Source organism: Streptomyces sp. NBC_01233 (assembly GCF_035989305.1).
Classification (GTDB): Bacteria; Actinomycetota; Actinomycetes; order Streptomycetales; family Streptomycetaceae; genus Streptomyces.
The window spans coordinates 5,312,501-5,369,070 of sequence record NZ_CP108514.1 but is presented as its reverse complement, the minus strand read 5'-3'; the positions used below and the strand labels follow the sequence as shown (position 1 = coordinate 5,369,070).

The 56,570-nt window shown below is 71.0% G+C and carries 55 protein-coding genes and 2 rRNA genes (2 of these 57 running past the window's edge); 27 read left to right on the top strand and 30 right to left on the bottom strand.

The window, feature by feature from the left end:
* Positions 1 to 450, bottom strand: partial view of an SMI1/KNR4 family protein gene (locus tag OG332_RS25565; protein ID WP_327415673.1) — the 5' portion only. The gene continues 108 nt to the left of window position 1, outside the view; only the first 450 of its 558 coding nucleotides appear in the window; the start codon lies at positions 448 to 450; its stop codon lies off the left edge, out of view.
* A 370-nt stretch (positions 451 to 820) separates the two neighbouring features.
* Positions 821 to 2,203, bottom strand: coding sequence for a COG1470 family protein (locus tag OG332_RS25560; protein WP_327415672.1), 1,383 nt, complete (start codon positions 2,201 to 2,203; stop codon positions 821 to 823).
* A 168-nt stretch (positions 2,204 to 2,371) separates the two neighbouring features.
* Between OG332_RS25560 and OG332_RS25555 the strand changes: the two genes are divergently transcribed.
* The 5 genes from OG332_RS25555 to OG332_RS25535 all read left to right on the top strand — a co-directional run bounded on the left by OG332_RS25555 (position 2,372) and on the right by OG332_RS25535 (position 8,549).
* Positions 2,372 to 3,043, top strand: a complete 672-nt coding sequence (locus OG332_RS25555; RefSeq protein WP_327415671.1) for a helix-turn-helix transcriptional regulator — start codon at positions 2,372 to 2,374, stop codon at positions 3,041 to 3,043.
* Positions 3,044 to 3,240: 197 nt separating this feature from the next.
* Positions 3,241 to 5,079 carry a putative baseplate assembly protein gene (locus tag OG332_RS25550; protein WP_327415670.1) on the top strand — a complete coding sequence of 613 codons (1,839 nt, stop codon included), beginning with the start codon at positions 3,241 to 3,243 and terminating at the stop codon, positions 5,077 to 5,079.
* A complete protein-coding gene (locus OG332_RS25545; protein ID WP_327415669.1) occupies positions 5,076 to 5,648 on the top strand; it encodes a phage tail protein in 573 nt (190 codons plus the stop codon). The genes OG332_RS25550 and OG332_RS25545 overlap by 4 nt, the downstream gene beginning before the upstream one ends.
* 1,469 nt (positions 5,649 to 7,117) lie before the next feature.
* On the top strand, positions 7,118 to 7,915 hold the full coding sequence (locus tag OG332_RS25540) for an NADase-type glycan-binding domain-containing protein (RefSeq protein ID WP_327415668.1): 798 nt from the start codon (positions 7,118 to 7,120) through the stop codon (positions 7,913 to 7,915).
* A 61-nt stretch (positions 7,916 to 7,976) separates the two neighbouring features.
* Positions 7,977 to 8,549, top strand: a complete 573-nt coding sequence (locus OG332_RS25535) for a GNAT family N-acetyltransferase (protein WP_327415667.1) — start codon at positions 7,977 to 7,979, stop codon at positions 8,547 to 8,549.
* Here the strand turns inward: OG332_RS25535 and OG332_RS25530 are convergent.
* Complete coding sequence (locus OG332_RS25530) at positions 8,533 to 9,429, bottom strand: NADP-dependent oxidoreductase (protein ID WP_327419368.1); 897 nt, start codon at positions 9,427 to 9,429, stop codon at positions 8,533 to 8,535. The two genes, OG332_RS25535 and OG332_RS25530, sit on opposite strands and share 17 nt — an antisense overlap.
* Positions 9,430 to 9,576: 147 nt before the next feature.
* Here OG332_RS25530 and OG332_RS25525 point away from each other — a divergent pair, with 147 nt between their 5' ends.
* Together OG332_RS25525 and OG332_RS25520 are read left to right on the top strand one after the other, a co-directional pair.
* Positions 9,577 to 9,996 carry a winged helix-turn-helix transcriptional regulator gene (locus OG332_RS25525; protein WP_327415666.1) on the top strand — a complete coding sequence of 140 codons (420 nt, stop codon included), beginning with the start codon at positions 9,577 to 9,579 and terminating at the stop codon, positions 9,994 to 9,996.
* 50 nt (positions 9,997 to 10,046) lie between these two features.
* Positions 10,047 to 10,775 (top strand): Mut7-C RNAse domain-containing protein, encoded by a 729-nt coding sequence (locus tag OG332_RS25520; protein ID WP_327415665.1) that lies wholly within the window; start codon positions 10,047 to 10,049, stop codon positions 10,773 to 10,775.
* 67 nt (positions 10,776 to 10,842) lie between these two features.
* On the opposite strand, the gene OG332_RS25515 is transcribed toward OG332_RS25520, so the two are convergent.
* Entirely contained in the window at positions 10,843 to 11,325 is a 483-nt protein-coding gene (locus tag OG332_RS25515; protein WP_327415664.1) for a hypothetical protein, read from the bottom strand.
* A gap of 118 nt (positions 11,326 to 11,443) precedes the next feature.
* On the opposite strand from OG332_RS25515, the gene OG332_RS25510 reads away from it, so the two are divergent.
* The gene (locus OG332_RS25510; RefSeq protein WP_327415663.1) at positions 11,444 to 11,779 is read left to right on the top strand and encodes a YnfA family protein; all 336 of its coding nucleotides are present in this window, start codon (positions 11,444 to 11,446) and stop codon (positions 11,777 to 11,779) included.
* Between the two features lie 82 nt (positions 11,780 to 11,861).
* Positions 11,862 to 12,629 carry an SDR family oxidoreductase gene (locus OG332_RS25505; protein WP_327415662.1) on the top strand — a complete coding sequence of 256 codons (768 nt, stop codon included), beginning with the start codon at positions 11,862 to 11,864 and terminating at the stop codon, positions 12,627 to 12,629.
* Between the two features lie 40 nt (positions 12,630 to 12,669).
* Here the strand turns inward: OG332_RS25505 and OG332_RS25500 are convergent, their stop codons facing one another.
* Complete coding sequence (locus OG332_RS25500; protein WP_327411886.1) at positions 12,670 to 12,996, bottom strand: hypothetical protein; 327 nt, start codon at positions 12,994 to 12,996, stop codon at positions 12,670 to 12,672.
* Between the two features lie 65 nt (positions 12,997 to 13,061).
* Here OG332_RS25500 and OG332_RS25495 point away from each other — a divergent pair, with 65 nt between their 5' ends.
* On the top strand, positions 13,062 to 14,123 hold the full coding sequence (locus tag OG332_RS25495) for an IS630 family transposase (RefSeq protein ID WP_327411887.1): 1,062 nt from the start codon (positions 13,062 to 13,064) through the stop codon (positions 14,121 to 14,123).
* A 51-nt stretch (positions 14,124 to 14,174) separates the two neighbouring features.
* Here the strand turns inward: OG332_RS25495 and OG332_RS25490 are convergent, their stop codons facing one another.
* A complete protein-coding gene (locus OG332_RS25490; RefSeq protein WP_327415661.1) occupies positions 14,175 to 14,846 on the bottom strand; it encodes a polysaccharide deacetylase family protein in 672 nt (223 codons plus the stop codon).
* Between the two features lie 158 nt (positions 14,847 to 15,004).
* Between OG332_RS25490 and OG332_RS25485 the strand changes: the two genes are divergently transcribed.
* Entirely contained in the window at positions 15,005 to 15,589 is a 585-nt protein-coding gene (locus OG332_RS25485; RefSeq protein ID WP_327415660.1) for a Uma2 family endonuclease, read from the top strand.
* A 149-nt stretch (positions 15,590 to 15,738) separates the two neighbouring features.
* Here the strand turns inward: OG332_RS25485 and OG332_RS25480 are convergent, their stop codons facing one another.
* The gene (locus OG332_RS25480; protein WP_327415659.1) at positions 15,739 to 16,932 is read right to left on the bottom strand and encodes an RtcB family protein; all 1,194 of its coding nucleotides are present in this window, start codon (positions 16,930 to 16,932) and stop codon (positions 15,739 to 15,741) included.
* Positions 16,933 to 17,123: 191 nt separating this feature from the next.
* Here OG332_RS25480 and OG332_RS25475 point away from each other — a divergent pair, with 191 nt between their 5' ends.
* From OG332_RS25475 to OG332_RS25465, 3 genes are all read left to right on the top strand, one after another.
* Positions 17,124 to 17,981 (top strand): DUF3558 domain-containing protein, encoded by an 858-nt coding sequence (locus tag OG332_RS25475; protein WP_327415658.1) that lies wholly within the window; start codon positions 17,124 to 17,126, stop codon positions 17,979 to 17,981.
* Between the two features lie 114 nt (positions 17,982 to 18,095).
* Positions 18,096 to 18,866 carry a DUF3558 family protein gene (locus tag OG332_RS25470; protein ID WP_327415657.1) on the top strand — a complete coding sequence of 257 codons (771 nt, stop codon included), beginning with the start codon at positions 18,096 to 18,098 and terminating at the stop codon, positions 18,864 to 18,866.
* Between the two features lie 142 nt (positions 18,867 to 19,008).
* A complete protein-coding gene (locus OG332_RS25465; RefSeq protein ID WP_327415656.1) occupies positions 19,009 to 20,388 on the top strand; it encodes a DUF2637 domain-containing protein in 1,380 nt (459 codons plus the stop codon).
* 106 nt (positions 20,389 to 20,494) lie between these two features.
* On the opposite strand, the gene lysS is transcribed toward OG332_RS25465, so the two are convergent.
* Positions 20,495 to 22,222 carry a lysine--tRNA ligase gene (gene lysS, locus OG332_RS25460; protein ID WP_327415655.1) on the bottom strand — a complete coding sequence of 576 codons (1,728 nt, stop codon included), beginning with the start codon at positions 22,220 to 22,222 and terminating at the stop codon, positions 20,495 to 20,497.
* A 169-nt stretch (positions 22,223 to 22,391) separates the two neighbouring features.
* Between lysS and argS the strand changes: the two genes are divergently transcribed.
* The 5 genes from argS (at position 22,392) to OG332_RS25435 (ending at position 27,516) form a co-directional block, all read left to right on the top strand.
* Entirely contained in the window at positions 22,392 to 24,197 is a 1,806-nt protein-coding gene (gene argS / locus OG332_RS25455) for an arginine--tRNA ligase (protein WP_327415654.1), read from the top strand.
* Between the two features lie 151 nt (positions 24,198 to 24,348).
* Positions 24,349 to 25,848 (top strand): hypothetical protein, encoded by a 1,500-nt coding sequence (locus OG332_RS25450; protein ID WP_327415653.1) that lies wholly within the window; start codon positions 24,349 to 24,351, stop codon positions 25,846 to 25,848.
* 118 nt (positions 25,849 to 25,966) lie between these two features.
* On the top strand, positions 25,967 to 26,314 hold the full coding sequence (locus OG332_RS25445; protein WP_327415652.1) for a DUF6247 family protein: 348 nt from the start codon (positions 25,967 to 25,969) through the stop codon (positions 26,312 to 26,314).
* Positions 26,311 to 26,601, top strand: a complete 291-nt coding sequence (locus OG332_RS25440; RefSeq protein ID WP_327415651.1) for a hypothetical protein — start codon at positions 26,311 to 26,313, stop codon at positions 26,599 to 26,601. The genes OG332_RS25445 and OG332_RS25440 overlap by 4 nt, the downstream gene beginning before the upstream one ends.
* Before the next feature lie 117 nt (positions 26,602 to 26,718).
* Positions 26,719 to 27,516: a VOC family protein gene (locus tag OG332_RS25435; protein ID WP_327419367.1), complete on the top strand. Its 798-nt coding sequence runs from the start codon at positions 26,719 to 26,721 to the stop codon at positions 27,514 to 27,516.
* 61 nt (positions 27,517 to 27,577) lie between these two features.
* On the opposite strand, the gene OG332_RS25430 is transcribed toward OG332_RS25435, so the two are convergent.
* From OG332_RS25430 to OG332_RS25420, 3 genes are read right to left on the bottom strand one after another with little or no spacing between them, the layout of a single operon-like run.
* Entirely contained in the window at positions 27,578 to 29,971 is a 2,394-nt protein-coding gene (locus OG332_RS25430) for a tetratricopeptide repeat protein (RefSeq protein ID WP_327415650.1), read from the bottom strand.
* Complete coding sequence (locus OG332_RS25425) at positions 29,971 to 30,393, bottom strand: hypothetical protein (RefSeq protein ID WP_327415649.1); 423 nt, start codon at positions 30,391 to 30,393, stop codon at positions 29,971 to 29,973. The genes OG332_RS25430 and OG332_RS25425 overlap by 1 nt, the downstream gene beginning before the upstream one ends.
* Before the next feature lie 35 nt (positions 30,394 to 30,428).
* Positions 30,429 to 30,800: an ATP-binding protein gene (locus OG332_RS25420; RefSeq protein WP_327415648.1), complete on the bottom strand. Its 372-nt coding sequence runs from the start codon at positions 30,798 to 30,800 to the stop codon at positions 30,429 to 30,431.
* Between the two features lie 179 nt (positions 30,801 to 30,979).
* Here OG332_RS25420 and OG332_RS25415 point away from each other — a divergent pair, with 179 nt between their 5' ends.
* Both OG332_RS25415 and OG332_RS25410 read left to right on the top strand, forming a co-directional pair.
* On the top strand, positions 30,980 to 31,765 hold the full coding sequence (locus OG332_RS25415) for a helix-turn-helix domain-containing protein (protein ID WP_327415647.1): 786 nt from the start codon (positions 30,980 to 30,982) through the stop codon (positions 31,763 to 31,765).
* Positions 31,762 to 31,941, top strand: a complete 180-nt coding sequence (locus tag OG332_RS25410; protein WP_327415646.1) for a DUF397 domain-containing protein — start codon at positions 31,762 to 31,764, stop codon at positions 31,939 to 31,941. Before OG332_RS25415 ends, OG332_RS25410 begins: the two co-directional genes overlap by 4 nt.
* Before the next feature lie 18 nt (positions 31,942 to 31,959).
* Here OG332_RS25410 and OG332_RS25405 read toward each other — a convergent pair whose 3' ends face one another.
* Positions 31,960 to 32,724: a TetR/AcrR family transcriptional regulator gene (locus tag OG332_RS25405; RefSeq protein ID WP_327415645.1), complete on the bottom strand. Its 765-nt coding sequence runs from the start codon at positions 32,722 to 32,724 to the stop codon at positions 31,960 to 31,962.
* A 101-nt stretch (positions 32,725 to 32,825) separates the two neighbouring features.
* Here OG332_RS25405 and OG332_RS25400 point away from each other — a divergent pair, with 101 nt between their 5' ends.
* Both OG332_RS25400 and OG332_RS25395 read left to right on the top strand, forming a co-directional pair.
* Complete coding sequence (locus OG332_RS25400; protein WP_327415644.1) at positions 32,826 to 33,761, top strand: ABC transporter ATP-binding protein; 936 nt, start codon at positions 32,826 to 32,828, stop codon at positions 33,759 to 33,761.
* A complete protein-coding gene (locus OG332_RS25395; RefSeq protein ID WP_442816204.1) occupies positions 33,758 to 34,513 on the top strand; it encodes an ABC transporter permease in 756 nt (251 codons plus the stop codon). Before OG332_RS25400 ends, OG332_RS25395 begins: the two co-directional genes overlap by 4 nt.
* A gap of 55 nt (positions 34,514 to 34,568) precedes the next feature.
* On the opposite strand, the gene OG332_RS25390 is transcribed toward OG332_RS25395, so the two are convergent.
* Positions 34,569 to 34,841 carry a DUF1876 domain-containing protein gene (locus tag OG332_RS25390; RefSeq protein WP_327415643.1) on the bottom strand — a complete coding sequence of 91 codons (273 nt, stop codon included), beginning with the start codon at positions 34,839 to 34,841 and terminating at the stop codon, positions 34,569 to 34,571.
* Positions 34,842 to 35,036: 195 nt separating this feature from the next.
* Complete coding sequence (locus OG332_RS25385; RefSeq protein ID WP_327415642.1) at positions 35,037 to 35,171, bottom strand: hypothetical protein; 135 nt, start codon at positions 35,169 to 35,171, stop codon at positions 35,037 to 35,039.
* A gap of 82 nt (positions 35,172 to 35,253) precedes the next feature.
* On the opposite strand from OG332_RS25385, the gene OG332_RS25380 reads away from it, so the two are divergent.
* Positions 35,254 to 35,643, top strand: coding sequence for a hypothetical protein (locus OG332_RS25380; protein ID WP_327415641.1), 390 nt, complete (start codon positions 35,254 to 35,256; stop codon positions 35,641 to 35,643).
* A gap of 6 nt (positions 35,644 to 35,649) precedes the next feature.
* On the opposite strand, the gene hemB is transcribed toward OG332_RS25380, so the two are convergent.
* From hemB to OG332_RS25350, 6 genes are all read right to left on the bottom strand, one after another.
* A complete protein-coding gene (gene hemB / locus OG332_RS25375) occupies positions 35,650 to 36,648 on the bottom strand; it encodes a porphobilinogen synthase (RefSeq protein WP_327415640.1) in 999 nt (332 codons plus the stop codon).
* Positions 36,649 to 36,797: 149 nt separating this feature from the next.
* Positions 36,798 to 38,465, bottom strand: coding sequence for a bifunctional uroporphyrinogen-III C-methyltransferase/uroporphyrinogen-III synthase (locus OG332_RS25370; protein WP_327415639.1), 1,668 nt, complete (start codon positions 38,463 to 38,465; stop codon positions 36,798 to 36,800).
* Positions 38,462 to 39,430 (bottom strand): hydroxymethylbilane synthase, encoded by a 969-nt coding sequence (hemC, locus tag OG332_RS25365; RefSeq protein ID WP_327415638.1) that lies wholly within the window; start codon positions 39,428 to 39,430, stop codon positions 38,462 to 38,464. The genes OG332_RS25370 and hemC overlap by 4 nt, the downstream gene beginning before the upstream one ends.
* Positions 39,427 to 41,226: a glutamyl-tRNA reductase gene (locus tag OG332_RS25360; protein ID WP_327415637.1), complete on the bottom strand. Its 1,800-nt coding sequence runs from the start codon at positions 41,224 to 41,226 to the stop codon at positions 39,427 to 39,429. Before OG332_RS25360 ends, hemC begins: the two co-directional genes overlap by 4 nt.
* Positions 41,223 to 42,029, bottom strand: coding sequence for a redox-sensing transcriptional repressor Rex (locus OG332_RS25355; RefSeq protein ID WP_327415636.1), 807 nt, complete (start codon positions 42,027 to 42,029; stop codon positions 41,223 to 41,225). Before OG332_RS25355 ends, OG332_RS25360 begins: the two co-directional genes overlap by 4 nt.
* 273 nt (positions 42,030 to 42,302) lie before the next feature.
* The gene (locus OG332_RS25350) at positions 42,303 to 42,581 is read right to left on the bottom strand and encodes a glutaredoxin family protein (protein ID WP_327415635.1); all 279 of its coding nucleotides are present in this window, start codon (positions 42,579 to 42,581) and stop codon (positions 42,303 to 42,305) included.
* Between the two features lie 80 nt (positions 42,582 to 42,661).
* On the opposite strand from OG332_RS25350, the gene OG332_RS25345 reads away from it, so the two are divergent.
* From OG332_RS25345 to OG332_RS25335, 3 genes are all read left to right on the top strand, one after another.
* Entirely contained in the window at positions 42,662 to 43,627 is a 966-nt protein-coding gene (locus OG332_RS25345; RefSeq protein WP_327415634.1) for an HAD family hydrolase, read from the top strand.
* Between the two features lie 359 nt (positions 43,628 to 43,986).
* Positions 43,987 to 44,802, top strand: a complete 816-nt coding sequence (locus OG332_RS25340) for an ECF subfamily RNA polymerase sigma factor, BldN family (RefSeq protein WP_327415633.1) — start codon at positions 43,987 to 43,989, stop codon at positions 44,800 to 44,802.
* Positions 44,803 to 45,038: 236 nt separating this feature from the next.
* Positions 45,039 to 46,244, top strand: coding sequence for a DUF5667 domain-containing protein (locus tag OG332_RS25335; protein WP_327415632.1), 1,206 nt, complete (start codon positions 45,039 to 45,041; stop codon positions 46,242 to 46,244).
* Between the two features lie 70 nt (positions 46,245 to 46,314).
* Here OG332_RS25335 and OG332_RS25330 read toward each other — a convergent pair whose 3' ends face one another.
* The 10 genes from OG332_RS25330 to OG332_RS25285 all read right to left on the bottom strand — a co-directional run.
* Positions 46,315 to 47,304, bottom strand: coding sequence for a lysophospholipid acyltransferase family protein (locus tag OG332_RS25330; RefSeq protein ID WP_327415631.1), 990 nt, complete (start codon positions 47,302 to 47,304; stop codon positions 46,315 to 46,317).
* Positions 47,304 to 48,380 carry an NAD-dependent epimerase/dehydratase family protein gene (locus tag OG332_RS25325; RefSeq protein WP_327415630.1) on the bottom strand — a complete coding sequence of 359 codons (1,077 nt, stop codon included), beginning with the start codon at positions 48,378 to 48,380 and terminating at the stop codon, positions 47,304 to 47,306. Before OG332_RS25325 ends, OG332_RS25330 begins: the two co-directional genes overlap by 1 nt.
* A 95-nt stretch (positions 48,381 to 48,475) precedes the next feature.
* A complete protein-coding gene (locus OG332_RS25320) occupies positions 48,476 to 48,574 on the bottom strand; it encodes a 30S ribosomal protein bS22 (protein WP_003948845.1) in 99 nt (32 codons plus the stop codon).
* Positions 48,575 to 48,695: 121 nt separating this feature from the next.
* A complete protein-coding gene (locus tag OG332_RS25315) occupies positions 48,696 to 48,905 on the bottom strand; it encodes a helix-turn-helix domain-containing protein (protein WP_008738568.1) in 210 nt (69 codons plus the stop codon).
* A 114-nt stretch (positions 48,906 to 49,019) separates the two neighbouring features.
* Positions 49,020 to 49,850, bottom strand: coding sequence for a phosphatase (locus OG332_RS25310; protein ID WP_327415629.1), 831 nt, complete (start codon positions 49,848 to 49,850; stop codon positions 49,020 to 49,022).
* A gap of 96 nt (positions 49,851 to 49,946) precedes the next feature.
* Positions 49,947 to 51,116: an acetoin utilization protein AcuC gene (locus tag OG332_RS25305; RefSeq protein WP_327415628.1), complete on the bottom strand. Its 1,170-nt coding sequence runs from the start codon at positions 51,114 to 51,116 to the stop codon at positions 49,947 to 49,949.
* Positions 51,067 to 52,281, bottom strand: a complete 1,215-nt coding sequence (locus OG332_RS25300; RefSeq protein ID WP_327415627.1) for an MFS transporter — start codon at positions 52,279 to 52,281, stop codon at positions 51,067 to 51,069. Before OG332_RS25300 ends, OG332_RS25305 begins: the two co-directional genes overlap by 50 nt.
* A gap of 43 nt (positions 52,282 to 52,324) precedes the next feature.
* Entirely contained in the window at positions 52,325 to 52,978 is a 654-nt protein-coding gene (locus OG332_RS25295) for an HAD family hydrolase (protein ID WP_327415626.1), read from the bottom strand.
* 338 nt (positions 52,979 to 53,316) lie between these two features.
* A 5S ribosomal RNA gene (gene rrf / locus OG332_RS25290) occupies positions 53,317 to 53,433 on the bottom strand.
* 76 nt (positions 53,434 to 53,509) lie between these two features.
* Positions 53,510 to 56,570 (bottom strand): 23S ribosomal RNA (locus OG332_RS25285); it runs 62 nt beyond the window's last position.

The following is a 56,570-nucleotide window of genomic DNA, read 5'->3' as shown; positions in this document are numbered from 1 at the left end:
GGTGGCGGCGAACATCCCGGCCAGGCCGGACCAGCGCTTGACCCCCCACAGTTCCGCGTCCGCGTCGATCTCGAGCACCGCGCCGAAATCGGGACCCTCCCGGTGGTCGACGACCAGCTGGGTACCGACGTGCGTACCGGCGAGGGGGATCCATCTGACGTGGGCCACGCCCCCCACCACGAAGTCCACGTTGTCGTCCTCCAGGCTCCAGGCGATGGCCGACTCCATGTCGCGCTGCCCCAGCCTCATGCCTTCCGTGTCCAGGAGGAAGTAGCCACCGGGAAGGAAGCCGCCCGGCCCGACGAACGCCCGGCCGGCGCGGACCCCGTTGTGCAGTGACAGCCATGTCCGCAGATCGGCGTGCAGGGCGAACCTGTTCTCCGCGATCGCGGCGATCTCCAGCGGCGTGGCCGGCGGGTTGAGTCGCGCGTGGTCTCCGGGAGCGTTCACCTCAAGCCATCGGGCAAGGAGCCCCACCGAGGTTTCCAGGTCCATCTCATCCCCGCCCTTCAGTGGGCACCGGTCTCCGATCGCGCTCCGATCCTAGCCTCGCGCCCCCTCTGCGGGCCGGCGCAGGCTGCCCGGGTCCCCTTCCCCTGACCCGGGCTCGGGACATAGTCGAAAACAGGCCATCTTTGGCGCTTCGTCAACTGGTGCCCTGCGTACCGGGGTTAACCGTTCCAGGCACTGCAGAAATGAAAGCGCGCGGTAGCGAGGAGAACGTCCGTTCGCTACCCGGGAGTACCGATTTCCGGACGCCGGGGCAAAGGCACCCTTTGCCCCGGCGTGCAACCTGACCGAGGATGTCCGTGCCGCTCGGTCACCGGAGGTCGCTCAGCACTCCGCTCACATTGAGTACCTCGTGACACTCCTGCGCCTGACGGCCGGTGGCCGGGGTGCCCGGCTTCGCACAGGTCACCTGGACGGTCACAGTCTGGCTCTCGGTGATGCTGATGGGGGTGACCCAGTGGTAGTCCTGGTTGCGGAACGTCTCCAGCGCGATCGTGGTGATCTTTCGGTCGCCGAAGTCGATGGTCACCACTCCTTCGTCGCCCTGGAAGTTCGCGACGACGACGTCCGTGATCCCGAAGGCCTTGCCCGCGGGCACCGTGTAGGTACCGGTCTTGGCCTGCCCACCGGCGGTCTGCAGGTCGATGGTGGCCGAGCTCTGCTGCCCGCCGGATCCCGTACCGCCGCCTCCGCCCCCGGCTCCCGTACCCGTACCGGTTCCCGTACCGGCTCCGCCCGCGCCGGGCTGGGTGCCCTTGCCCGCGCCGCCCGGCTGCTTGCCGTCGCCGGTCACCGGGGCCTGCCCGTTCAGGTCCGCACTGGGCGTCGGCTTCTTCTGGACCGCCTCGTCGGCGGCCTCCTTGGCCGTGCTGCGCACGGCCGGACGCACCAGGAGGAACCAGGCGAGCAGCAGCGCGAGCAGAGCGGCCAGTACCGCGAGCAGCCACGTCGGGAAGATCGGGATCTGGACGAACTCCGCGTCCAGCGGCGCCCGGACGGGGTCCGGCTCCGGCCGCTCCCGGCCGTCCTCACCGCCGCCGCCCCCGGCACTGTCACCGGCTTCGGCCTCGACTTCGGCCACTTCCACGGTGAACGGCCAGGTCACCGGCGCCCCGAACCACACCGGCTTGCCGGTGCGGACCCGCAGCACCACCTCCGCCGACTCCCCCGGCTCCAGCTTCAGCACCGCGGGGGTGAAGGCGAACTTCAGCTCCTCTCCCGGCTGGGCGGGCGTGAAGCCCAGCTGTACGGGGCAGTTGCCCTCGTTGCGCACGGCCAGTCGATAACGTCCGCGCAGCCAGCCGCGGCGCCGTTTGGGAGCGCTCTCAGCACGAAGTTCCCGGAATGCGCCGATATGCACGGTGGTTTCGGGGACCCGCACGGCCTCCGGCTGCTCGGTGGGCAGCACGCGCACGGCGAGCGGCACGTCCCCCGCCCGTACCTGCGGCGAACGGGGCGGCGCCAGACGGATCGTCACCGTTTCCGAGGTGCCGGGGTAGAGGGAGACCCGCTCGGGTTCCACCGTGGTCCAGGCAGCGCAGTCACCGACGACCTCCAGGCGGTACGCCTCGACGATGTCGCTGTCGTTGCGGACGGTCAGGCTGGTGGATGCGGTACCGCCCGGCGTCACCGACACCGGCGGGATGTCGAGGCCGGGCGCGCCAGGGCTGGAAGAGGCTGCTGAGGATATCACGCCTCGACGCTACGCCGCCGCCTCGGCCGCTCCCACGGACGCGAGGGCAACGCCCCGGGCAACCCAGATGCCCCCACAGACGCTCCTCAACTACGGGCACCCAACCCCTTGTTGACCATTCCACCCCATCCGTGGCCCCACATACGCATCATGGAACAGGTACGACACATGACCCAGCCTGAGAACTACGGAACCGCCTCCTCATCCGGCGCCGGCGAACGGGTCACCGTGGCCGTGTACGCACCGGACCCGGTCCTGCACGTCGGAGTCGTCCACCAGTTGCGCCAGCGGCGCGAGATCGAACTCGTCGACGTCGCCGACGCCGACGGCGCGCAGGTGTCGCTCGTCGCCGTGGACAGCGTGGACGACGAGACGGCCGCCCTGCTGTACCGGCTGCGGCACAACTCCGGCACCCGCACCGGGCTCGTGGTCGGCACGTTCGAATCCGGGGACGCCTTGCAGCGCGCCATCGAATGCGGGGTCACCGCGGTGCTGCGGCGCAGCGAGGCCGACCAGGACCGGCTCCTGCGCCTGGTCCTGGCGATAGCCAACGGCGAGGGCGTGCTGCCCGGCGACCTGCTCGCGAAACTCCTCGACCACGTGGGCAGCCTGCAGCGTTCGCCCCTCGACCCGCACGCCGTGTCCCTGTCCACCCTCACCTCGCGCGAGGCCGACATGCTGCGCCTGGTGTCGGAGGGCCTGGACACCTCGGAGATCGCGCGCAAGACCTCGTACTCCGAACGGACCGTCAAGAACGTGCTGCACGAGATCATCACTCGGCTGCACCTGCGCAACCGCACGCATGCGGTCGGCTACGCCCTGCGCAACGGGCTGATCTGAGCGCACGTCGGGGAGCCGGCGCGTACGGGCGAGCCCGTCGGCCCGGGCGGCCGCACTCCCCGCTGCCCGAAAGCGCACCGGGCACTTCCCCCGGGTGCGGCCCCACGGCCCTGCCGGCCGCACGCACCGGGCCGCAAGGTGGCGGGGTCATACGTGAATGCTGTACCGGACTGTGAGGTGGACCGTGATGGGCACGGGTGGCTCCGGCAGTCGTCGACGCCGCTGGGGGAGGGCCGGCGCACCGCTGCTGCTACTGGTGCTACCTGGCGTTCCTCGACCTGTTAGACATCCAGCTGTACCCGCCCTCGGCCGCCGCCGCCGACGTCGACTTCTGGCTGTCGGCTCCACAGCCCGACACCGTGACGCTGCCCGCGGGCACCGAGGTGACCACCGCCGCCGGCGAGACCGAGGAGGCCGTGGTCTTCGCGACCGCCGACGACCTGCGGATCGTGCCCAGCGAGTTGACGCGCCTGGTCACCGCGCCCCGCACCGGCGACCAGACCGACCGGACCGGTGCGCTCGCCGAGAGCCGCGACATACCGTGCTTCCAGGCGACCCCCGAGCCCGGCGACGCTCTCCTGTTCGGCCTGCCGACGGCGGTACCGCGCTGCGTGGTCGCGGTCCGCCTCGACAGCCGCGTCGAGGGCGTCGGTGTCGACCCGCGCCAGCCCCCGCTGGTGTGGGAGGCGTGGGACGGCGGCCGGTGGCAGCGCTGCGAGACCGACTCCGACAGCACCGGCGGCCTCAACCGGCCCGGTGAGGTCATCGTGTACGTCCCCGCCGGGCACACCGCATCGCTGATCAGCGGCACCCGCGCGGGCTGGCTGCGCTGCCGTGTCACCGAGCCCGAGCCCGGCCAGCCGTTCTACTCGGAGTCCCCGACCGTCCGCGAGGCCGCCGTCTTCACCGTCGGCGGCACGATGACCGTGGAGCACGCCGAGCGGGTGACCGACGTACCGCTCGGCGCGTCGGAGGGGGTGGCCGGCCAGACCTTCCGGCTCGGCCGCCCGCCCGTGCTGCTCGACGGGGAACCCCCGGTGGTGGAGGTGTCCTCCCCCGAGGGATGGCAGCGCTGGGACGTGGTGGAGCACTTCGGCCGTTCGGCGCCCGCGGACCGGCACGTCCGCGTGAACGCCACCACCGGCGAGTTCTCGTTCCCGCCGGTGCTGCGCGAAGCCGACGGCAGCCTGCGCCCCTGCGGCGCCGTACCGCCCAAGGGATCCCAGGTCCGCGTGGCCCGCTACCGCACCGGGGGCGGCCCGGCGGGCAACGTCTCCCGCGGCGCGATCTCCGTACTGCGCAGCTCCGTCCCCTACGTCGCCCGGGTCACCAACCGGGAGGCGGCGCGCGGCGGCGTCGCCGGGGAGACCATCGACAACGCCAAGCTGAGGGCGCCGGAGACGCTGCGCATGCAGGAGCGCGCGGTGACCGCCGAGGACTACGAGATCATCGCCCGCCAGGCGGCGCCCTCGGTGCGCCGGGTCCGCTGCCTGCCCGCCACGGACGGCTCCGGCGGCGCGGGCGCGGTACGCGTCCTGGTGGTGCCGGACGCGGTGGCCGACGAGGGCGACGACCGGCTCCGCTTCGAGCAGCTGATCCCCTCCGACCAGATGCTCACCGCGATCACCACCACCCTCGACGAACGGCGCCTGATCGGCACGCGCCTCGTCGTGGAGCCGCCCGTCTACCAGGGCGTCACCGTGGTCGCCCGGCTGTCGGCACCCGCCGCGGACGCCGACCGGGTGCGCGAGGCGGCGCTCGCCGCGCTGTTCCGCCATCTCAACCCCTTGCACGGCGGACCCGACGGCGCCGGCTGGCCGTTCGGGCGGCCTGTCCAGTACGGCGAGGTGTTCGGCGTACTGCAACGCGCCATCGGGGACGTCCTGGTGGAGGACATCCGGATGTTCGCCGCCGACCCGATCACCGGACGGCGCGGCGCCCCCGTCGACCGGATCGACATCGGAGCCGGCGCGCTCGTCTTCTCCTACCAGCACCAGGTGGTCGTGACGGAGCCGGAGACGGGGGTGTACGGATGAGCCGCGCCGCCGTCCCCGGCCTGCCCAGCCGGCACCCGATCGGCGAGCAACTCCCCGCGCTGTACGCCGAGGACGACTTCGCCCAGCGGTTCACGGCGGGCCTGGACACCGTCCTGGCCCCGGTGTTCACGACCCTCGACAACCTGCCCTCCTACTTCGACCCCCGGCTGGCCCCCGCCGACTTCCTGTCCTGGCTGGCCTCCTGGGTGGGCGGCATCGACGACCCCCGGTGGCCGACCGGACTGCGGCGCGAGGCGGTGGCGCGCGCGGTGGAACTGCACCGCCGGCGCGGCACCCGGCGCGGCCTGACCGAGGCCCTGCGCCTGGTCCTGGGCGTGTCCGCCGAGGTCAGCGGGGACGGCGGGGCCACCTGGTCCCGTACGGCGGGCGCGGATCTGCCCCCTCCCCCGGCCGACGAGGTCCTGATCCGGGTGTGGCCGCACCGCGAGGGTGCGGCGTACGCAGTGGACGCGGACCGGGTCCGCGCGCTCGTCCGCACCCTGTGCCCCGTCCACACGGTCTGCCGGGTCGAGGTCCTGCCGGGACCGCCCGGGGGTGAGGGAAGGTGACGACGATGCGTGCGTGTCCCGTGTGCGGGGCGTCCAACGGCGCTACGGACGACTTCTGCGGCAACTGCGGCGCCTACCTGGGCTGGTCGGACTCCACCCCCACACGACGCTCGTCCGGCCCGGCCGAAGCAGCACCGACGCCCACCGCGGGTCCGTGGGACGGCGCCCTTGAGAACCCGCCCCAGAGCGGCACGGCACCCCGGGAGGCCACGACCCAAGGGGGCACGGCCCGGGAACGGGCGGGCGCCCGACCGACCGCCGGGGCGGACTCGCCCCCGCCCGCGCCCGCCGCCGCGGAGGCCACCCCGCCCGCGCCCGCCCACACGGAGCCGGCCCCGCCTGCGCCCGCCACCGTGCCGTCCCACCCGCCTGCGCCCGCCCCTGCGGAGCCGGCCCCGTCCGCGTCCGCGTCCGCGTCCGCCGAGGCGCAATCCCCCCGGCCCACACCCGCGGACGCGGATCACCGGCCCCCCTCCGGACCACCCAGCGGTTCCGCCCCGTCCGCACCCTCCAGCGGCCTGTCCACCCCGCCCACGACGACCGACGCAGAGCGACAGCCCTCTACAGGGCTGCGTAACGGGTCGATCCCGTCCACACCCTCCGGCGCGGAGCCGGCCCCGCCCACACCCGCCGACACGGATCAGCGGCCCCCCTCCGGACCGCTCAGTGGTTCCACCCCGTCCGCGCCCGCCGGCGGGGAACCACCCCACCCCACACCCACCGGCGCGCAACCGGCCCCGCCCACGACGGACGACACAGACCGGCAGCCCCCGAGCGAGCCGCGCAACCGGTCCACCCCGTCCGCACCTTCCGGGGCGCAGCCGCCCCAACCCGCACCCACCGGCACGCAGTCCGCCCCGCCCGCCACGGACGACACAGACCGGCAGCCCCCGAGCGAGCCGCGCAACCGGTCCACCCCGTCCGCACCCTCCGGCGCGGAACCACCCCACCCCGCACCCACCGGCACGCAGTCCGCCCCGCCCGCCACGGACGACACAGACCGGCAGCCCCCGAGCGAGCCGCGCAACCGGTCCACCCCGTCCGCACCCTCCGGCGCGGAACCACCCCACCCCACACCCACCGGCACGCAACCGGCCCCGCCCACACCCGCCGACACGGATCAGCGGCCCCCCTCCGGACCACGCAGTGGGTCCACCCCGTCCGCGCCCGCCCGCGCGGGTCGGTGGCTGTCCTGGCTGCGTGGGCGGTCCAACGCGTCCGCGCCCGCCGCCTCGGAGTCCGGCCCGTCCGGCCCGTCCGACCCGTCGGAGCCCGGACTGCCGGAGGACCGGGCCGGCGGTGGGGCGCGCGGGTCGCAAGCGCCGGCCGCGCCCCGGCCCGCCTCCGGCCCCGCGACACCGCCCCCGGCACCCCCCGCGCGGCCCCCCGCCGCTCCGCCCGCCGCCAGGCGACCCGCCGCTCCCGAGCCCGTAGCGCCGCAGGCACCCGCACCCGCACCCGCACCCGCCGTGGCGCCGCAGGCACCGGCCTCGCCCCAGCCCGTCCGCCCCGCGAAGGCCGTCGCGCCGCGCCCGGTCGTGCGTCCCGTCGCGGTGAGCGACGACGTGGCCGGCGTGCCCTGCCCCGCCTGCGGCACGCCCAACCCGCCGGACCGCCGCTTCTGCCGCCGCTGCGCGGCTCCGCTGACACCCACCACCGCACCGGCTCCCCTGCCGTGGTGGCGGACGATCTGGCCGTTCCGCCGCCGCACCCGCGCCGGCTCGGGCCGGATGGTGCGCTTCCTGGTCGTCCTGGCCGTCGTGCTGGCCCTGTGCGCGGGCGGCTTCCTGCTGCTGCCGGCCGGACGGCACCTGATCGAGGACACCCGCGACAAGCTCGGCAAGGCCAAGGCGGTGACCGCCACCCGCGTCGAGGCGAGCGCCGAGGTGCCCGGACATCCGGTGGGCGACGGCACGGACGGGCTCAGCAACCGCTACTGGGGCGCGCCCGGCCCCGGTGCCTCGGTGACGTACACCTTCGCCAAGCCGTTCCGCCTGGTCGACGTGATCATCACCAACGGTGCCTCGTCATCGCCCGAGGAGTACGCGAAGCAGGCGCGGGCGCTCCAGATCGACATGGAGGTGACGGCGCGGGACGGACGGAAGGTCCACAAGAAGCTCGCCCTGAGCGACAAGCCCGGCCCCCAGACGTTCCCCACCGGCATCAGCGACGTCACGACGATCCGCCTGACCCTCGACACACCCGCCGGGTCGGCCCCGGACCGCCATCTCGCCCTGGCGGAGGTGGAGTTCTTCCAGCGGGGCTGAGTGCCCCGGTGGTCGACGCGACGTCCCGACGCCTTCCTCCGCACCGGAGTAGCGTGTCGGGATGGAGACACACGTACGGTTGGAGCCGTGGGGTGACGGGGACTTCTGGCTGCTGGAGCGCGCGAACGAACCAGTGATGACCGGGCATCTCGGCGGGCCGGAGACGCCGGAGAAGCTCGCCGACCGGCAGCGCCGGTACGAGGCGCTGAGCGCGCGCGAGCCGTCCGCCGGGCGAATGTTCCGGGTGGTGCCGGAGCCCTCCGGCGAGAGCGCCGGCACCATCGGCTTCTGGGAGCGGGAGTGGCGGGGCGAGCCGGTCTACGAGGCCGGCTGGGGCGTGCTGCCCGAGTTCCAGGGCCGGGGGCTGGCGGTGGCGGCGCTCACGGAGCTCCTGGCCTACGTCCGCACCCACGGCACCCGCGACAGCGTCCACGCCTTCCCGGGGACGGACCACCCGGATTCCAACGCCGTCTGCCGGCGGGCGGGGTTCGAGTGCCTGGGAGAGGTCGACTTCGAGTACCCGCCCGGCGTGCCCCACCCGAGTCGCGACTGGCGCTACCGGGTGGGGCCGCGGCGCGGGACCACACCGTCCGGCGGGACCGCCTCGTCGGCCGGGATCACGCCGTCAGGATGATGCGGCCGCGGACCCCCGGGGTCGCGAGGCGGTCGTGCGCCTTCGGCGCGTCGGCGAGGGGGAAGGCGTCCGCCACCCGGAGCGTGAGCTCGCCCGCGTCCACCAGGGACACCAGGCGGGCCAGGCGCTCCCCGTCCGCTGCGACCTCCTGCTCCTCGACCCGGATCCCGCGCTCCGCGGCCGGGGCCGCGCCCGGGATCACGCCGACGTAGACCCCGCCGTCGCGGACGAACCCCAGCGCGGGCTCCCCCAGGACGGCCGTGTCCAGGACCCCGTCCACCGGCCCGGCCGGAGCCCCGCCGCGCGGGACGAAGGCGGCCGCGCCCAGGGACCGTACGAAGTCCTCGTCCCCGTCGCCCGCCAGGGCCGTCACCACCAGGCCGGCCCGCGCCGCGAGCTGCACCGCGAGCCCGCCGACCACGCCCGCCGCGCCGGTGACGAGCACCGAGGCGCCGGGGGCGAGCCCCAGCAGGTCCACCGCGCGGGCCGCGGTGAGCCCGGCCAGCGGCAGCCCCGCCGCGGCCACGGCGTCCACCGTGGCCGGCGCGGCCACCACGGCGGTGGCGTCGAGCACCGCGAACTCCGCGTGCGTGCCCAGCGGCTTCACCGTCCCGTAGTGCAGCCCCACGACCCGGTCGCCTCGGCTGTGGCCGGTCACCTCCGCACCCACCTCGTCGATCTCGCCGGCCACGTCCCAGCCGAGGCCGAGCCGCTGCCCGGCGCCGCCGAAGACACCGGCGCGGACCGCGCCGTCCACCGGGTTGACCCCGGCGGCCCGGACCCGGATCCGGACCTGGCCCGCCGCCGGCCGCGGCACCGGGACCTCGGCCAGCTCGACCCGCTCCGGCCCGCCGAACTCGTTCACCACGACCGCCAGCATCGTCCGCTCGTCACTCATGTCGCCATCTCCCCTTGTCCGTCGAGGTGTTCCCGATGGCCACTAACCTAGGGAGAGGTACTCTCTTTCCGTAAGTACGCACTCCAAAGTGCGTACCCGACCCCGAAGTGACCTGAAGTGGGAGACCGCATGGCCGCCAGCACCGCCGCAGCCCGTCGCACGGAAGCCCGCGCCGGCTACGACGCCTTCCTCAAGGAGTGCCCCACCGGCCAGCTCCTGGCCCGCATCAGCGACAAGTGGGTCGGCCTCATCGTCAGCGCCCTCGCCCAGGCCGACGACCGGTCCCTGCGCTACAGCGACCTCGGCCGCAAGATCCCCGGCGTCAGCCAGAAGATGCTCACCCAGACCCTCCGCTCCCTCGAACGCGACGGCCTCGTCAGCCGCACCGTCACCCCCACCGTCCCCGTCCGCGTCGACTACCGGCTCACCGACCTCGGCAGCAGCCTCAGCTGCCTCCTCTCCTCCGTGAAGCTCTGGGCCGAGAACCACTTCGACGAGGTCAGCGCCCACCGCGACACCTACGACCAGGCCGCCGCCACATCCGCCTGACCTCCCTAAATGGGCGGCGGCCGGTGCCCCGGAAATGGCATGCTGGCAGGGTGAACGGACCCGGCATTCAGCTCACCCTCGCCCCAGAACTGCGCCTCTTCGCCCCGCCCAGCCGGCGCGCCGAACGCGTACCGACCACGACCGACGGCGCCTCCAGCCTCGGCCACGTCGTCGAGTCGGCCGGCGTCCCGCTCACCGAAGTCGGCCGCCTCCTCGTCGACGGCCACGAAGTGCCCGTCTCGTACGTCCCCCAAGACGGCCAGAACGTAGAGGTGTTCGGCGTCGACCGGCCCCAACGGATCCCCGGCGCCCCGCTCCGCTTCCTCCTCGACGTCCACCTCGGCACCCTCGCCCGCCGCCTGCGCCTGCTCGGCGTCGACGCCGCCTACGAGAACGAGGACATCGGCGACCCCGCCCTCGCCACCCGCTCCGCCGCCGAGCAGCGCGTCCTGCTCTCCCGCGACCGCGGACTGCTGCGCCGCCGCGAGCTGTTCGCCGGCGCGTACGTCTACAGCGACAACCCCGACCAGCAACTGCGCGACGTCCTTGGCCGGTTCGCGCCCGTCCTCGCGCCGTGGACCCGCTGCACCGCGTGCAACGGCCCGCTCCACGAGGCCGACAAGGAGAGCGTCGGCGACCGACTCGAACACGGCACGCACCGCTCCTACGACGTGTTCGCGCAGTGCACCGAATGCGAGCGCGTCTACTGGCGCGGAGCCCACCACGCCCGCCTGGAGCGGATCGTCGACGAGGCCCTCGTCGAATTCGGCACCACCTGACCCGACCGGTCACGGGCACGGGCACGACGCAGCACGCGCGCGACGCAACACGCGCGCGGGTCAGCCGCTAGAAGGCGTACGCGTCACCCGTGTCCAGGGCCAGCACCACGTGCTCGTTGTTCACGTGGTTCCGGTCCGTCGCACCGCCGTTCCACCACGTGTCGACCCGCACCACCACCTCCGGCACCCGCTCCCGCAGCGCCAGCGCCAGCCCGATGTGCCGGCCCCGCCCGTGCAGCGGCAGCGGGCCCGTCTCGCACACCACCTCGCGCAGACCGGCCCGCGCGCAGCCCTCCGCCAGCTCCTGCCGGTCCGCGAGCTCGGCCGACAGCCGCACCCGCAGCGTCGCGTTCGCCAGCGCGGCCGGCCCGTCGTTCTCCGGGACCAGCCAGATCCGCAGGTGCGCCCCTGCCAGGTGGACCCGGCCGTGGTACGCCACGTCGGCCTCCGGCCCGGCCGAGGCCGAGGCCCACCCGGGCGGCGCACCCGCACCCGTACCCAGCGCCAGCAACCCCGCCACCACCACACTCCGTACGGCACCACGGCGCACCGCCACCACCTCCTCGCGCGGAGGCTAGCCGCCAGCGGCAACGGCCGATCGGACCATCACACGAATGAGGGCGGGCCGTACCCCCATCTGCCCCCACCCGCCCTCGTACGCTTCGGCCATGCTGATCGCACGCTCCGCCGCACTCTTCACCCTCGCCGCCCTCCTGGAGATCGGCGGCGCCTGGCTCGTCTGGCAGGGCGTCCGCGAGCACAAGGGCTGGGCCTGGATCGGCGCCGGGGTGATCGCCCTCGGCCTCTACGGCTTCGTCGCCACCCTCCAGCCCCAGGGCGACTTCGCCCGGGTCCTCGCCGCCTACGGCGGGGTCTTCGTCGCCGGATCCCTCCTCTGGGGCGTCGTCGCCGACGGCTACCGCCCCGACCGCTGGGACGTCATCGGGGCCCTCGTCTGCCTCGCCGGCATGGCCGTGATCATGTACGCCCCGCGCGGGCGCTGAGCCACCGGCCTGCCGGGCCGCGCCTATGCTGGCGGGTAATCGCCCGCACGAACGACCTACACACGACCGAGGAGCCCCGTAGATGAGCACGGCACCGGCCACCCGAACCGCCGTAGTCACCGGCGCGAGCAGCGGGATCGGCGCGGCCACCGCCCGGCAGCTCGCCGCCGCCGGCTACCACGTCGTCCTCACGGCCCGCCGCAAGGACCGCATCGAGGCCCTCGCCGCCGAGCTCACCGACGCCGGCCGCTCCGCGGCCGCCCACGCCCTCGACGTCACCGACCGCGCCGCCGTCGACGCCTTCGCTGCCTCCCTCGACCGCTGCGACGTGCTCGTCAACAACGCGGGCGGCGCCATCGGAGCCGAACCCGTCGCCACCGGCGACCCCGCCGACTGGCGCACGATGTACGAGGTCAACGTCATCGGCACCCTCAACGTCACCCAGGCCCTCCTCCCCGCCCTCACCGCCTCCGGCGACGGCACGATCGTGATCCTCTCCTCCACCGCCGGCCACTCCACGTACGAGGGCGGCGCCGGCTACGTCGCGGCCAAGAACGGCGCCCGCGTCCTCGCCGAGACCCTCCGCCTGGAGATCGTCGGCCAGCCCGTACGCGTCATCGAGATCGCCCCCGGCATGGTCAAGACGGAGGAGTTCGCGAAGACCCGCTTCCGCGGCGACGCCGAGAAGGCGGAAAAGGTCTACGCGGGCGTCCCCGACCCCCTCTCCGCCGACGACGTGGCCGACACCATCACCTGGGCGGTGACCCGCCCCAGCCACGTCAACATCGACCTCCTCGTGGTCCGCCCCCGCGCCCAGGCCTCGAACACGAAGGTCCACCGCGAGCTCTAGTGCTGCTCCGCGGAAGTTCGTGGAGGGGTGTTGGGGTCGGTCAGGCGGGGGTGTCGAGGTAAAGGCCGCCGGCGCAGTCGAGGCAGTCTTCGGGACTGCCGATGGGCAACCCTGTGGGCAGGTAGTTGTCCTGGTATCCGCCGCGGCTGGCGAGGTAGAGGGCGAAGCCCCAGGTGTGCAGGACGCCGGTGAAGCGCAGGCGGCACAGGGGTAGTTCCTCCCCGTCCTTCAGCTCGGCTGCTACGCAGGCGAATCCGGCGCGGAAGCGGACGTGGACCCGGGCCAGCTGCGGCCAGCGGGCCTGGGCGTGGGTGTTCAGGCGCTGGCGCAGGTGGTGCTGCATCGATTCCGGGGGGTTCTTCGGCACGGGCCCATCCTGCCGGGTGTGGCACCGGTCCGCCATGATCGTCTGCCGTGCAGTGTGAAGGACGGGTGGGGACGGCGGTTGCGGTGGTGCTCGGGCCGGAGGTTCGTGAGCGGCTGGCACGAACGGTCTGCTCGCCGAAGTCGCAGGTGCGGGCAGCGCTGCGGGCCAAGATCGTGCTCGCGGCGGCGGACGGGCGAGCCAACGGCGCGATAGCGCGGGAGCTGGAGGTCAGCGTGAACACGGTACGCAAGTGGCGGGGCCGGTTCGCCGCCAGCGGGCTGGACGGGCTGCGGGACGCCGGGCGGTCCGGACGGCCGAAGATCTACGGGCCCCACGTGCGGGTGGCGATCGTGGCCACGGCGACCAGTGCTCCGCCGCACCCGGAGGCGACCTGGTCGCACCGGACCATCGCCGCACAGATTGCGGGCACCTGCTTCGCGCCGGTCTCCGCGTCGCAGGTCGGGCGGATCCTGGCGGACCTGGACCTGAAGCCGCACAAGGTCCGCGGCTGGCTCACCCGCCGCGACACCCCCGACTTCTGGGAACGCGCGGCGGACGTGTGCGCCCTCTACCTCGACCCGCCCGAGGGCGTGGTGGTGCTCTCGATCGACGAGAAGACCGCGATCGCCGCCCGCTCGCGCCGGTATCCCGGGCGCCCCGCCGCTCCTGGCGAGTTCGCCCGCCAGGAGTTCGAGTACCGGCGCCACGGCACCGCTTCCCTGGTCGCCGCCTTGGAGGTGACCAGTGGCGAAGTGCTCACCGAGGTGATCGCCCGCAATGACGCGGCGACCTTCACCGCGTTCCTGGACCAGCTGGACCGGGCCATTGCCCCCGACAAGGAGATCCACGTAGTGCTCGACAACGGCTCCTCCCACACCGCCAAGCACACCAAGGCATGGCTGGCCGCGCATCCGCGCTGGCACGTTCACTGGACCCCACCGCACGCCTCCTGGCTCAACCAGGCCGAGCTGTTCTTCTCCGCCCTGACCCGCCGGGTCCTGCGGAACGGCGACTTCGCCAGCCGCGACGACCTGATCAACAAGCTGGAGACCTACGTGATCAAGCACAACGACACGGCCAAGCCTTACCGCTGGACCTACGAGGGCACCCCACTCAAGGCGGCCTGATCAACACCCCTCCACGAACTTCCGCGGAGCAGCACTAGGCCCTCTGGCCCTCTACACGAGCCCGGCCGCCTTCAGGTGCGGCATCAGGGCCGCGGGCTTCAGCCCCGCGGCCCCGGCCGCGCCCAGCGCCCGCTCCAGGTCCGCCGCCAGCGTCGGCGTGAAGTGCAGCAGCACGATGTCCCCGGCCTGCAGCCGCGGCGTGGGCGGCGTCCCGCCCCAGGTGGTGAAGTCGTGCGTCCACGTGACGAGCGCCTTCACCCCGCACGCCTTGGCCGCGAGCCGCACCTCGTCGTTCACGGCCCCGTAGGGCGGCCGCAGCAGCTTCGGCGCCCGCCCGAAGCCGGCCTCGATGCGCTCCCCGGCCCCGCACACCTCGGCATCCTTCCCGACCGCGTCGAGCGTGGTGAGATCCGGATGGTTGACGGTGTGGTTCTCCACACCCGCCCGCCCGTCCTCCACGAGCCGGGTGAAGTACCCGGTGTCGTACGAGGTCGCCCCGGGCAGCAGGAACAACGACACCGGCACCCGCTTCTCCAGCAGGATCCGGGCCGCCTCCGGATCGTGGTGCCACCCGTCGTCGATCGTGAGGAAGACGACCCTCTCCTGCGTCGGCACATGCGCCACGACGGCCGGCAACCCCACCCCCGCCTGCGCGGCCCCGGCGGCCCCCAGAGCGAGCGACAACGACGCGAGCGCGGCCGGAAACACGCGAGATCTCCCCATGCCGCACACTCTGGTCTAGACCAAATCGACCGTCAATCCTCCTGCCATACAGGGAAGTTGACTGCCCGCGCACCCCAGGTCCGTATGGGTGAATCCGCGCGAAATGTCAGCGGGCGCGGCTACCCTCCGAAAGCGTGAGCCACGAAAGGGAGGAAGCTATGGCCGTGATACAGCACGAGACCACGATCGCGGAGGCCGCCGATCGACTCTCCAGGGAGCTTCCCGGGCACCGAGTGGAAATTCTCCAGGGGAGGCTCACCGTGACACCACCTGCCGACGGACCTCACGCCGAATCCTTGACCTGGCTCATCGAGGAGCTCTTCACAGCCGGGGCCCGACGGGCTGGCCTCAAATACCTCCAGGGCATCGGCCTGTGGCTGCCGTCGGGGCCGACCGACTTCGCGATTCCGGACCTCTCGCTCGTCGAGTCCGACTATCGCGATGCGCACGTCGAGAAGAACTGCTTCGCACCCCACATCTTCCGCATGGTCGTGGAGGTCACCTCGTCCAATTGGTCTGACGACCTCGGCACCAAGGTCGACTGTTACGCCCAGGCCGGCATCCCGATCTACCTGGTCGCCGACCGACGCCACGACGAAGTCGTGCTCCACACCGACCCCCGCGGCGGCGAATACCGCTCCCGCAAGGCCTTCAAGCGCGGCACGTCCGTCCCCCTCCCCGAATCCATCGGCATCACCCTCGAACTCCCCGTGGACCGCCTCCTCGACGGGGACGAGGGCTGAGCCAGCCGAGCCCTTTCCAGGCCAGGCAGCGCCTCACGCGCCTCCGCACGGGCTGCGGCCCGTGGCCCGGGCACTGACACTCCCAGCACAAGGAAGGCCCGGAACCCCACAGGGTTCCGGGCCTTCTGCCGTTCCGGCAGGCCGCCAGCTCAGCCCTTGACGCAAACGACCTGCCTCAGCTTGGCCACGACCTCGACCAGGTCGCGCTGCTGCTCCATGACCTGCTCGATCGGCTTGTACGCCGCCGGAATCTCGTCTACGACGCCGGAGTCCTTGCGACACTCGACACCACGGGTCTGCTCCACCAGGTCGCGCGACGAGAACCTCTTCTTCGCCGCCGTACGGCTCATCCTCCGGCCCGCGCCGTGCGAGGCCGAGTTGAACGCGGCCTTGTTGCCGAGGCCCTTCACGATGTACGTGCCGGTCGCCATCGAGCCGGGGATGATCCCGTAGTCACCGCTCCCGGCACGGATCGCACCCTTGCGGGTGACCAGCAGGTCCATGCCGTCGTACCGCTCCTCCGCCACGTAGTTGTGGTGGCAGCTGATCTCCTGGCCGAAGGAGACCTTCGCCTTGCGGAACTCCCGGCGCAGGACCTCCTTGAACAGGCTCATCATCACTGCGCGGTTGTACTTGGCGTACTCCTGCGCCCAGTAGAGGTCGTGCCGGTACGCAGCCATCTCCGGGGTTGCCGCAAGGAACACCGCGAGATCCCGGTCAATCAGCCCCTGGTTGTGCGAGAGACCCCGCGCGATACCGATGTGGTGCTCTGCCAGCTGGTTGCCGATGCCACGGGATCCCGAGTGCAGGGTCAGCCACACCGCTCCCTCGTCATCGATATTCAGTTCGATATGATGATTTCCGGAGCCTAGAGTTCCGATTTGCCGCATCGCCCGGTCCCGCCGGAACTTCACCGCATCCGCGACGTAGTCGAAGCGCTCCCACAGGTCCCCGAAGCCCGCCTCCGTGAACCCGTACAACCGCGCCGGATCCACCGCCTCGCGGTGCATCCCGGCCCCCACCGGGATCGCCTGCTCGATCTTCGAGCGGAGCTTGGACAGGTCCCCCGGCAGGTCGTTCGCCGTCAGGGACGTCTTCACCGCCGACATGCCGCAGCCGATGTCCACACCCACCGCCGCCGGGCAGACCGCGTCCTTCATGGCGATCACCGAGCCGACCGTGGCGCCCTTGCCGTAGTGGACGTCCGGCATGACGGCCAGGCCCTTGATCCACGGGAGGGTGGCGACGTTGCGCAGCTGCTGCATCGCGCCGTCCTCGACCGACGCCGGGTCGGTCCACATCCGGATGGGGACGTTCGCCCCGGGTACCTCTACATACGACATATGGAATCAATCCCCCGAAAACTACAGAAAAGTCAGAATGCGCAAAAAGCTTCGCTCTTGGTCCCAAATGCGACAGGGGACCGGCGCCAGCACCAGCGTGTGCGATAGACATTGTGTCCAGCCGTGACCAAGTAGCGGCAACGCATTTTCCTGACCGTCGGGGGCCCGCCGGTCGAAGGGAGCCAGTGGACGTGCAGCGCAAGGCGGTACGGCGAGGGTCGCGGATCCTGCCAGGCATCGCGGTGCTCACCGCGCTCGCGGCCGGCGCGCTCGGTCTGACCGGGTGCACCGGCGGGAGCAGCGGCGGCGGCACCAGCGACTCGAAGGCCGGCGGCAATCCCGCCGCGCCCGCCCAGCCGGGGAAGTACCGCAGTCTGCCCGCGCCCTGCAAGGCCGGCGTCGACAGCAAGGAGCTCAAGGCCATGCTGCCGGCCGGCGACAGCCTCACCCCCGAGCAGCGCGACCAGCTGTACGCCGGCGTCGCGGACGCCTCCTACGACGGCGACCGGCACGTCGGCTGCCGCTGGACCGCGCAGACGCCGGAGGAGACGCGGCTGCTGTCGGTCGGCTTCGAGCGCGTGGTCTCGTACGACCGGGCCGCCACCAGCGACGACGACAAGGCGAAGCAGGTCTACGTACGCCTGCTCACCGACGCGAAACTGCCCTTCCCCGGCCCGGCCACGAGCCCGACTCCCTCGGCTCCCGCCGCTCCCACGACCGCCGCCACGGCCGCGGCCACGCCCTCCGCCGGAGCGCCGTCCCCCGGAGCGCCGTCCCCCGCCGGGAGCCCGTCCGCGCCGGTCGAGCTCGGCTCCCGCGTCCTGGACGGCCTCGGCAGCGATGCCTTCATCGAGGACAAGCTGAGTCCTGCGGGGGCCACCGCCGCGCAGGCGCGCACCGTGCGGATTGTGTTCCGTACCTCGAATGTCATCGTCAAGGTCGAGTACAGCGTGCAGCCCTCCCTGCCCGGTACGGTCCCGCCGAGTGCGGAAACCCAGGACAGGGCACGGCAGTTGGCGCAGGCTCTGGTCGAGCGTTTGGCCGAGTGAGCGGCGCCCGCCGCGGCCGGGCGTGACGCCGCGCACAGCAGGCGGGCACCCGCTCGGGCTACCGTTGCCCGGGTCCCGCGTCCGAAGATGACCCTCACACGCACTGAAGGAACCATGCACCGATCAGCCTCGCGTCTCACCCGCGTTCTCGCCTGTGCAGCCGTCCCGGTGATCCTCACCGTCGCCGGGTGCTCGTCCGACTCGGGCAAGGACTCGGGCTCGAACGGCGGCAAGAAGTCCACTGCCTCCTCGTCGGCCAAGCCCAACGCGAAGTCCTCCCCCGAGCTGGAGAAGGCGGCGTACGCCACGCTTCCGGACCCCTGCAAGGCGCTCCAGTCGGCGACGATAGACACGGTCGTTCCGGAGGCGAAGGACAAGAACGGTACGGCGGCCAAGTCGAACGACCTGGCCAGCCGTGCCAGCTGCTCCTGGAACGGCCTGGACTCGGACGGTCTGAAGGGTTCGCAGTACCGCTGGCTGTCGCTCTCCTTCTTCCGCGCCGACTCGCACGCCTCGCTCGGCAGCGCCAACAAGCGCGCCGAGGAGGAGTACAACAAGCAGGTCGAGAAGGCGAAGGCGACCGAGGGTGCGCAGAACCTGAAGGCCGAGGCCACGGAGGGGACCGGCGACCAGGGGACGTCGGTCGTCTACAGCGTCAAGAAGGACGTCGACTTCTTCAACACGACGGTCGTGGCGCGCACCCAGAACGTGGTGGTCACGCTCGACTACAACGGTGCCGCGTACGAGGGTGCCGGTGCTCCGGACCAGGCGAAGCTGCTCCAGGACGCCGTCGCGGCGGCCAAGGAGGCCGTGGCCTCGGTCGACGCCGCCAACAAGCAGCAGGCGGAGCAGCCGCAGTCGCAGTCGCCGCAGCCACAGCAGTAGCCGCAGCCCCGGCAGCAGCGGTGGTGGTGGCGGGGCGGGGCCTCCTGGGGCACTGACATCCAGTCACCCGTACGCTGTGCCTGCCGCAGCTCGGTAAGTGCTCAGCGCTCGGTATGTGCTCGACAAGGGGAGGGGATCGCGGGTGGCCGCGATGCAGCTGACTCGTACGCACCGGATACTCATCGGCGTCGTGGTCGCGGGAGCCGTGGTCATCGCGGGGATCGGCTTCGCGGGCTCGTACGCCGCGGTGCGCACCCTCGCGGAGCAGAAGGGCTTCGGCAGCTTCTCGCTGGTGTTCCCGATCGGCATCGACGCGGGCATCTGCGTGCTGCTCGCGCTGGACCTGCTGCTGACGTGGCTGCGCATACCCTTCCCGCTGCTGCGCCAGACGGCGTGGCTGCTGACGGCGGCGACGATCGCCTTCAACGGTGCGGCTTCCTGGCCGGACCCGCTGGGTGTCGGCATGCACGCCGTGATCCCGATCCTGTTCGTGGTGACGGTGGAGGCGGCCCGGCACGCGGTGGGCCGGATCGCGGACATCACCGCGGACCGGCACATGGAGGGCGTGCGCATCACGCGGTGGCTGCTGTCGCCGATACCCACGTTCAAGCTGTGGCGCCGGATGAAGCTGTGGGAGCTGCGCTCGTACGAGCAGGCGGTCGCCATGGAGCAGGACCGGCTGATCTACCAGGCCCGCCTGCAGGCGCGGTACGGGCGTTCCTGGCGGCGCAAGGCTCCGGTGGAGGCGCTGATGCCGCTGAAGCTGGCCCGGATCGGTGTGCCGCTCAAGGAGACGGCGCCGGAGGCGCTGGCGGTGACGGGCATCGAGCCGGCGGTGCTGCCCCCGCTGGATCAGCAGGGTGCGGCCGGTGCGCCGGCCCTGGTGGCCGCGGCGGGCGCGCCGGGGTTCGCCCAGCAGGCGGAGCAGGCCCGGCAGGCCGCCGAGGCTCAGGGCGTGGGTGCGGTCCCGGCCGCGCCCGCCGTGATGCACGGCCCGCCGCCGTTCGCGGTGGAGCCGACGGCGATGCCGGCGGCCCACAACAGTGCGTGGTTCGCCGCGCCGAAGGCTCCGCAGGCGGCGTACGAGGGCGGCTACAACCCCCAGTACGTCGAGGGGCTGGAGCCGACTCCGGTCCTGCCCCCGATGGGGCCGGAGGAGCAGCAGCCGGTGCAGCAGGACCTTCCGATCCCGGCGCCCCGCCAGGAGGAGGGCATCCAGGGCATCCAGGGGCTCCAGGGCTCCCCGGTCGCCCAGGTCCAGCAGCAGGCCGCCCAGGCCCAGCAGTCCCCGGAGGAAGGCCCGGAGACGCCCGACGAGACCGAGTTCGCCGAGGTCGCGTACAAGGTGTTCTGTGCGCTGTCCGACGAGAAGCAGGACTACCCGTCGGCCGAGGCCCTCGACATACACCTCTCGGACGGGTACGGCGTGACCCATCCGCGCAGCGGTTCCCTGCTCCGCCGGATGATCCCGGCGTTCAAGCTGCGCTACAACAAGGACCGCGAGGCCGAGCACATCGCCTGAGCGGTCGAGCGGATCGTCCATCGCCTGATCGCCTGACCATGCGGAAGGGCCCGCACCCCGAGGCCCGAGGGGTGCGGGCCCTTCCGCATGCGTGCGGAGCCCGGGCTCAGACGGCGAGCAGCTTGCGCACCCGGTCCGCGCCCACCGCCAGCAGCAGCGTGGGCAGTCGCGGCCCGGTCTCCCGGGTCACGAGGAGCCGGTACAGCAGCGCGAAGAACGTCCGCTGGGCGACCTTGAGCTCGGGCGTCGGCTTGGCGTCGGGCTCCAGCCCGGCCATGACCTTCGGGACGCCGTAGACGAGCGTGGTCAGCCCGTCGAGGGACCAGTGGGAGTCGAGGCCCTCCAGCAGCAGCCGCAGCGACTCGCGGCCCTCGTCGTCCAGGGACGACAGCAGCTCGGTGTCGGGCTCCTCGCGTACGAGGGTGCGCTGGTCGGCCGGGACCTGGGTGGTGATCCAGTTCTCGGCGCGGTCCAGGCGCGGCCGTACCTCGTCGAGCGAGGTGAGCGGCTGCGACGGGTCGAGGTCCGTCAGGATGCGCAGGGTCTGCTCGTCGTGCCCGGCGGTGATGTCGACGACGGACGCGAGCGTCCGGTACGGCATCGGCCGCGGGGTGCGCGGCAGCTCGGCGGCGGCGGTGCGCACGGCGCGGGTGTGCGCGGCGGCGTCGGCGGGCAGGACGGAGCCGTCGGCGACCTTGGCCTCCAGCTTGTCCCACTCGTCGTAGAGCCGCTGGATCTCCTGGTCGAAGGCGATCTTGAAGGACTGGTTGGGGCGGCGGCGCGCGTACAGCCAGCGCAGCAGCTGCGGCTCCATGATCTTCAGCGCGTCGGCCGGGGTGGGGACCCCGCCCTTGCTGGAGGACATCTTCGCCATGCCGCTGATGCCGACGAAGGCGTACATCGGTCCGATCGGCTGCTCGCCGCCGAAGATGTGCACGATCTGGCCGCCGACCTGGAAGGACGAGCCGGGCGAGGAGTGGTCGACGCCGGAGGGCTCGAAGATGACGCCCTCGTAGGCCCAGCGCATGGGCCAGTCGACCTTCCAGACGAGCTTGCCGCGGTTGAACTCGCTGAGCTTGACCGTCTCGGTGAACTCGTCCTCGGTGCAGACGTAGGTCATCTCGGTGGTCTCGTCGTCGTACGAGGTGACCTTGGTGAAGTCCTTGCCGCACTCGCCGCAGTACGGCTTGTACGGGAAGTACCCGCCCTCGCCGGTGCTGCCGTCGTCCTCGGCTGCCGCGCCGGAGCCCTCAGCGGCCTCCAGCTCGGCCTCGTCGACCTGCTTCTGCTGGGGCTTCTTGCCGCCCGGCTTCTGTTTGGTGCGGTACTGGTCGAGGACCGCGTCGATGTCGCCGCGGTGCTTCATCGCGAACAGCACCTGCTCGCGGTAGACGCCGTTCGTGTACTGCTCGGTCTGGCTGATCGGGTCGTACTCGACGCCCATCTCGGCCAGCGCCTCGACGAAGACGGCCTTGAAGTGCTCGGCCCAGTTCGGGTACGCGGACCCGGCCGGCGCGGGTACGGCGGTCAGCGGGCGCCCGATGTGCTGGGCCCACGACTCGTCGATGCCGGGCACGCCTGCGGGCACCTTGCGGTACCGGTCGTAGTCGTCCCAGGAGATGAGGTGGCGGACCTCGATGCCCCGGCGGCGGATCTCGTCCGCGACCAGGTGCGGGGTCATGACCTCGCGGAGGTTGCCCAGGTGGATGGGGCCGGAGGGGGAGAGTCCGGACGCGACGACGACAGGTTTGCCGGGTGCTCGGCGCTCCGCCTCGGCGATGACCTCGTCCGCGAAACGGGAGACCCAGTCGGTCTCGGTGCTGCTCTGAGCCACGACACGTCCTTCTATCTCGAATGCTGGCTTCAGCCATTCTCCCAGACGGAACAGGACGCTCGGGGGTTGCTTTTCCCACGGGAAACGGGTTGCCCCCGCGTGGGATACTCGGCTCTTGTCGGAACAACCAAGTGCACCCACCGGCACAACCTCACAGGAACGGCAGCTCATGGCCTCGGTCCCTTCCCTCGCTTCTTCCGTCAATCAGCGCGTCGCGGACGCCCTCGCGGCGGCGATGCCGAAGGCAGGCTCCGACAGTGCCGACCCTTCCCCTCGCCCTTCGGGCTGGGGAGACCCCATGCTGCGACGAAGCGACCGGGCCGACTTCCAGGCCAACGGCATCCTGGCGCTCGCGAAGAAGGCCAAGGCCAACCCCCGCGAGCTGGCGACGACCGTGGTCGAGGGCATCCCGACCGGTGACCTGATCCAGGAGATCGAGGTCTCGGGCCCGGGCTTCCTGAACATCACCATCACCGACCGGGCGATCATCGAGACCCTCGCCGCCCGGGCCGGCGACGACCGGCTCGGCGTCCCGCTCGCGGCGAACCCGGGCACCACGGTGATCGACTACGCGCAGCCGAACGTGGCCAAGGAGATGCACGTCGGGCACCTGCGGTCGGCGGTCATCGGCGCGGCGATGGTGGAGATCCTGGAGTTCACGGGCGAGAAGGTGGTCCGCCGCCACCACATCGGCGACTGGGGCACCCAGTTCGGCATGCTCATCCAGTACCTGCTGGAGCACCCGCACGAGCTGGACCACAAGTCCGACGAGGAGGTCTCCGGCGAGGAGGCCATGTCCAACCTCAACCGCCTCTACAAGGCCTCGCGCGCCCTGTTCGACTCCGACGAGGAGTTCAAGACGCGCGCCCGGGCCCGGGTGGTGGACCTCCAGGCGGGCGAGCCGGAGACGCTCTCCCTCTGGCAGCGGTTCGTGGACGAGTCGAAGATCTACTTCTACTCCGTCTTCAACAAGCTGGACATGGACATCCAGGACCCCGACGTGGTCGGCGAGTCCGGCTACAACGACATGCTGGTCGAGACGTGCAAGCTGCTGGAGGAGTCGGGCGTGGCCGTCCGCTCCAACGGCGCGCTGTGCGTGTTCTTCGACGACATCAAGGGCCCGGACGGCAACCCGACCCCGCTGATCGTGCAGAAGTCGGACGGCGGCTTCGGCTACGCGGCCACCGACCTGTCGGCGATCCGCGACCGCGTGGGCAACCTGGGCGCGACCGAGCTGATCTACGTGGTCGACGCGCGGCAGTCCCTGCACTTCAAGATGGTCTTCGAGACGGCCCGCCGCGCCGGCTGGCTGAACGACGAGGTCAAGGCCGTGCAGCTGGCCTTCGGCACGGTCCTCGGCAAGGACGGCAAGCCGTTCAAGACCCGTGAGGGCGAGACGGTCCGGCTGGTGGACCTGCTGGACGAGGCCGTCGACCGTGCTACGGCCGTCGTGCGCGACAAGGCCGAGAAGGTGGGCCTGACCGAGGCGGAGATCGTCGAGAACGGCCAGTATGTGGGCATCGGCGCGGTCAAGTACGCCGACCTGTCGACCTCGGCCGCGCGCGACTACAAGTTCGACCTGGACCAGATGGTCTCGCTCAACGGCGACACCTCCGTGTACCTCCAATACGCGTACGCCCGGATCAAGTCCATCCTGCGCAATGCGGGCGACCGCAAGGCAATGGCCCACCCGGAGCTGGAGCTGGCCCCGGCCGAGCGTGCGCTGGGCCTGCACCTGGACCACTTCGGTGAGCTCATCGCCGAGGCGGCCGCGGAGCACGCCCCGCACAAGCTGGCCGCGTACCTCTACCAGCTGTCCTCGCTGTACACGACGTTCTACGACCAGTGCCCGGTCGTGAAGCCGGAGCCGGAGCTCGTCGTGGGCGAGAACCGCCTGTTCCTGTGCGAGCTGACCGCCCGCACCCTCACCAAGGGCATGTCCCTCCTCGGGATCCGGACGCCCGAGAAGCTCTGACATCCGGACTCCGGACAGAACGCACCAAAGGTCAACGACCCCGGCAGCCGCTGCCGGGGTCGTTGGCGTTTCGTGATGTTTAGGCCGTCAACTTTCCCGCCACCCCTACTAATCTGATCATGTTCAAAAGAAGATTTCTGGGGGGAAACAAATGAAGAAGATCAAGCGCATGGCCGCGGTCGCCGCGGTCGCCGTGGCCGGACCGACCATCCTGACCGCCACGCCCGCCATGGCCGCCGACCAGCCGGCCGTGATCGTTCCTGACGTGGCGCCGAAGGACGACGCCACCGCCGACGCCGGTGCGCCGACCACGCCCGTCGTCGAGACGCCCGGTGCCGAGAAGCCCGGAGCGGACAAGCCCGTCGCCGAGAAGCCGGTCGCGGACAAGCCCGCGCCCGTCGTCGGGTCGCCCGCGCCGACCACCCCGGCCCCGGCGCCCGCCGAGCAGCCCGCGAAGGACGCCAAGCCCGCCGCGGACAAGCAGCACGCCGACTCCGACGGCATCATGATGGGCCCCGACGTCACCGTCGCAGGCATCCCGAAGAACGGCTTCAAGCCGGGCGGCGACTGGACCCAGCTGAAGGTGAGCGTCGACAACTCGGGCGGCGACTGGGTCAACGGGCTCCAGCCCCGCCTCTCGGTCGACAAGGCCGGCGGCAAGCTGAAGGCCGGCCACTACGAGATCGAGACCCGCATCGTCCGCACGGACGGCAGCAGCTACTGGTGGCCCGCCACGGCGCTCGACCACGACACCGACGCCACCAGCATGAGCGACTACTTCATCGGCACCGTCGGCACCCTCGACCGCGGCGCCAGCTACGACCTCGACGTGCGCATCCGCTTCACCGCGGACGCCCCGCGCATCAACTTCGACATGGCCTCCGACGCCGTGAGCATCAGCGCCGACGGCTGGAAGTACGGCCCCAGCAGCTGGTACGGCGCCAAGATCGAAGGCGCCGAGGACGGGAACGAGGACCCGTTCGTCGAAGGCCCCGCGCTCGCGGTGAACGGCGTACCGGAGACCGTCAAGGCCGGCGGCGACTGGACCAACCTGTCCGTCCGCGTCGACAACTCCGGCAAGAAGGCCCTGGACGGCTTCGACGTCGGCCTGGTCCTGGCCCGGCCGGACTGGGTCCCGATGAAGGCTTCGCAGATCAAGGTCGAGGTCCTGAGCAAGGACAAGAACGGCAAGGCCGGCTGGCACGAGGCCGAGATCCGGTCCGAGGAGGAGGGCGTGTTCCTCGGGGTCGACCTGGCGGGCGGCCCCGTCGCGGCCGGCCAGAGCTTCGACATCCAGGTCCGCATCCGCCTGACGGCGGACGCGCCGCTCGGCGACCTGCGCATCTCCTCCTGGGGCTCGTCCCAGGTCGGCCCGGACACCCCGGCGCCGTGGGCGCAGTCGCGCTCCAAGTCCCGCCTGACGAAGATCGTCGCCGCCGACCCGAGCACCGGCGGGAACGGCAACCAGCCGAACCCGAACGGCGGCGCGAAGCCGGTCGTCGACAACACCACCGGCCACACCGGCGGCGAACTCGCCGCCACCGGCGCCGACTCGGCCACCACCTGGGCCCTCGGCGGCGCGGGCGTGGCCCTCGCCATGGGCGCCGCCCTGGTCGCGGGCACCGGCCGCCGCCGCCGCACCACCGCCTGAGCCACTCGACAGCAGCGGCCCCGCCACCCACACGGGCGGCGGGGCCGCCGCATTTCCCGGACCGGGCCCGAGCCCGACGGCTAGGGTGGAAGGCGTCCGATCCGAGGAGGAACCGGAAATGACGACCGCGACGCCTGCGCCCGGCGGATCAGTGCCGCCGATGCCGGAGTACACGCCGAAGGCCCTGCGCGCCGCCATAGCCGCCCACGCCCCGGCCCTCCTGCCGGACTTCGACGCCGCCTGGCGACAGCAGATCGCCGACGCGTACGACATCGGGCCCGTTCCCGCGTTCATGGCCCGCTGGTGGGGGGAGTACGCCCTCGCCCGCGACCCGGAGCTCGACCGCCGCGTCAATGACCTCGAAGCCCGGGCAGCCGAGGCCACGGACGCCGAAGCGGCCCGCAAACTCCTCGACGAGGCCTCCCGCATCCGCCACGAGTTGCGCGACCTGGAGCCCGGCGAGTGAGCGAGGAGTTCACCGGGCCGCCTTGGGCCCTGGACTGCACGCAGGACGCCGAGAAGTACCGGCTCGCCCTCGCCACCGCGCCTCGCGAGGCGCTCTGGGAAGCCCTCTTCGAGTTGCGGACCGCCCGGAATCCGTACCGCGGCGACCATGTGGAGCCGGCGCGGTCCACCGTGCCCCGCGGCCCGCACATCGCGTATTTCGACGGCTACCGCGGGTGGATCCTGTTCACGTTCCTTCCCCGGGTGGCGGAGCCCCAGATCGTGGTGGAGGAGATCTTCTGGCAGTAGGCGACGGTCCGCCGCGCGCCGCAGACGTCACCCGTTCGGGCCGGTTCGGGCCCTGCGGGCCGGGTAGGGGACGGCCCGTCCTTCCCCCATCCGCCCCCGGAGGCACCCGTGCCCGACATGAACGGCCCCTACAAGCCCGGCACCCCCTGCTGGATCGACCTGATGGTCCCCGACCAGCAGGCGGCCCTCGACTTCTACTGCGACCTCTTCGGCTGGCAGGGCGAGATCGGCCCGGCCGAGCAGGGCGGCTACTCCGTCTGCACCCTCAAGGGCCAGCCGGTCGCCGGCATCATGAAGGCGAGCAACCCGGACGGCACCGTCCCGGACCCGATGCCGCCGACCGCGTGGACCACGTACCTGGCCACCGACTCCCTCGACTCCACCCTCAAGTCGGTCACCGACGCCGGCGGCTCGGTGATGATGGGCGCGATGGACGTCATGGACCTCGGCCGGATGGCCGTGATCACCGACCCCACCGGCGCGGCCGTCGGCCTGTGGCAGGCCGGCACCTTCGACGGCGCCGGGATCGTCAACGAGCACGGCGCCCTCATCTGGAACGAGCTGAACACCGCCGACGTCCCCGCCGCGGCCGCCTTCTACACCGCCGTCCTGCCCGTCACCACGGCCCACTCCGAGATGCCGGGCGCCGGGGACTACACCGAGTTCCAGGTCGACGGCCGCGCGGTCGGCGGGATGATGGACCTGGCCAAGCTGCCGGCCGGGGTGCCGCCGCACTGGATGCCGTACTTCCACGTGGACAGCGTCGACGAGATCCAGGCCGCCGCCGTACGGGCCGGAGGCAGCGTCATGGCCCCGGCGTTCGACATGGTGGCGGGCCGGATGGCCGTCCTCGCCGACCCCCAGGGCGGCGTCTTCTCGGTGATCACGGCGAGCTCCCCGGAACAGACCGGCTGAGGCCGGCTGAGGTGACCTGATGCGACCCGGCGCACGGGGAACGTTCTCCCCGTGCGCCCCCTCACCTCGTGAACCGGTGCCACCAGCGGCGGGGCCGCAGGGACGCCTCGCGCACGTCCGCGGCCTCCTGCCTGCACTCCGCCTCCCGCTTCGCGTCGCCGGCCGCTGCGAAGCCCGCCGAGGCCCGCTCGAAGCCCTCCTCTGCCTCCGTAAGGCGGCCCAGACCGCCCAGGGTGCCGGCCAGTGCCCGCACCGCACCGGCCTGGCCGGCCTTGTCCCCCACAACGTCCAAGAGCGTGCAGGCCCGCTCGTGCGCCTCCAGCGCCTGCGTCCACCGCCCCTCCAGCTGGTGCAGCACGCCCAGGTTGATCAGCGCCACGCCTTCGCCGTGCCGGTCACCGTCCGCCCTGAAGAGGCTCAGCGCCTCCTCGAAACGGGCCCGCACCTCGTCCGCCGGCCCGACGGGCAACAGCGAGGACGCGATCCAGGTCAGGGTCCACGCCACTCGTGTCCGGTTGCCCAGACCCCGCACGATGACGAGTGCCTCTTCCCATACGGCCACGCACTCCTCGCGCCGTCCCGCCGCCGAGAGCGCCTCACCGAGAGCGTCCAGCGCGATGACCTCGCGGTGCCGGTCGCCCAGCTCCCGCATGAGGGCGAGAGCCTGCCGGTGCATGGCGATCGCCTCGTCCAGCCGCCCCAGGTAGTGGAGGTCGGCGCCCAGCGTCACCAGGACCGCGGCTTCCGCGTGCCGGCTCCCCAGCCGGCGGTAGATGTCCAACGCTTCCTGGTGAGCCTGCCGCGCCTCCCCGTAACGGCGCACACCGCTGTACGCGGTGCCCAGCAGGTGCAGCGCCCTGCCCTCCCCCTCCCGGTCGGAGGTCTCGCGGAACCGGGTGAGTGCCTCCGTCAGCCGGTCGGCGGCCTCCGCATAGTCGTGCGCCTGGCACAGTGCGCTGCCGAGGTCGCACACCGCGACGGCGAGGTTGCCGGGCCTGCCGGTCGCGCGCACGGCCGCAAGTACGTGACGCGCCATCAGCAAGTGTTCTTGCGCGTGCCCGTAGAGCTGGAGGTAGGGGGCCAGGAGGTCGGCCAGTTCCACGGCGGTGTCCAGCCGGCCGGTATCGGCGGCGAAGCCCACAGCGGCGACCAGCATCGGCCGCTCCGTGTCGAGCCAGTCCAGCGCCTGCGCCACGGAAGGCAGTCCCGGCCCGCTACTGCCCGGACTGTTCACTCCCAGGAGCTCCTGCGCCACTCCGGTGCTCAACACCAGGTTGGCCAGGAAGGCGTCGGTCACCTCCTCCCGCCCGTCCTCCTCGGCGCACTCCTCGCCCCGCTCCAGCGCGTACAACCGCAGCAGGTCGTGCATCCGCCACCGCCCCGAACCGACGGGCTGCTCGGTCAGCAGGCTGGCCCGTACGAGGGCAGCCAGCTTGGGCCGCACGTCCTCGCCCTCGCCGGTGAGCAGGCCGGCGTACTCCGTGCGGCAGTCCGGGCCGGGGTTCACGGTCAGCAGCCGGAAGATCCGCGCCTGGTCGGCGGGCAGCCGCGCGTACGAGAGGTCGAACGCGGCCCGCACCCCCACCGGTACGCCGCCCTCGTCGAAGGTCAGCGCCTCCAGCCGGCTCCGGGCCTCGGCCAGCCGCTGGGCCAGCTCCCCCGCGGACAGTCCGGGATCGCCCGCCAACACCGCCCCCGCCACCGCGAGGGCCAGCGGCAGCCGTCCGCACCGCCGGGCGATCCCGGCCAGTGCCTCGGGCTCCCGTACGGGCCGGGGGTCGTCCGGCCACGCACGCAGCACCGCGTCGGCGAGGAGCTCGGCCGCGGGCTCCTCCGCCAGCTCGTCCAGCGGGAGCACCCGCCCCGCGAACCCTGGCGCCACCAGCCGGTGCCGCGAGGTCACCAGCAGCCGGTGCGTTTCCGCGGCCGGTACGAGGTCACGCACCTGCCCGACCGATCCCGCGTCGTCGGCCACGATCAGCACGCGCTGCCCGGCCTGCGCGAAGGCCGCCAGCCTCGCCCGGTACAGCGCAACCCGGCCCTCCGGCGACTCCGGCGTGTCCGTGTCGCGGACCCCCAGGTGGCGCAGCATCTCCTGGACCGCCTGCGGCCCGCTCACCCCGCCGTCGGAGGCGTAGCCGCGCAGCGACAGGAAGAACACCCGGTCGCCGAACCAGCCCAGTTCCACGGCCCGGTGGGCCGTGGACACCGCCAGCGCGCTCTTGCCCACCCCGGCCAGCCCCGCCACCACGACGACCGGCGGGCCGCCCTCCGCGAGCAGTCCCACCAGTTCCTTGACCGTCCCGTCGCGGCCGACCAGGGCGGCGGGCGCGTCGGGAAGGCCGAGCAGCGCCCGGGGCGCGGGGCCGGCGCCGGCCGCGTAGGTGATGTGGTCGCCGGCGACCTGGGTGATCCGCGCGTTCCCCTCGGCGCGGGCCCACTGCTCGTTGCCCACTAGGAGGTGGGCGCGGTGCTGCCGGTGCCGGTGCCCGTGCCGGGGACGGTGCCCGTGCCGGGGGCGGTGCCGGTGGTCTGCTGCACGCGGGAGTCGTCGTCGGCCCGAGCCCTCTGGTCCAGCAGACCGGGAGCGGGGCTGCCACCGGACTGGGTGATCTGACCGGTACCGGAGGCGCGGGCCCGCTGCCGCACGACGGTCTGCCCGGCACCGGCGCCACCCGGCCCGCTGCTCGCCCACCAGGCCCCGGCCAGCCCGAAGGCCGCCGCCATGGCCCCGGCGAAGCCGGCGGCGGCCGCCACCTTGTCCGAGTCCTTGTCCGGCAACCAGCCGAAGGGGTCCGCCTGGCCCAGCTTGAAGCTGAGCAGGAACACGATCGCCGTGCCCCCGATGACGACAGCCCACCGCAACGGACGTGACACTGGCCCCCCTTGATGCGTCTTCCGAGCATCCGAAGCTAGCAGGCACCCCTTCGGAACTCGCACCAGACGACCTTCCCGGGCGTCCGGGCCAACACCCCCCAGTCGTCGGAGAGCGCGGCCACGAGGGTCAGGCCGTGTCCGTGCGGCCGCCCGGTGATCCGGGACAACCCGGGCCCGCCGTCGTGCACCTCGACCCGGATCGTCGCGTCCTCGAAGCCGAACAGCCGCAGCAGGTACCCGCGGCCGCGCGGAACCCCGTACCGCAGCGCGTTGGTGGCCAGCTCGCTCACGCAGAGCAACATTTCGTCGGGGCGTTCGTCCACGCCCCACGCCCGCAAGGTGTCACGTGTGAACTGCCGCGCAGCTGCGACGGATCGGGGTGAGCGCAGGTAGAGACGATCGCGCACGAGCGCCGCCTGAATAGTTGGATTCACGGGACGATCGTCGCGTTCCGTGACTAGCGTGGAGCAGTACGTCGACCCGTACTCATGGATGAGTACGAGTCGGCACGGGGTATTCCATGTGCATGGGTGGGGAGTTCGCTGTCATGCCACCGAGGAAACGCGCACGGCCAAACGCAACGACCATGAAGATGGTCGGCGCGATGGTGGCCGCCGCCCGCATCGCCAAGAACCTGACCCAGAAGCAACTCGGAGAACTGGTACGGCTGGACGCGGAGACCATCGCCTCCATCGAACAGGGCCGCCGCGCCCTGATGCCGAACGTCGCCGAGCTGATGGACCAAGTCCTGGGGCTGCCCGGGGTGCTCACGGTCGCGGCGCACAAGATGCCGCAGGTCGACGTGATCCCGCCGTGGGCCGAGCCGCTGATCAACCTGGAGCAGAAGGCAGTCACGCTGTCCTCGTACCAGAATCAGGTAGTTCCGGGCTTGCTCCAGGCCCAGGCCTACGCGGAGGCGGTCTTCCGCAGCCGCGTCCCGCTGTACACCGACAGCGAGGTCGCAGATCAGACTGCGGCCCGACTCGACCGTCAGACCACCCTGAGGCGCGAGAAGCCGATGGTCGCCAGCTTCGTCATCTGGGAACCGGCCCTCACATGCCCTCTGGGCGGCCGAGCAGTACTCCACGAGCAGCTCCGCCACCTCTTGACCTGCTCCGAGCTGACGGGGGTGTCCATCCAGATCCTCCCGCTGGACCGCACCCTCCATCCAGCCCTGGACGGCCCCTTCGTTCTGCTCGAAACCCCGGTGCATCAGCACATTGCGTACCTCGAAACGCAACGCGGCAGCCTGGTCGTCTCCGACCTCGACGAGGTCAGCATCCTCTCGATGAAGTATGCGATGCTGCGGACACAGGCCCTCAACCCCGAGGAAACCAGGGACCTGTTGAAACGGCTCCTAGGAGACCCATGAGCACCCCACTCGCGTGGTTCAAGTCCAGCTACAGCGCCAGTGAGGGCGGCGACTGCGTCGAGGTGGCCGCCTCCCCGACCCAGGTGCACGTCAGGGACTCGAAGGTCCAGGACGGCCCCGTCCTGGACCTCGCCCCGGCGAGCTGGGCGGCGTTGACCGGCTGGGTCAGGCGGTAGCACCGCCCCGCGGCCCGGTCAGCTGGCGGCCCGCTCGGCGACCAGCGGGGCCAGCCCGTCCAGGATGCGGTCCAGGCCGAAGCGGAACTGGAAGTCCGGCTCGCCGGAGCCGGTGAAGGCGTCCGAGCCCAGCAGCCGCGTCACGGCCGGGTGGCTGTCCGGGCGGGTCAGCAGTTTCAGCGTGCGCACGTACTGACCCAGCGCCTGCTCCGGGGCGACCCCGGACTTGATGATGGCGTCCATCATGTCGGCGGCCATCGTGGCCTCGTTCCGCACCAGCCCGCCGATCAGGATGATCGTCGAGAGCTTCTCGCCCTCCTTCAGGCATGTGCCGGCCATGGACGCGAGGCCCCGGTCCATCCAGGCCAGCTGGTTCGGGGAGACGGGCGCGGCGGTGATCGGGATGCGCAGGATCCAGGAGTTGGCCATCAGGACGGCCCGCTGCGCGTACGCCCAGTCGGTGAGCAGCTCGCGCCAGCCCCACCCCTCCGCCTCGGGCGGCAGCGGCGGCGGGGTGCCGACGCCCGCGTCGGCCATCAGGACGTAGAGCTCCTCCTTGGCGGCGACGTACCGGTAGAGGGACATCGTCGAGACGCCCAGCTCCTTGGCCACGCGGCCCATGGAGACGGCGTCCACCCCCTCAGCGGCGGCCAGCGCCACGGCCGCCTCCACGATCCGGGGCAGCGTGAGCGTGGGACGCGGCCCCTTGCCGGGGCGTTCGCGCAAGCCCCAGGCCATTTCCAGGCTCGCCGGGAGCCCTGTAGCGCTGTCCTCGTCCGCCATGTCCGCCCACTCCTCGATTGACCCCCATCCTAGTTCTGTGTATTACTTACACAGAAGAGCGTAAGGCATACGCAGAAGCTGGGAAGGGAGCACCATCCCCCATGACCACGCACGCCTCCGGCGACCTCGGAATCCACGCCACCGGCCTGACCAAGTCCTACGGCGACCTCCGCGTCCTCGACGGCATCGACCTCGCCGTCCCGCGCGGCAGCGTCCTCGCCCTCCTCGGCCCCAACGGCGCCGGGAAGACCACCACCGTCCGGATCCTCGCCACCCTCACCGCCGCCGACGCCGGCACCGCCCGCGTCGGCGGCCACGACACCGTCACCGCACGGGCCCGCGTCCGCGAACTCATCTCCCTCACCGGCCAGTTCGCCGCCCTCGACGAGCTCCTGACCGGCGCCGAGACCCTGCGCATGATGGGCCGCCTCGCCGGTCTCTCCCCGCGCACCGCCCGCACCCGCGCCGACGAACTCCTCGCCCGGTTCGGCCTCACCGAAGCCGCCGGCCGCACCGCGAAGACGTACTCCGGCGGCATGCGCCGCCGCCTCGACCTCGCCGCGAGCCTCGTCTCCCGCCCCGAGGTGGTCTTCCTGGACGAGCCGACCAACGGCCTCGACCCGCGCAGCCGCCAGGACCTGTGGGACCTCGTACGGGAACTGCGCGCGGACGGCACCACCGTCCTGCTCACCACCCAGTACCTGGAAGAGGCCGACCGTCTCGCCGACCGCGTCGCCGTCCTCGCCGGCGGCCGCATCGCCGCCGAGGGCACCCCGGCCGAACTCAAGGCCCGCGTCGATGGACACCGCCTGGACCTGACCCTCGCCACCGGCGCCGCCTACGAGGCCCTCGCCCCGCGCGCCGTCCACCTCGACCCCGACGCGCTCACCCTCGGCCTGCCCACCGACGGCACCGCCGCCCACGTCCGCGCCCTGCTCGACGAACTCGATCCGGACCGCACCGCCGTGGACCGCTTCGCCGTCCGCACCGCCACCCTCGACGACGTGTTCCTCACCCTGACGGGAGCCGACCGATGACCGCCATGCCCGTGAGCGCCCTCACCCTGGCCGGCCGCAGCCTGCGCATCAGCAGCCGTCGGCCCGACGCCCTGATCGGCGCCCTGATGCTGCCCGTCATGCTGATGCTGATCTTCGTCTACTTCTTCGGCGGCGCCATCGACACCGGGACGGCGTACGTGACGTACGTGGTCCCCGGCGCCATGCTGCTCTGCGCGGGCTTCGGCGCGGCGAGCACCGCCGTCAGCGTCTCCGAGGACATGACGAACGGCGTCATCGACCGCTTCCGCTCCCTCGACATCGGCGGCATCCCGATCCTCGCCGGGCACGTCACCGCCTCGGTCCTGCGCAACCTGATCTCCACCACCCTGGTCCTCGCCGTGGCCCTCGCGATCGGCTTCCGGCCCCAGGCGGGCCCGGCCGGCTTCCTCGCCGCGGCCGGCCTGCTGCTGACGTACATCACCGCGATCTCGTGGCTGGCCGCCGCACTCGGCCTGCTCGCCAAGTCCCCGGAGGCGGCGGGCGGCTTCACCTTCCTGATGATGTTCCTGCCGTACCCGTCCAGCGCCTTCGTCCCCATCGACACCATGCCGGGCTGGCTGCACGGGTTCGCCGACCACCAGCCGCTGACCCCCGTGATCGAATCCCTGCGCGCACTGCTCCTGGCGCAACCCGCGGGTGACGCGCCCTGGGTGGCCCTGACCTGGTGCGCGGGCATCACGGCCGTGGCCGTGACCCTGTCCGCGGTCCTGTTCCGCAGCAGGACCCGCTGAGGGGCTCCTCACCGGGAGAAGCCCCTCAGCACGCCGACGGTGCGTACGTACCCGCTCAACCCTTGAGCGGATAGGAGTGCCGGCCCGTCGCCTCGTCGATCTCGGCGTGGGCCTTCTGCAGCATCTGCGACGCGAGATCCATGAGCGCGCGAGCGCCCGCGATCTCTTCTCCGACCCTCAGCTGCTCCGGGTCGGAGGGGTGACGCAGGGCATAGCCCCGCGCCTTGATCTCGGAGCCGTCCCCGAGTCTGACCAGGGCCGCCGCACTGGTGCGGTGGCCCTCCTCGGTGAATTCGAGCTCCACATGCCACCCGACGAGCGTAGCCATGGTGCATCACCTCCAGGGGGTCACCCTTCCCTCCAGAGTGCGCCCGCGAAGGATGCATCGCGAGTGGGAGCCGTCAGCCGCTCGCCAGGGCCGTCGCCACCGTCTGGAACCACGCTCCGTACGAGAACGGCTCGGGCGGGTTCACTTCCATGCCGAGTTCCGCGGCGGCCAGGGCGCCGTGGCCGTGGGCCCCTGTCAGCCCGCCGCGATGCTGTCGACCACCCGGTCCATGTCGCGGATCTGACGCTCCAGATGACCCTGCATCTGGTCGAGGTCGTCAGCGAGCTTGGTGAGGCCGTCCTCCGAGACCTTGAGATCGCCGTCCTGCATGTCCACCCCTCGTTGGCGCTGCCGTGCCACATACGCACGTACGCCTACGAGATTCGCAGGTCAGCGGGGTATTCACCTGAGTATGCGCACTCACGTTCGGGCTCTTCCTGCGGAGTTCACCGGATCCATGACCCCGGACACCACCCGCCACCCCCGCGCGTTCCCCGCGCCCCTCGTCTCCACCCTGCTGACGCTGCCGCTCTCGGCCGTCGCGTTCTTCTTCGTCGGGTTGTCCCCGATGGCCTGCGACTCCTGCGGTGACGCGGCGAGCGACCGGTTCGACGCCTCGTACGGCATCGCCTTCCCGGTGTTCGGGTCCGGCCTGGCGGTGGTCCTGGTCCTGCTGCTCGCCGCGTGGGCGCTGCCCTGGCAGCGGCGCCACGCCGCCGCCAGGGTGTGGTTCGCCGTCTCCGCCCCGGCCGCCGTCGTCTTCGACTTCATCGTCTTCCACGGACTCGTCGACCGGCCGTAGCGCGGGTCAGTCGTTGCGCAGCCAGCCGGCGACCTCGGTCGCCCAGTAGGTGAGGATCGTGTCGGCGCCCGCCCGCTTGATGCCCAGCAGGGTCTCCAGGATGGCCCGGTCGCGCTCGATCCAGCCCTTCTCCGCCGCCGCCTCGATCATCGCGAACTCGCCGCTGATCTGGTACGCCGCCACCGGGACGTCCACCGCCTGCGCGACCCGGTACAGGATGTCGAGGTAGGGACCGGCAGGCTTGACCATCACCATGTCGGCGCCCTCCTCCAGGTCGAGGGCGAGCTCCCGCAGGGACTCCCGCGCGTTCGCCGGGTCCTGCTGGTAGGTCTTGCGGTCGCCCTGGAGCGAGGAGGCGACGGCCTCGCGGAAGGGCCCGTAGAAGGCCGACGAGTACTTCGCCGTGTACGCCAGGATGGACACGTCCTCGTGCCCGGTCTCGTCCAGCGCGTCGCGGATGACCCCGACCTGGCCGTCCATCATCCCGCTCGGGCCCACCACGTGCACCCCCGCGTCGGCCTGGACCTGCGCCATCTCGGCGTACCGCTCCAGCGTCGCGTCGTTGTCCACACGCCCGTGCTCGTCCAGCACACCGCAGTGCCCGTGATCGGTGTACTCGTCGAGACACAGGTCGGACATGATCACCAGATCGTCCCCGACCTCGGCCTTCACGTCACGGATCGCGACCTGCAGGATCCCGTCCGGCTCGGTGCCCGCCGTGCCCAGCGCGTCCTTGTTCTCGTCGGCCGGAACACCGAACAGCATGATGCCCGAGACCCCCGCCTCGACCGCCTCCACGGCGGCCTTCCGCAGCGTGTCCCGGGTGTGCTGGACGACGCCCGGCATCGCGGAGATCGCCAGGGGCTCGCTGATGCCCTCCCGTACGAACGCGGGGAGGATCAGGTCCGAGGGGTGCAGCCGGTTCTCCGCGACCATCCGCCGCATCGCCGGGGTGGTGCGCAGCCGGCGGGGCCGCGAGCCGGGGAAGGATCCGTACGTGCTCATCTTCTAGTCGCCTCTTCGAGCATCGACAGCAGTCGGGACAAGCCTAGAGCCCGGCCCCACCCCTCCGACCGCCCCCGGCAAAACAAGGGCGGGGCCCAACGCACCAGCGCCGGACCCCACCCTCGTACTCGTTTCCGCTCAGCCCACCGCTAGGTGGTACGGCGGCGCCGCGCCCCCGGCCGGCGCTCGCTCGGCCGGAACACCGTCTCGCCGGCCTCCTTGGCCGCCTCGCGCCGCGCCGCACCGTACTCGGCGAGGGCCTCCGCCAGCTTCGACACCGACGGCTCCGGCGACAGCACGTCGACCCGCAGCCCGTGCTCCTCCGCCGTCTTGGCCGTCGCCGGCCCGATACAGGCGATGACGGTCACGTTGTGCGGCTTGCCGGCAATGCCCACCAGGTTCCGCACGGTGCTCGACGACGTGAAGAGAACGGCGTCGAAACCGCCGCCCTTGATCGCCTCGCGCGTGTCCGCCGGCGGCGGCGACGCGCGCACGGTCCGGTAGGCGGTGACGTCGTCGACCTCCCACCCGAGCTCGATCAGCCCGGCGACCAGCGTCTCGGTCGCGATGTCGGCCCGCGGCAGGAACACGCGGTCGATCGGGTCGAAGACCGGGTCGTACGGCGGCCAGTCCTCCAGCAGTCCGGCCGCGGACTGCTCCCCGCTCGGCACCAGGTCCGGCTTCACGCCGAACTCCACGAGCGAGGCCGCGGTCTGCTCGCCCACCGCGGCGACCTTGATGCCCGCGAAGGCACGGGCGTCGAGCCCGTACTCCTCGAACTTCTCGCGGACGGCCTTCACGGCGTTGACCGAGGTGAAGGCGATCCACTCGTAGCGGCCCGTCACCAGGCCCTTCACCGCGCGCTCCATCTGCTGCGGGGTGCGCGGCGGCTCCACGGCGATGGTCGGCACCTCGTGCGGTACCGCGCCGTACGAACGCAGCTGGTCGGAGAGCGAGGCGGCCTGCTCCTTGGTGCGCGGTACGAGGACCCGCCAGCCGAACAGCGGCTTCGACTCGAACCAGGCCAGGTCCTCGCGCCGCGCGGCGGCGCTGTGCTCACCGACCACGGCTATGACGGGCCGGGCGCCCTCGGGCGAGGGGAGCACCTTGCCCTGCTTGAACACCTGGGCGATCGTGCCCAGGGTCGCGGACCAGGTGCGCTGCCGCGTGGTGGTGCCGGCGACGGTCACCGTCAGCGGGGTGTCGGGCTTGCGCCCGGCGCTCACCAGCTCGGCGGCGGCCGCCGAGACGGTCTCCAGCGTCGCGGAGACGACGAGGATCCCGTCGCTCGCGCCGACCTCGCTCCAGCAGCGCGCCGAGGCGGTCTTCGCGTCGACGAACCGGACGTCCGCGCCCTGCTTGTCGCGCAGCGGGACACCGGCGTACGCGGGCACGCCCACCGCGGTCGCCACACCGGGCACCACCTCGAAGGGGATGCCGGCGGTGGCACAGACGAGCATCTCCTCGGCCGCGTTGCCGTCGAGCCCGGGGTCGCCCGTGACGGCACGCACGACCCGCCTGCCGGAGCGTGCGGCCTCCATGACAAGATTGGCCGCGTCCCGGATCACCGGGACCCCGGCGGCTGCTGACACTTCGTCAGCAATCGTCAGCTGCGGCGTGTCGACACCCGCGCGCGCATGCGTCCGTACGACCTCGAGCACCTCGGGCTCCGCGATCAGTACGTCCGCGGCGGCGAGCGCCTCGACGGCGCGCAGCGTCAGCAGACCCGGGTCGCCGGGGCCGGCACCGAGGAAGGTGACGCGTCCGTGGGCGGCGACGGCCGGAAAAGCGGAGGTGGTCGGACTTGAGGGGTTCAAAGCGATCGCTCCCCCATCAGACCGGCCGCGCCCTTGGCCAGCATCTCGTCCGCGAGTTCGCGGCCGAGAGCCATGGCCTCGTCGTACGACTGGGGCACGGGACCGGTGGTGGACAGCTGCACCAGCGTCGAGCCGTCGAGGGTTCCGACGACGCCGCGCAGGCGCATTTCATTGACAATCTGGCCGTCGGCCAGCAGATCGGCGAACGCGCCCACGGGTGCGCTGCATCCGGCCTCCAGGGCGGCGAGCAGAGAACGCTCGGCGGTCACGGCGGCCCGGGTGAACGGGTCGTCGAGTTCGCCGAGCGCGGCGATGAGGTCCGTATCGGACGCGAGGCACTCCACGGCCAGGGCGCCCTGGCCGGGGGCCGGCAGGACGTTGTCGACGCAGAGCAGGTCGGTCGCCTCGTCACCGCGACCGATCCGGTTGAGGCCGGCGGCCGCGAGCACGACGGCGTCGAGCTCGCCGTCGCGGACGAAGCCGATCCGGGTGTCGACGTTGCCGCGGATGGGCACCGTCTCGATCCGCTTGCCGAGCGACAGCGCCAGGTGGTTGAGCTGCGCCGTGCGCCGCGGCGACCCGGTGCCGATCCGGGCACCGTCGGGCAGCTGCTCGAAGGTCAGGCCGTCCCGCGCGACGAGCGCGTCCCGCGCGTCCTCGCGGCGCGGCATGGCCGCGATCACGAGGTCGTCGGGCTGCGAGGTCGGCAGGTCCTTCAGCGAGTGCACGGCGAAGTCGACCTCGCCCCGCAGCAGCGCGTCGCGCAGGGCGGTGACGAACACGCCCGTCCCGCCGATCTGCGCGAGGTGCTCGCGCGAGACGTCGCCGTAAGTCGTGATCTCCACGAGCTCGACGGGCCGGCCGGTGATCGCCCGTACCGCGTCGGCGACGTGCCCCGACTGGGACATGGCCAGCTTGCTCCGCCGCGTACCGAGCCGCAGCGGCTGGTCGGGACGTGTGTTCATGATGCCCGTCCTGGGTCGTCGTCGTTCATCGGATCGGCCGCGTCCGCCCGGCTGACGGAAGCAACCGTCTGAGGGTCGAGGTCGAAGAGTTCGCGCAGTGCCTCCGCGTACCCGGCGCCGCCGGGCTCGCTGGCGAGCTGCTTGACGCGCACGGTCGGCGCGTGGAGGAGCTTGTCGACGACGCGGCGCACGGTCTGGGTGACCTCGGCCCGCTGCCGTTCGTCGAGGTCGGGGACCCGCCCGTCGAGCCGCGCCACTTCCATGGCCACGACCTCGGCCGCCATGGCCCGCAGGGCGACCACGGTGGGCGTGATGTGCGCGGCCCGCTGCGCGGCCCCGAAGGCGGCCACTTCCTCCGCGACTATGCCGCGCACGGCGTCGACGTCGGCCGCCATCGGGGCGTCGGCGGACGCCTCGGCCAGGCTTTCGATGTCGACGAGCCGCACGCCGGGAATCCGGTGCACGGCGGCATCGATGTCCCGGGGCATGGCCAGGTCGAGCAGCGCGAGCCGGACGGCCGTCGCGTCGGTCTGCGTACGGGCGCTCCTGCGCGGCTGCCGCTGCGCGGCGGCCTCGCCCTGATCGGCCCAGGTCCCGTGCAGTTCGAGGGAGTTGGCGTCGACCCCGGTCAGCGCGGCCCGCCCGTCGGGCCCCACAGGACACCCGTCGGCCTCGACGGGGGCACTGATGGTCCGAGCAGCCCCGGCGTCAGCCAGCCGGCCCCCGTCCCGGGCAGCAGCGACGAGCCGCGCGATGACGGCCGCATCCACCCCGGCGGACACATCCAGCCCCGCCAATTCCAGCCCCGCCGGCGTTTGAGGCGCGGGGTCCGGGGCGGAGCCCCGATCTCCCAGCCCCGCCGGCGTTTGAGGCGCGGGGGTCCGGGGGCGGAGCCCCTGGGAGGCCTGGGGCGCAGCCCCGGCCTCTTCCTGCTCCGCCGGCGCGAGCCCACCGGCGCCCCAGGACATGGCGGCCAGCACGTCATCGGCGGTCAGCACCAGCCCGGTGGCACCCGTGCAGGACACCACCACGTCGACTCGTGTCAGCTCATCGGCCACCCCGGCCATGGAGATCGCCACCGCCGCGACCCCGGTGCCCGAGGCAACCAGAATCTCCGCAAGCCGCTCCGCCCGATCGGCGGTCCGGTTCGCCACCACGATCTCGGCGACCCCGACCCGCGCCAGCGTCGCCGCCGCGAGCGAGGACATCGACCCGGCCCCGATGACCAGCGCCCGCTTGCCGGCGGCCCACTCGCCCACCGGCACACGAACCCCGGCGAGCTGTTCCAGCCCGAAGGTCACCAGCGACTGGCCCGCGCGGTCGATCCCGGTCTCCGAGTGCGCCCGCTTGCCCACCCGCAGCGCCTGCTGGAACAGGTCGTTGATCAGCCGGCCGGCGGTGTGCAGCTCCTGCCCCAGCGCCAGCGCGTCCTTGATCTGGCCGAGGATCTGCCCCTCGCCCACGACCATCGAGTCCAGCCCGCACGCCACCGAGAACAGGTGGTGCACCGCCCGGTCCTCGTAGTGCACGTACAGGTACGGAGTGAGCTCTTCCAGAGCCACCCCGCTGTGCTGGGCCAGCAGCGTGGACAGCTCGGCCACACCCGCGTGGAACTTGTCCACGTCCGCGTACAGCTCGATCCGGTTGCACGTGGCGAGCACCGCCGCCTCCGCCGCGGGTTCCGCGGCGAGGGTGTCGTGCAGCAGCTTGATCTTGGCGTCCGCGGACAGCGAGGCCCGCTCCAGGACGCTCACGGGTGCGCTGCGGTGACTCAGCCCTACGACGAGCAGACTCATGCCGGCATCACCGCCGGGTGGTCGCCCTCGGGGTTGCCCTTGCGCGCCTCGGCGGCCGCGCGGCCGGCCGGCGGCACGACGGCCGCGGCGGGGGCGGCGCCGCCCCCGGAGGAGCCGCCGGCGGCAGCGGCGGCCGCTTCCTCGCCGGCCTTGCGCTGCTCGTGGAACGCCAGGATCTGGAGCTCGATGGAGAGGTCGACCTTGCGCACGTCCACGCCGTCGGGCACGGACAGCACGGTCGGCGCGAAGTTCAGGATGGAGGTGACCCCGGCGGCGATCAGCCGCTCGCTGACCTGCTGGGCCGCACCGGCCGGCGTCGCGATGACACCGATCGAGACGCCGTTCTCCTCGATGATCTTCTCCAGATCATCGGTGTGCTGGACGGGCATGCCGGCCACCGGCTTGCCGGCCATCGCCGGGTCGGCGTCGATCAGCGCGGCCACGCGGAACCCGCGCGACGCGAAACCGCCGTAGTTGGCGAGCGCGGCGCCGAGGTTGCCGATGCCGACGATGACGACGGGCCAGTCCTGGGTCAGGCCGAGCTCACGGGAGATCTGGTAGACGAGGTATTCGACGTCGTAGCCGACGCCGCGGGTGCCGTAGGAACCGAGGTACGAGAAGTCCTTGCGCAGCTTCGCGGAGTTGACTCCGGCGGCGGCTGCGAGCTCCTCGGAGGACACCGTGGGCACCGATCGCTCGGAGAGCGCGGTGAGGGCACGCAAGTACAGCGGAAGCCGGGCGACAGTGGCCTCGGGAATACCTCGGCTGCGGGTCGCCGGTCGGTGAGTTCGGCCAGTTGCCACGATGCTCCTGCGGGATGAGCGGGGCTGCAGGCGGTCACTTGTCCCAAGACCGCCCCGTCGACAGCAGGCTATGCCTTTGTGAACGCGTGCACAAAGATTGTGTCCGCTTTGTCCGAGCAAAGTGACCGGGGTCACGCGACCTCGGCACGTAAACCCGGAACCGGCCGCACGTCGAACCCGTTCAAATCCCAAAGGGGGCAAAACCGTGCACACTCCTCACAGATACGCCCCCGAGATCCCACAAATCGCCCATGATGGTAACCGGGAAGGAGGTCAGGCCTCCAATGCCCGCCGGAGCCGGTCCGGGTTCACCCTCCAGAAGGTGTGCTGTTCGCCGTCGACGAGCACCACCGGGATCTGCTCCCAGTACAGCCGGTAGAGCTCCTCGTCCTGCGAGATGTCCTTCTTCTCCCACCGTGCTCCGGTCTCGGCGCAGACCTCCGCGACCACCCCCTCGGCGTCGTCGCACAGGTGACACCCGGGCTTCCCGATCAGCGTCACCATCCGCTCGCCGGGACGCTTCTTTTCCTTACGGCGCAACAAAGGGCTCATGGCTTCATTCTCCCGAAGTGTTAACGCCTCCGTTTCCCATCGGTTCGGGAAGTACCGAACACAGTGGCTATGCTCGCCGCATGGCCGCTCTCGGATGGCTCACCCCTCGTAGACGCTCCGCAACCGCGCGGAGCGTGCTTGCAGGCGAGGCCTCGGCGGAGGCCGCCCGCAAGACGGCGCTGGCCGGAGCCGAGGCCGAAGCCGAGATCGAGGCACCCGCGATCGAGGCGCCCCGGGAAGAGCCCCCGGCCGAGCCCGAGTTCCCCGTCGCGGGCGACGACCTCGCCGCCGCCTTCTTCGACCTCGACAACACCGTCATGCAGGGCGCCGCGATCTTCCACTTCGGCCGCGGCCTCTACAAGCGCGAGTTCTTCCAACGCCGTGAACTCGCCCGCTTCGCCTGGCAGCAGGCCTGGTTCCGGCTCGCCGGGGTCGAGGACCCCGAGCACATGCAGGACGCCCGCGACAGCGCCCTGTCCATCGTCAAGGGCCACAAGGTCTCCGAGCTGATGGCCATCGGCGAGGAGATCTACGACGAGTACATGGCCGAGCGGATCTGGCCGGGCACCCGCGCCCTGGCCCAGGCCCACCTCGACGCCGGCCAGAAGGTGTGGCTGGTCACCGCGGCCCCCGTGGAGACGGCCACGATCATCGCCCGCCGGCTGGGCCTGACCGGAGCCCTGGGCACCGTCGCCGAGTCCGTCGACGGCGTCTACACCGGCCGCCTGGTCGGCGAGCCGCTGCACGGCCCCGCCAAGGCCGAGGCGGTCCGCGCCCTGGCCGCCGCCGAGGGGCTGGACCTCGCGCGCTGCGCCGCGTACAGCGATTCGCACAACGACATCCCGATGCTGTCGCTGGTCGGACATCCGTACGCGATCAATCCGGACACAAAACTGCGCAAGCATGCCCGTACCAACGACTGGCGGCTGCGCGACTACCGGACCGGCCGCAAGGCCGTGAAGGTCGGCGTCCCGGCGGCCGCCGGCGTCGGCGCGATCGCGGGCGGCGCGGCCGCCGCCATCGCCCTGCACCGCCGCCGCAAGTAACAACGGCAGGCCCGGGCCCCGCCGCCCCGCGCGCGGCGGCCCCGCGGCGCGGCCCCGGGCATTCGCTCACCTTTACCCGCGCCCCCGGCGCGGCACTCCGGCCTGCCCGACCCGGTCGCGGCCCCCCTTGGAAGCGTCCATTCCGCGCACCCAAGTGATCAAGAATCGATCACCAACAGCGACTGAATATGCCCTCGACACGCAACAGAAGTGTCGGAACCGGCGATTTGAGCAACTGGGTGTAGCACTGCCTGTACGAAGCGTTATTCTCCTCAAACGCATGCCACCGGCCATCTGTCGCCACGACGGGTGAACGGTCCCGCACTGCACGTGATGGAAGCTCTGCCTCTGGGAGTCCCGTGTACCCACCTGTCGGGGTTGACGCCTCGGGCCTGGCTCAGCTGCGCGCAACGGTCCTCGACCACCTGCGCGGCTTCGTCCCCACCGCGTACGCCGTTCCCGCCTTCGCCGCCGCGGTCCCCGCCGGTATCGGCCCGGCCGGTCCTTGCTATGCCCTGACCGACGGCGGAGCGACGGTGGGCAGACGAGGCCGCGCGGCCGGGGGCTCGAACGGCACCGCCGGCACGAGCGCCCAGGCCACCCCCCGCCGCCCCACGGCGGACAGCGATCAGGCCCGCATGATGGACCTGGTCGAACGAGCCCAGGCGGGCGAGGCCGACGCCTTCGGCCGCCTCTACGACCAGTACAGCGACACGGTCTACCGCTACATCTACTACCGGGTCGGAGGGAAGGCGACCGCGGAGGACCTCACCAGCGAGACCTTCCTGCGCGCCCTGCGCCGCATCTCCACCTTCACCTGGCAGGGCCGCGACTTCGGCGCCTGGCTCGTGACGATCGCCCGCAACCTGGTGGCGGACCACTTCAAGTCCAGCCGCTTCCGGCTGGAGGTCACCACCGGGGAGATGCTCGACGCCAACGAGGTCGAGCGCAGCCCCGAGGACTCCGTCCTGGAGTCCCTCTCCAACGCGGCCCTGCTGGAGGCCGTGCGGAAGCTCAATCCGCAGCAGCAGGAGTGCGTGACCCTGCGCTTCCTGCAGGGCCTCTCGGTCGCCGAGACGGCCCGGGTCATGGGAAAGAACGAAGGAGCCATCAAGACGCTCCAGTACCGGGCGGTCCGCACCCTGGCCCGCCTCCTCCCCGACGACGCCCGCTGACCCCCCTCACAAATCAACACAACCTCACATACATCCGGTGACCCCTCGATGACGCTGTGGTCCGATCATCCTTCGTCCGTAACCCAAGTGCCGCGACGCTCGTTGTGCGGAATGCAGACTCCCTGTGGACACGCCCTGCCCCGAGCCGCTCACTCGAAAGTGTGGATGTGCTCAAGCAAGGCAACCTTCCGGACACCTTGGGGAGTCGATCGTCATGACGAGAGGAGGTGCCGCCAGTGATCGCGAACGTGACTCCGCACCGGCGGGCGAACGCCTTCGCCCAGGCCCTGGAGGATCGGACCCCGTCCGCTCTTTCGGAACCGGACCCGGCGGCCGAGCAGTCCGAGGCACCTGCCGAACCTGCCGACCACGACCGGTTGTTGGCCCTGGCGAACGTGCTCGGCGAAAGAATGCCGCGCCCGGTGCTGGACCCCGAGGTCAAGGTGGTGCAGCGAGCCCAGCTCGTTGCCGCCATGGAGGCCATGGTGTTGGAAGAGAGGGCCGGGGGCGGTGCCGCCTCGGACCCTCAGGTGCCCGAGCAGCGGACCGGCCGCGGCGCCCACCGGGCGACCCCGCTCCGGAAATTGCGGCCCCGCTCCCGCTGGTCCAAGGGCATCGCAGCGGGCGGCCTCACCGTGGGTGTGGCCGCGGGGGCCTTCAGCGGAGTGGCCGCTGCCAGTTCCGACGCCCTGCCCGGTGACCACCTCTACCCCGTGAAGCGGGGCATGGAGGACCTGAAGCTGGGGATGGCCGACGACGACGCGGACCGGGGCGAGCTCTACCTCGACCAGGCCTCGAACCGTCTGTCGGAAGCCCGCAGGCTGATGGAACGGGGCAGGCTGGGCGACCTGGACCACGAGTCCCTGGGCGAGATCCGCCGCGCCCTGGCGGGCGTGAAGCACGACGCGGAGGAGGGCCACCGGCTCCTCCAGGCGGCGTACGAACGGGACGGCTCACTGGGCCCGATCCAGAAGCTGTCGTCGTTCTCCCGCTCCCACCGCGACGCGTGGGGCAAGCTCCGCGAGAGGCTCCCGGCACAGCTCACGGACGTGGGCGGTGAGGTGGAGTCGGTCTTCCAGGCCATAGACGAAGACGTGGCGCCGCTCCAGAGCCTGCTCCCCAAGACCCCGGAGCAGACCCGCGGCACCGGCACACCCCCCGGCAGCTCCTCCCACAAGCCGGGCGCCCCCAGCGGAGCGCAGCAGTCCGCCCCGGCCGCAGGGACGCCCTCGGGCAGCCCCGCGCCGTCCCCCTCGGGCAGCACCCGGCCACCGGTCGGCGGCCTCCTGGGCGGTACGGGCGACCTGCTCAACCCGCCCACGGGACAGTCGGCCCCGCCTCCCTCGGGCACCCCGGAGCAGGTCAACCCGGACATCACCCTCCCGCCCCTCCTCCCGGGCATCCTCCCGGGCCTGGGCCTGGGCGCGGAGGACGCGGAGTAGAGGAAAGGCGGGGCTGCCCACGGCAGCCCCGCCTCAGTCCTTCAGCGGCGGGTCAGGAGAACGCGGCGGGTCAGAAGAACACGGACCGCCGCTGCACCAGCAGCTTGTACAGCGTGTGCTGGATCTGCTCCCGCACCTCATCCGTCAGGTTGAACATCAGCATCGGATCCTCCGCCGCCTCAGCCGCATAACCCGCGGTGGGAATCGGCTCGCCGAACTGGATCGTCCACTTCGTCGGCAACGGCACCGCCCCCAACGGCCCCAGCCACGGAAAAGTCGGCGTGATCGGGAAGTACGGGACCCCCAGCAGCCGCGCCAGCGTCTTCGCGTTGCCGACCATGGGGTAGATCTCCTCCGCCCCCACGATCGAGCACGGCACGATCGGCGTCCCCGCCCGCAGCGCCGTGGACACGAACCCGCCCCGGCCGAACCGCTGCAGCTTGTACCGGTCCCCGAACGGCTTCCCAATCCCCTTGAAGCCCTCCGGCATCACACCGACGAGTTCCCCGGCCTCCAGCAGCCGCTGCGCGTCCTCCGCGCACGCCAGGGTGTGCCCTGCCTTCCGGGCCAGCTCGTTGACCACCGGCAGCATGAACACCAAATCCGCCGCCAGCAGCCGCAGGTGACGCTGTGCCGGGTGGCGGTCGTGCACGGCGACCTGGAGCATCAACCCGTCCAGCGGCAGCGTCCCGGAGTGGTTGGCCACGATCAGCGCGCCGCCCTCCGCCGGGATGTTCTCGATCCCCCGGACCTCGACCCGGAAGTACTTGTCGTACAGCGGCCGCATCAGGGACATCAGGACCTGGTCCGTCAGTTCCTTGTCGTAGCCGAACTCGTCGACCTCGTAGTCCCCGGTGATCCGCCGCCGCAGGAAGGCCAGCCCGCCCGCGATCCGCCGGTCCCAGCCGTCACCGCGCCCCGCCGCAGACGGCTCGGGCGCCGGCTCGGGAGCGGGCGGCTGCTGCTCCACCGGCTCGGGAGCGGACACCGCACGCACCCGGCGCGGGATCCGCCGGCGCGGCCGGTCCTCGTCGAACGGAATGACCTTGGCGTCCGCCACTATCGCTTCGCTCCTTCAACCGCGTCTGCGTCGACATCGGGCCCGTCTGCCCCCAGCATGGCCGCCATCCGGTCCACGGCCCGCCCGACCCGCTCCGGCGGCAGCAGCCCGCTCCCCCGGCTCCGCGCGAAGTCCGCGAAGGTCTCGGCGGTCGTGTAGAGCGGCTCGAAGCCGAGGACCTCCCGCATCTGCGAGGTCTCCACGACCCGGCCGTGCGTGAGCAGCCTCATCTGCTCCGCCGAGAAGTCGGTGACCCCGACCGCCCGCAGCGCGGAACCCACCCACGTCAGCGCGGGCAGCAGCAGCGGCATCGTGGGCCGCCCCAACCGCCGCGAACACTGCGACAGCAGCAGCACGCCGTCACCCGCGATGTTGAAGGTCCCGCTGTTCAACGTCCCGCGCCTGGGCTCCTGTGCGGCGAGCAGCAGTACGTCGAGCACGTCGTCCTCGTGCACGAACTGCAGCCGCGGGTCGTAGCCCAGCACGGTCGGCATCACCGGGATCGAGAAGTACTCGGCGAGGGCCGAGTCCGCGAAGGGCCCCAGGATGTTCGCGAACCGCAGCACGCACACCGCGACGTCCGGCCGCCTGCGCGCGAAGCCGCGTACGTATCCCTCGACCTCGGCGGCGTCCTTGGCGAAGCCGCCCGCGGGCAGCGATTTCGGTTCGGTGGTCTCGGTGAAGACGGCCGGATCCCGGGAGGTGCCCCCGTACACGCTGGTACTGGACTTCACCACGAGCCGTCGTACCGTCGGCGACTTCTGGCAGGCCCCGAGGAGCTGCATCGTCCCGATGACGTTCGTTTCCTTGACCGCGCTGCGCGCGCCGCCGACGCCCGCGACGCCCCCGGTGACCGCCAGATGGACCACCGTGTCCACGGCGTGCTCCGCGAGCACGCGGGCGATCGCCGACTGTCTGATGTCCGTGCGGACGAACTCCGCCGATCCGAGCCGGTGCGGCGGTGTCACCGCGTCCACCGCGATCACCCGCTCGACCTCCGGGTCACGCTGGATCCGGCGCACGAAGCGGCCGCCCAACTGCCGGGCTGCCCCGGTGACGAGTACGACCTTCCCCACGAGCTCAGCGCCTCCCTCGAAGAAGTCCCCCGGCTACACCGCAGCCCCTCCACCAGGATGGTGGAGGGGCTGCGGAAAACACGTACAGCTGCCGTTTACTTCTTGTTACGGCGCTGGACGCGGGTGCGCTTGAGCAGCTTGCGGTGCTTCTTCTTAGCCATCCGCTTGCGCCGCTTCTTGATAACAGAGCCCACGACTACCCTCGCTCACTTCTCTTCATTCGGTGCGGGGCGTCGGGGCCCACACGACCTACGTCGGCCTAGCCTACCGTCCCGAGCTCTGAGCTTGTAATCCGAGGGCGTGCCGGGGTCAGTCTCAGGCCGACTCCACCCCCACATAGGACTCTCGGAGGTACTCGTGGACCGCGTTTTCGGGGACCCGGAAGGACCGGCCCACCCGGATTGCGGGCAGATGACCGTTGTGCACCAGCCGGTACACGGTCATCTTCGACACTCGCATCACCGAGGCAACCTCCGCCACGGTCAGGAACTGAACCTCGCTGAGAGGCCTCTCGCCAGCAGCCATGACACACCTTTGACCTTCCGCGCATGACGGGCACCGGCTTCCCCTCCGGTTACTCCTTGTCGTCGCACGCTCACTCCCAGAGTAGGGGCGCGTGATACGAGTGGGGAAGAGGAGCTACGGCCACTCCTGCCGCCGCGTCAGACTCGCCCGGCCGAGCACGTAGCGCGTAAGCGGTCGGTAGTAGTCCGCTCGCACCGCGTCATCAAGCGGAACGGCCACCGAGACCCGCCCCTCGGCCTCCCCCACGAACAGCGCGGGATCGTCCGTGTCCGCCAGCCCGATCGCCTCCACACCGAGCTGACCTGCGCCGCAGACCCACCCGTGATCCCCCACGACCAGCTCCGGCAGCGGCCCGCCGGCGTCCGCGAGGGCCCCCAGCGCGATCCGAACCGGCAGTGGTGAATGGGTGTGCACGCCGGTCGCACCCCCCGGTACCCGCGCGCCGGGCTCCCGCACCAGCGCGACCCCCCGTACGTATTCGATGCGGTACGTGCGTACGCCGAACCGGGTCGCCATGTCGACACTCACCCCCTGCGCCGGGGTGAGGACAACACATCCCGCCGCCGACATGGCCTCGGCCAAACCGGCGTAGAAGCCCAGGAGCCGATGCGGGTGACCGGTCCCGAACAGCACGGGCGACCGCGCCTGTGCCGCCTCCCGCAACCGCCCCGCGAAGGCCTCCAGCGCGGCCACGGTCCGCTCCGGGTCGATCACGTCCGGCCCGCTGACGTGCGCCGGGTCCGCCGAGACACCGCACTTGTCCGCCATCAGCCTCAGCAGGTCACCCTCGCCCCAGCCCCGCTCCGGATCCAGCCCCAGCATCACCCGCGGATCGCGCGCCGCGAACAGCCGGTAACTGCGCAGGCTCTCCTCCCGGGAGGTGGCGACGGGCCCGGCCAACCGGGCGGCCAGCAGATGCGCACGCAGCGCGCCGGTGCTCAACACCCTCCGATGCTGCCCCCAACACATCTGGCAGGTCATCAATTCCGGCGAACAGCCCCACCGTTGGCGTAACGATGCAGCAAGGTCATCCAGAAGGGGTCAGGTCAGCATTCCGCGCAGCGGGAAGACCGCCCGCCGCGTGGCGAGAACGGCTTGATCCGTGCGGTCCGCCGGGTCGTACCCCGCGGCCCAGTCCCGCCACGACGGCGTCCGCCCGTCGGTCATCCGGGCCGGCGCCGGCTGCCGCGTCCGCGCGTACACCTCCTCCCGCCACGACGCCGGGACCGCCGACTCCGGGTCCACCGGCCGGTGCGCGGCGATCGCCACGAGGTGCGTCCACGACCGCGGTACGACGTCCACCACCGCGTACCCGCCGCCGCCCAGTGCCAGCCACCTGCCGTCCGCGTACTCGTGCGCGAGCCGGTGACAGGACTCCTGGACGGCCCGCTGGGCGTCCAGGGACACCGCCAGGTGGGCGAGGGGGTCCTCGAAGTGCGTATCGGCCCCGTGCTGGGTCACCAGCACCTGCGGCCGGAAGTCCGCCAGCAGCTCCGGCACGACACCGTGGAAGGCCCGCAGCCAGCCCTCGTCCCCGGTCCCGGCGGGCAGCGCGATGTTCACCGCCGACCCCTCCGCCGCCGGCCCGCCGGTCTCCTCCGGCCAGCCGGTCTGCGGGAACAGCGTCCGCGGATGCTCGTGCATCGAGATCGTCAGCACCCGCGGGTCGTCCCAGAAGGCCGCCTGCACGCCGTCCCCGTGATGGACGTCCACATCCACGTAGGCGACCCGCTCGGCCCCCAGCTCCAGCAGCCGGGCGATCGCCAGCGACGCGTCGTTGTAGACGCAGAAACCGGCCGCCCCGCCCGGCATGGCGTGGTGCAGCCCGCCCGCGAAGTTCACCGCGTGCTCGGCGTCCCCGCTCCAGAGCGCCTCCGCACCCGCCACGGACTGCCCGGCGATCAGCGCCGACGCCTCGTGCATGCCGGGGAAGGCCGGATCGTCCATGGTGCCCAGTCCGTACGACCCGTCGGCGGTCCCCGGGTCGGCGGACACCTCGCGCACCGCGGCGACGTAGTCCTCCCGGTGGACCAGGCGCAGGGTCGAGTCCCCGGCCGCCGGCGCCGCCCGTACCTCCATCGCCCGGTCCAGCCCGAAGGCGCGCACCAGGCCCATGGTCAGCGCCAGGCGCACCGGGTCCATCGGATGGCTCGGTCCGAAGTCATACCTCGTTACCGCCTCGTCCCACATCAACAACCCGCGGCCGCTCATGCCGGACACCGTATCGGGCGCCGTCGGAGCCGAACGAGCGGGCGTAGAAGAGTGTCACCAGCACCAGGGCCATCGGCACCAGCATCGCGCCCCGGTAGCTCCAGGCGTCACCGATCCCGCCGACGAGCGGCGACCCGATCAGGAAACCGACGTAGTTGAAGATGTTGAGCCGGGCGATGGCGGTGTCGGAGCTCCCCGGGAACAGCCTCCCGGCGGCGGCGAAGGTCTGCGGCACGATCACGCACAGCCCGATCCCCAGCAGGGTGAAGCCGAGCATCCCCACCCACGCCCCCGGTGCGGCCGCGACGACGGCGAAGCCGGCGGCGGCGACCAGCGTCCCGCCCCGCACCACGGCCGCGGCCCCGAAGCGGCGCACGCCCAGGTCCCCGACGGCCCGCCCGATGAGGGTGGTCACCATGTAGACGTTGTAGGGGACGGTCGCCATCTGCTCCGAGCTCCCGAGCACGTCCTGGAGGTACTTGGCACTCCAGTTCGCCACCGTCGAGTCCCCGATGTACGCGCACGCCATCACCAGGCACAGCGGCAGCAGCAGCTTGAAACCGCCGCTGCCCAGCCCCTTCTCCCGCACCTCCCCCGCGCCCGTCCCGTCCACGTAGCGCCTGCTCGTCAGCAGCACGAGCGGCACCAGCACGGCCACGGCCGGCAGATAGCCGGCGAACAGGCTCAGGTGCCAGTGCGCCCCCGCCCACGCGGCGGACGCACCCAGGATCCCGCCGAGGCTGTACGCGGCGTGGAAGCCGAGCATGATGCTGCGCCCGTACGCCCGCTGCAGGCTGACCCCGAGCATGTTCATCGAGGCGTCCAGCGCACCCACCGACAGCCCGAACGCCCCCAGGGCCACCGCCACGTGCCACATCTGGCCGCCGGTACCGACACCCAGCAGGGACAGCAGCACGAGCGGCTGCGCCCACCGCAGTACGACGCTGGGCGCCACCCGCTTCACCAGGTGCTCGGTGGCCACGCTCGCCACGCCGGCGAGGATCGGCACGGCGGCGAGGAAGGCGGGCAGCAGCCCGTCGGATATCCCGTACCGGTCCTGGATGGCCGGGATCCGGGTCACGAGCAACGCGAAGGCGACGCCCTGCGCGAAGAAACTGAACCCCAGAGCGCCCCGGCCGCGCCGCAGCCGCACATCATCCGTCATGGCGCGTCAGCGTAGGCCCCGGGGCTACCCGTGGGTAGAGCGATCACACAGGCAGTTGGAGGAGCAGCGGGACCTGCATCATGTCCCCGAAGTACCCGGTGGCCCCGGGCAGCTCGTCCGCGGGCAGCATCGCCGTGTACGCGTACACGTCCATCCCGGCGGCCACGGCGGCCTGGATCCCGCGGGGACTGTCCTCGATGACGACGCACCGCGCGGGCTCGACGCCCATCTGCCGTGCCGCGTGCAGGAACAGGTCGGGAGCCGGCTTGCCCTGGCCCACGTCCTCGGCGCTGAAGATCCACTCCTCCTCGAACCACCCGTCGATCCCCGCCGCCAAGTGCCCGGCCCTGATCCGCTCGTGGCTGCCGGAGGAGGCCAGGCAGTAGCCGACCCCGCTGGCGGTCAGCGCCCCGAGCACGTCCTCGATGCCGGCGACCGGCTTCAGCTCCCGCTCGAACGCGGCGACGGTCCGCGCGACCAGCGTCGCGTCGAAGTCCTCGGGCAGCCGCTCCCCGGTCCGTTCGAGGACGAGGTCGTACACCCGCTGCACGGCGGCCCCCATGTAGTCGCGGAGCGAGTCCTCGTACGTGGTCGGGTGCCCCAGCTCGGTCAGGTACCCGGCGAGGACGCTGTTGGCGAGCGGCTCACTGTCCACCAGTACGCCGTCGTTGTCGAAGATGACGAGGTCATAGCCCATACCCCCAACCCTACGAGCCGTCAGTGCAGGTCCACGGCAACCCGATGCTGGTGAACGGAGGAACGGCGGAAGATTCTCGGCTCGCCGCCCCGCCCCACCTCCAGCCCGGTCACCCGCCCGCGCCGACCGCAGGTTCGGCCGTGAGGGTGCACGGCCGGGGCAGGAGCCCTTCCGCGTGTCGCGCCGCGAAGCGTCGGGGCGCGGGACGGCCGACTGCGTCCAGTACTGCCAGCGCGGCCGGCTGCCGTGGCATGGGAGACGATCTCGCACGTGCCGGTGAACGCAGAAAAGCCCCGCACCGAACCCGAGGGTTTGGTGCGGGGCTTCCCGCAATGATTGTTCGGCGGCGTCCTACTCTCCCACAGGGTCCCCCCTGCAGTACCATCGGCGCTGAAAGGCTTAGCTTCCGGGTTCGGAATGTAACCGGGCGTTTCCCTAACGCTATGACCACCGAAACACTATGAAATTTGAACGCTGGCATGAACACAGCTGTTCGTTATTTCAGAACTAACACAGTGGACGCGAGCAACTGAGGACAAGCCCTCGGCCTATTAGTACCAGTCAGCTTCACCCGTTACCGGGCTTCCACATCTGGCCTATCAACCCAGTCGTCTACTGGGAGCCTTACCCTCTCAAGGAGGTGGGAATACTCATCTTGAAGCAGGCTTCCCGCTTAGATGCTTTCAGCGGTTATCCCTCCCGAACGTAGCCAACCAGCCATGCCCTTGGCAGGACAACTGGCACACCAGAGGTTCGTCCGTCCCGGTCCTCTCGTACTAGGGACAGCCCTTCTCAATATTCCTACGCGCACAGCGGATAGGGACCGAACTGTCTCACGACGTTCTAAACCCAGCTCGCGTACCGCTTTAATGGGCGAACAGCCCAACCCTTGGGACCGACTCCAGCCCCAGGATGCGACGAGCCGACATCGAGGTGCCAAACCATCCCGTCGATATGGACTCTTGGGGAAGATCAGCCTGTTATCCCCGGGGTACCTTTTATCCGTTGAGCGACGGCGCTTCCACAAGCCACCGCCGGATCACTAGTCCCGACTTTCGTCCCTGCTCGACCCGTCGGTCTCACAGTCAAGCTCCCTTGTGCACTTACACTCAACACCTGATTGCCAACCAGGCTGAGGGAACCTTTGGGCGCCTCCGTTACCCTTTGGGAGGCAACCGCCCCAGTTAAACTACCCATCAGACACTGTCCCTGATCCGGATCACGGACCGAGGTTAGACATCCAGCACGACCAGAGTGGTATTTCAACGATGACTCCACAACCACTGGCGTGGCCGCTTCACAGTCTCCCACCTATCCTACACAAGCCGAACCGAACACCAATATCAAACTGTAGTAAAGGTCCCGGGGTCTTTCCGTCCTGCTGCGCGAAACGAGCATCTTTACTCGTAGTGCAATTTCACCGGGCCTATGGTTGAGACAGTCGAGAAGTCGTTACGCCATTCGTGCAGGTCGGAACTTACCCGACAAGGAATTTCGCTACCTTAGGATGGTTATAGTTACCACCGCCGTTTACTGGCGCTTAAGTTCTCAGCTTCGCACGCCCGAAAGCGCACTAACCGGTCCCCTTAACGTTCCAGCACCGGGCAGGCGTCAGTCCGTATACATCGCCTTACGGCTTCGCACGGACCTGTGTTTTTAGTAAACAGTCGCTTCTCGCTGGTCTCTGCGGCCACCCCCAGCTCACGGAGTAAATCCGATCACCAGTGATGGCCCCCCTTCTCCCGAAGTTACGGGGGCATTTTGCCGAGTTCCTTAACCATAGTTCACCCGAACGCCTCGGTATTCTCTACCTGACCACCTGAGTCGGTTTAGGGTACGGGCCGCCATGAAACTCGCTAGAGGCTTTTCTCGACAGCATAGGATCATCCACTTCACCACAATCGGCTCGGCATCAGGTCTCAGCCTTAATGAGGGACGGATTTGCCTACCCCTCGGCCTACACCCTTACCCCGGGACTACCACCGCCCGGGCTGGACTACCTTCCTGCGTCACCCCATCGCTTACCTACTACAAGTCTGGTTCGTCGGCTCCACCACTTTCCTTTCCCCGAAGGGTCCGGAACGGCTTCACGGACTTAGCATCGCCTGATTCGATATTGGGCGTTTCAAAGCGGGTACCGGAATATCAACCGGTTGTCCATCGACTACGCCTGTCGGCCTCGCCTTAGGTCCCGACTTACCCTGGGCAGATCAGCTTGACCCAGGAACCCTTAGTCAATCGGCGCACACGTTTCTCACGTGTGTATCGCTACTCATGCCTGCATTCTCACTCGTGAACCGTCCACAACTAGCTTCCGCTGCTGCTTCACCCGGCACACGACGCTCCCCTACCCATCACAGCGGGCGTTGGCCCTATTGCTGCAATGACACGACTTCGGCGGTACGCTTGAGCCCCGCTACATTGTCGGCGCGGAATCACTTGACCAGTGAGCTATTACGCACTCTTTCAAGGGTGGCTGCTTCTAAGCCAACCTCCTGGTTGTCTCTGCGACTCCACATCCTTTCCCACTTAGCGTACGCTTAGGGGCCTTAGTCGATGCTCTGGGCTGTTTCCCTCTCGACCATGGAGCTTATCCCCCACAGTCTCACTGCCGTGCTCTCACTTACCGGCATTCGGAGTTTGGCTAAGGTCAGTAACCCGGTAGGGCCCATCGCCTATCCAGTGCTCTACCTCCGGCAAGAAACACACGACGCTGCACCTAAATGCATTTCGGGGAGAACCAGCTATCACGGAGTTTGATTGGCCTTTCACCCCTAACCACAGGTCATCCCCCAGGTTTTCAACCCTGGTGGGTTCGGTCCTCCACGAAGTCTTACCTCCGCTTCAACCTGCCCATGGCTAGATCACTCCGCTTCGGGTCTAGAGCGTGCAACTCAATCGCCCTATTCGGACTCGCTTTCGCTACGGCTTCCCCACACGGGTTAACCTCGCTACACACCGCTAACTCGCAGGCTCATTCTTCAAAAGGCACGCAGTCACGACCGTTGCTCCGAAGAACAACGGCGACGCTCCCACGGCTTGTAGGCACACGGTTTCAGGTACTATTTCACTCCGCTCCCGCGGTACTTTTCACCATTCCCTCACGGTACTATCCGCTATCGGTCACCAGGGAATATTTAGGCTTAGCGGGTGGTCCCGCCAGATTCACACGGGATTTCTCGGGCCCCGTGCTACTTGGGAGATGAGCAAGCAAGCCGCTGATGTTTCGTCTACGGGGGTCTTACCCTCTACGCCGGACCTTTCGCATGTCCTTCGACTACATCAACGGTTTCTGACTCGCCGACCGGCCGGCAGACCGATCAAGCTCATTCCCACAACCCCGCATGCGCAACCCCTGCCGGGTATCACACGCATACGGTTTGGCCTCATCCGGTTTCGCTCGCCACTACTCCCGGAATCACGGTTGTTTTCTCTTCCTGAGGGTACTGAGATGTTTCACTTCCCCTCGTTCCCTCCACATGCCCTATGTGTTCAAGCATGGGTGACAGCCCATGACGACTGCCGGGTTTCCCCATTCGGACACCCCCGGATCAAAGCTCAGTTGGCAGCTCCCCGGGGCCTATCGCGGCCT

Excerpts from the sequence above, each read along its gene's own strand:
- OG332_RS25555 (WP_327415671.1), top strand. The coding sequence starts at position 2,372 with ATGACCCAGCCTGAGAACTACGGAACCGCCTCCTCATCCGGCGCCGGC.
- OG332_RS25545 (WP_327415669.1), top strand. The coding sequence starts at position 5,076 with ATGAGCCGCGCCGCCGTCCCCGGCCTGCCCAGCCGGCACCCGATCGGC.
- OG332_RS25535 (WP_327415667.1), top strand. The coding sequence starts at position 7,977 with ATGGAGACACACGTACGGTTGGAGCCGTGGGGTGACGGGGACTTCTGG.
- OG332_RS25530 (WP_327419368.1), bottom strand. The coding sequence starts at position 9,429 with ATGCTGGCGGTCGTGGTGAACGAGTTCGGCGGGCCGGAGCGGGTCGAG.
- OG332_RS25525 (WP_327415666.1), top strand. The coding sequence starts at position 9,577 with ATGGCCGCCAGCACCGCCGCAGCCCGTCGCACGGAAGCCCGCGCCGGC.
- OG332_RS25510 (WP_327415663.1), top strand. The coding sequence starts at position 11,444 with ATGCTGATCGCACGCTCCGCCGCACTCTTCACCCTCGCCGCCCTCCTG.
- OG332_RS25505 (WP_327415662.1), top strand. The coding sequence starts at position 11,862 with ATGAGCACGGCACCGGCCACCCGAACCGCCGTAGTCACCGGCGCGAGC.
- OG332_RS25490 (WP_327415661.1), bottom strand. The coding sequence starts at position 14,846 with ATGGGGAGATCTCGCGTGTTTCCGGCCGCGCTCGCGTCGTTGTCGCTC.
- OG332_RS25485 (WP_327415660.1), top strand. The coding sequence starts at position 15,005 with ATGGCCGTGATACAGCACGAGACCACGATCGCGGAGGCCGCCGATCGA.
- OG332_RS25480 (WP_327415659.1), bottom strand. The coding sequence starts at position 16,932 with ATGTCGTATGTAGAGGTACCCGGGGCGAACGTCCCCATCCGGATGTGG.
- OG332_RS25470 (WP_327415657.1), top strand. The coding sequence starts at position 18,096 with ATGCACCGATCAGCCTCGCGTCTCACCCGCGTTCTCGCCTGTGCAGCC.
- argS (WP_327415654.1), top strand. The coding sequence starts at position 22,392 with ATGGCCTCGGTCCCTTCCCTCGCTTCTTCCGTCAATCAGCGCGTCGCG.
- OG332_RS25450 (WP_327415653.1), top strand. The coding sequence starts at position 24,349 with ATGAAGAAGATCAAGCGCATGGCCGCGGTCGCCGCGGTCGCCGTGGCC.
- OG332_RS25445 (WP_327415652.1), top strand. The coding sequence starts at position 25,967 with ATGACGACCGCGACGCCTGCGCCCGGCGGATCAGTGCCGCCGATGCCG.
- OG332_RS25435 (WP_327419367.1), top strand. The coding sequence starts at position 26,719 with ATGAACGGCCCCTACAAGCCCGGCACCCCCTGCTGGATCGACCTGATG.
- OG332_RS25415 (WP_327415647.1), top strand. The coding sequence starts at position 30,980 with ATGAAGATGGTCGGCGCGATGGTGGCCGCCGCCCGCATCGCCAAGAAC.
- OG332_RS25410 (WP_327415646.1), top strand. The coding sequence starts at position 31,762 with ATGAGCACCCCACTCGCGTGGTTCAAGTCCAGCTACAGCGCCAGTGAG.
- OG332_RS25405 (WP_327415645.1), bottom strand. The coding sequence starts at position 32,724 with ATGGCGGACGAGGACAGCGCTACAGGGCTCCCGGCGAGCCTGGAAATG.
- OG332_RS25400 (WP_327415644.1), top strand. The coding sequence starts at position 32,826 with ATGACCACGCACGCCTCCGGCGACCTCGGAATCCACGCCACCGGCCTG.
- OG332_RS25395 (WP_442816204.1), top strand. The coding sequence starts at position 33,758 with ATGACCGCCATGCCCGTGAGCGCCCTCACCCTGGCCGGCCGCAGCCTG.
- OG332_RS25390 (WP_327415643.1), bottom strand. The coding sequence starts at position 34,841 with ATGGCTACGCTCGTCGGGTGGCATGTGGAGCTCGAATTCACCGAGGAG.
- OG332_RS25385 (WP_327415642.1), bottom strand. The coding sequence starts at position 35,171 with ATGCAGGACGGCGATCTCAAGGTCTCGGAGGACGGCCTCACCAAGCTC.
- OG332_RS25380 (WP_327415641.1), top strand. The coding sequence starts at position 35,254 with ATGCGCACTCACGTTCGGGCTCTTCCTGCGGAGTTCACCGGATCCATG.
- hemB (WP_327415640.1), bottom strand. The coding sequence starts at position 36,648 with ATGAGCACGTACGGATCCTTCCCCGGCTCGCGGCCCCGCCGGCTGCGC.
- hemC (WP_327415638.1), bottom strand. The coding sequence starts at position 39,430 with ATGAACACACGTCCCGACCAGCCGCTGCGGCTCGGTACGCGGCGGAGC.
- OG332_RS25360 (WP_327415637.1), bottom strand. The coding sequence starts at position 41,226 with ATGAGTCTGCTCGTCGTAGGGCTGAGTCACCGCAGCGCACCCGTGAGC.
- OG332_RS25350 (WP_327415635.1), bottom strand. The coding sequence starts at position 42,581 with ATGAGCCCTTTGTTGCGCCGTAAGGAAAAGAAGCGTCCCGGCGAGCGG.
- OG332_RS25345 (WP_327415634.1), top strand. The coding sequence starts at position 42,662 with ATGGCCGCTCTCGGATGGCTCACCCCTCGTAGACGCTCCGCAACCGCG.
- OG332_RS25315 (WP_008738568.1), bottom strand. The coding sequence starts at position 48,905 with ATGGCTGCTGGCGAGAGGCCTCTCAGCGAGGTTCAGTTCCTGACCGTG.
- OG332_RS25305 (WP_327415628.1), bottom strand. The coding sequence starts at position 51,116 with ATGAGCGGCCGCGGGTTGTTGATGTGGGACGAGGCGGTAACGAGGTAT.
- OG332_RS25300 (WP_327415627.1), bottom strand. The coding sequence starts at position 52,281 with ATGACGGATGATGTGCGGCTGCGGCGCGGCCGGGGCGCTCTGGGGTTC.
- OG332_RS25295 (WP_327415626.1), bottom strand. The coding sequence starts at position 52,978 with ATGGGCTATGACCTCGTCATCTTCGACAACGACGGCGTACTGGTGGAC.